Here is a 57,671-nt window from a genome sequence, read left to right on the forward strand (position 1 = left end):
AGTATGCAGCATACAAAATCTCTCGATGCAAATCAAGGGCACTACTCCACTGATCTTATTCTCATCAAAGAAACTAATCTATTTTCATAATTGACGCGACAATTTCCCCAATAAGTGCAGGCGATTCCACAACGATCACACCAGCTTGTCTCAAAGCTTGCTGTTTACTAAAAGCATCTCCACGATTTCCAGAAATAATAGCCCCTGCATGTCCCATTCGTTTCCCTTTTGGAGCGGTAGCTCCTGCGATAAAAGCAATAACGGGTTTACTACAATGATTCCGTATCCAATCAGCAGCTTCCTCTTCAGCCTCTCCCCCAATCTCTCCAATCATGAGAATAGCTTTTATCTGACTGTCTTTTTCAAATTCTTGTAAAACATCAACAAACGAAGTCCCGTTTAAAGGATCTCCCCCAATTCCAATGCAGACACTTTGTCCAATCTTTCTCTGGGTTAACTGCCAAACGGCTTCATATGTTAATGTCCCTGACCTGGATACTACCCCTACATTTCCAGGAAGATGAATATATCCAGGCATAATACCTATCTTACAAACCCCCGGCTTAATCACCCCAGGACAATTTGGCCCAACTAAACGACAGGAACTTTTCTCCATGAAAGAAGCGACTTCCAGCATATCTTTTACAGGGATGCCCTCTGTAATACACACTATCAGTTCAATTCCTGCATCTTCAGCCTCAAAAATAGCCTCTGCAGCAAATGGTGGAGGAACAAAAATCATCGAAGCTCGACACCCCGTTGCCTGTTTTGCCTCTAAAACAGAATCGAAGATGGGTAAATCCAAAAATTGAGAGCCTCCTTTTCCAGGAGTGACTCCTCCAACGAAGTTAGATCCATAAGCAATACATTGTGTAGTATGAAAAGACCCGGCCTTTCCTGTAATACCCTGTGTAATAATCGGAAGATCTGCACTCAATAATTCTAACACTGTTCCTCTCCCTGCTCATGACTTAATCTCACAGCAAGTTCCGCCCCCTCTCCCATAGATGCAACAAACTCGCAAGGAATCCCAGCACTAAGAATCCTCTCTTTTCCTTTATCCACGTTGGTTCCCTCCAATCGGATTACTGTAGGAACAACCTCTTTCTCTCCCTGCATAGCTGAAACCAATCCGGAAGCAACAACATCACAATCCATGATACCTCCAAAAATGTGAATAAACAGCACCCGAACATTTTTGTCTGATAAGACCAAGGAGATCGCTTCTTGAATTTGCTTTTCCGAAGCACTTCCTCCCACATCCAAGAAATTAGCTGCAGAACCCCCATACAACTTAAGAATATCTAAAGTACTCATAGCTAAACCTGCTCCATTCACCAAGCACCCGATCGTGCCATCTAGAGCAATATAGGAAAGTCCTAACTGCTTAGCCAAAACGTCACGCCTATTTTCTTGAGAGGGGTCATAGCAATCGGCCAACTGAGGATGGCGATACAAGGCATTGTCATCTATAGTCATTTTAGCATCTAAAACAACAAGGGTGCCATCTTTAGTGAGCACTAATGGATTGATTTCTAATAAAGAAGCGTCATTTTCGTAAAAACATTGTACTAACTGACGGACGATTCGATTCCCTTGATCAGCGATGAATTGATCCCAATTCATAAACTTAGCAATACGACGTAGCTGGTATGCGTATATCTTACCGGAAGAAGGCAGCGCTAGTTTGAGCAGTTGATCTGGGTGTTTTTCTGCAACCTCTTCAATATTGATACCTCCAGCTTTAGAAAGCATAATCACGGGACAGTGATGCTTTCTATCGATCACGATAGCAAGATAATACTCCAAAGCAATCTCTATCAAAGGGGAGAGTAGAACTTTATTAACTGGGAGAGAAAGACCTGCCGTTTGATTACTAGAAAATTGCATATGCAGCAGCTGATCAACTGCTGCCAGCAAATCTTCTGGAGAATGCGCAACAACAACACCACCATTTTTTCCTCTTCCTTCAGCATGCACCTGAGCCTTAACAACCCCAGATTTCCAGTGCTCAGCTCGAATTGCCGCTTCAGCTTCAGGTACAGAAGCTGCCACACGATAAGGAGGGATAGGCAATTGGTATGAAGTTAAAAGGTCCTTAGCTTGATACTCATGAAGATGCATAAATAACCCTTTCATTTTTCTTTCTTATCTTTTATTATCTTTTTTACTTCAATCAACTTTGCCTGTTCTGTGTTTAAGTTTTTCGGAGACAAACTTCGCTCTATTTTCAAAAGATCTCTTTCTCCAGATTTGTTGGAATATGCTGAGGCTCTTTTATACGAAGGAGATTTTGGTCCTAAATTGACGGAGTTGTTCTGTAAAGAGCTGCGTCGACGTAAAAATCCTGATGAACATACAATTAAAGAGCTTATTCGCACTTTTTTATCAGAGATTATAGCCAGCCTGCCTCAGCAAGAGACTCCTTCTGTCCATCCTTACTGCACTCTTATCCTAGGAACAAATGGTTCTGGGAAAACAACCACCGTAGCAAAGCTTGCTCACTACTATCTTTCTCAAAACCAAACGGTTTTGATCGTCGCAACAGATACTTTCCGTTCTGCTGGAATGGATCAGATGCGTTGTTGGGCAGATACCCTAAACTGTGGTTTTATCTCCGGGAAGCCGGGAGGCGATGCTGCAGCTATAGCTTTTGATGGGATTTCTGCTGCAGTTGCTAGAAACTACGATCACGTAATTATAGACACTTCAGGAAGACTTCACACACATACAAATCTTCTCAAAGAACTCCAAAAAATTACTACCGTCTGCAATAAAGCTTTTGCTGGCGCTCCTCATGAGACTTTGATGACAATCGATGCAACTTTAGGAAGCAATACATTGAACCAAGTGAAATTATTCCACGAAGCAGTACCGATTAATGGGTTGATTTTCACAAAAATAGAAGGGTCTGCTAAAGGGGGTTCTCTCTTTCGTATTGCCGATGAGCTCAAGATTCCCACACGGTTCGTGGGATATGGGGAGACTATTCATGATTTCGCTCCCTTTTCTATAGACCATTTCCTGGATAAATTGCTTGATGCTTAAATCATCAAACCCTCTTTCCTACTAAGAAAGGAGGGGCCTAAGAACTTTCTTAAACCTCTCCTTTCTTTTCTAAAAAAATCTTTGTCTCTTATCGTCTTTTATCTGAAGAAGCAAAAATTTGCAGCAAGTACCAAAATATCATAATGACATTACAATACATCTGCAGGGCCATAATCAAAGAGAGCTTATAACTTAGATCCCCGTGATCCCCTACACTACGAGCCACACGACGAATAGACTGCGCATCGACTACCGTTAAGCCAACAAAGATAATCAAACCTAGATAGCAAATCAATAGGTACAATAGTGGCATTGGAGTGAACAGCGAAACAATCAAAAACCCTAAGGATATAACCATAAGGCCAACAAGAGCTAACATCAAAATTCTATGAATTTGTGTTAAATCGTTTTTTGTAAAAGCGCCGTACGCTGCCGACAATCCGAAGATCACAGCAGCGGACCCAAATGCAGCCCAAACAATCCCTCCTCCAAACTGAGCAGCATATACAGGAACCATTGTTCCAAAAAACATACCTTCTAAAACAGAGTAAGCTAAGAATAACCCCATTACAGCAGGAACAGAAAGTCTCTGAATCTGAGCTTGAATATAAAAGGACACACCTAGCGTTGCGAAACACCAAACCCACCATAAAGAGAATAGGGTTCTGTAAGCTCCTGTTGCATATAATCCTAAAGATGTCAATGCAGTCACGGCCAGCCCTGCAGTCATCCACCCATACACTCTGGAAGAGAAGGTCCCCGGCAAGCGAGAATCCTGCGCATAATCGCGATCATACAATCCCATGGAGATCTCCTATTTAAAAAGTTTTTACATTACCTCTTTCTAAAACGTATAATACAGGGTTACAAGATTTAACACAGTATATCCTGTTAGAATCAGCAGAACGGTTTTTCCTCCGGGTAGTATCCTCTTTCCAGAGCAATGCCGTTTCCCATACCGACCATTCCATAACATAATAACTGGGAACAACACAACTATACAAGCTCCCCCAACTCCCCCAGCATAGCGTAAACATGACAGAACAATTTCGGGATAAACAACAGCCCATATTAAAGGAAATACAAAAACTAAGAAAAATATGTGCATCCGCTGTTTTTGAGCATCCCATTTAAAAATATCTATATAAAAATCTTTTAAGGCTAAAGAAGTCCCGATAAAAGAAGTAACTAAAGCAAAAAAGCCGAATAATTCTCCCGCAATATAAAAAGCCGAATTTTTTAAAGACCCCTGAAGAGCTCCCGCTGCAGTCCATCCTAATTGCTTAGCTCTGAGCAGATCAGCCAAGGGGACCGTACCTAAAACTAATGCCTCCCAAATAATGTATAGAATCAAAGGAATCAAACTTCCTATTAAAATTACCCGTTTGACCTCACGAACATTTCCATCGAGGTAATGATATAAAGAAGGGACGACGTTTTGAAAACCAAAAGCTAAAAAAAAGATCGGCAAACTATTGAGAGCGGAAAACCACGATGTTCTCAATAACAGCTCTCCTTGTATACGAGGGGCTCCCAATACACAGAAAAGTCCGAAGACAAAAATAAGCCCAAAAACAAACCCCCGATTACAGTAATCGATCACAGAGGTTTTAGTCATAAGCAAAGGCGCAAAAATAACAAAGAATAAAACCGGCATAACGTGCCGCATCCATGAAGTTTCAATAAACTTCTCCCCTATGATCCGAGAAAGGATGTTTCCTCCGTCACAAAAATAAGCAACAAGTAGTGAATAAAATAAGAATAAGTAGACTAAGCATAAAACTATACGCCCCACCCTTCCTAAAGTTTCCTCTGCCATAGAGTATAAGTTAGTCAACTTATTGCCTTTGCACCAAGTCAATACCTCCAAATAACCATAACCGGAGGCTAACGAGACTAACCAACCTAACACATACAATAGAGCGGCTGGGAAAAAGCCATCCATAGCAGTTAAAACAGGAACAGCCAATACACCAGCACCTATTACTGTACCTGCGACAATTAAAATCCCTCCTATACACTTATTCCGCATGTCCATACACTCCCTCCCCTTTCCTATTCATTTCATTAGGGGAATTACAAATGACAATCTGATCTATCCTATATGAGGAAGTTGAGACTATTAAATGTCTCATTGTTACAAGCTAACCTACTTACTAAAAAGCAGTAGACTCGTATTGTGCGATACGAGTCTACATAGCAAGCAAAAGGAATTAATATCCCAAAAACTTCTGTGCAATCAGGACTAAATTGATAAGTACAAGTCCCGACATAATAAGAAGAGAACCTTTTCCTCCAGGAAGAATTCTCTTACTACAGCAACGTTTCTTCCCATAACGCCCTTTCCATACCATAAGCACAGGAAAGATTCCCAAAACAATAGTCTCTCCCAAAGCTCCGGTACACTCCAAACTTTTTAAAACAATACCTGGGTAGAAAATAGCTAGTACTAAAGGAAACACAAAAACTAAGAAAAAGACTTCTATTCTACGCTTCTTCTCATTCCACTGAAAAGCGTCTATAAAAAAATCCTTTAGACCTAGAGACACCCCGATAAACGAAGAAATCAAAGCAAAAAAACCAAAAAACTCTCCGGCAACGTAAAAGGCTGAACACTTTAAAGCTGATTGCAAAGCTCCAATTGCAGTCCATCCTTCTGTCTTAGCTTGTTCTAAGAAAGAAACTGGAACTGCTCCTAACACAATAGCTTCCCAAATCACATATAAAGCAAGAGGGATGGAGCTCCCAATAACAATGGCCTTCTTTACCTGCTCTACATTCTTATCCATGTAATGGTACAATGTAGGAATGACGTTTTGGAATCCAAATGCTAAAAAAAGAATTGGAAATCCTTTTAGGGTAGCTTCCCAAGAAGACCTCACTAACAACTCTGTTTTTATTAAAGGGAAACCAAAATAGCAAAACATAGCAAAAGCGATCCCTAATCCAAAAACAAAAACCCTATTACACTGATCAACAACAGAAGTCTTTGCCATTAAAAGGGGAGAAAACAAAACAAAAAACACTACCGGCATAGCGTGTCTAATCCAAGGCGTGTCCCAACTGCGACATCCTATAACACGCATGAGAATGTTCCCTCCATCACAAAAGTAGGCGACTAGAAGAGAGTAAAAAAGCAGCAAATACACCAACCACATAATTACTTTGCCTTTATGACCCAAAGTGTATTCGGCCATAGAGACCATATTCACATTCTTCTTTGCATGTAGCCAAGTCAGCACTTCTAAAAAGCAATACCCAGAAGCGATGGCTATTAACCAAGAAACAGTGTACAGTAATGCTGTTGGTAGGAATCCACCTTCCGAAGTAGCAATAGGGACAGCTAATACTCCGGCGCCAATGGTCGTTCCTGCGACAATCAAAGCTCCGCCTAACGTTTTGTTATTCATGAGAATATATACCTTTTCTGAAAGAGACGCGCGCACCCACGACCTCTTACGTCCCCACTAACATACAGATGCTTATGCTATTCATCAAGAAGGAAAAAAACTGGTCTCACTCTACAGTCACAGATTTCGCTAAATTCCTAGGCCTATCTACCTCTGTTCCTTTCTGCAAAGCCATCGTGTAGGCCATAATCTGCCCTGCTACGGCAAATAGAATAGGTGCAGCAAGATCATGGCTGTCGGGGATGTAGATTTGCTCGTCAGAAACTGCCGCAATATCTGAGTTAGATTCCGGAGCAAGAGCGATAACGTAAGCCTTTCGAGCCTTTACTTCCATAATAGCCCCGATAGTTTTAGTATATATGAGGCGATCCCCACAGTATACGATAACAGGAGTCCCCTCTCTAATCAGAGCAATTGGCCCATGTTTCATCTCTCCAGCAGGATAAGCATTAGCTTCTACATAAGCAATTTCTTTTAATTTTAGCGCCGCTTCCATGCAAATAGGATACATAAAGCGTCGTCCTAAAAAAATAAAACTGGTCTCCTCAATTTGCTGACAACGCCAATTATGTATAGAACTATTCATTAAAAAAAGTTTTGTCAGACGAGGAAGATCACACAATCCCTGTATTGCTTGAGCAAGACCTTCTTGAGAGATCATCTGCCGTTCACTTGCCAGTCTCAGTCCTAGTAAAATCAGCATTAATAGTTGTGCTGTAAAAGCTTTAGTTGAAGCTACTCCAATCTCCAACCCAGCCTCAATGAATAAGCAATGATCTACTCGAGACGCAAGCGCAGACTCCCGAATATTGCATATCCCCAAGATCCGCACTTCACTGAATTTACGAAACTCATTCAAAGCTGCCAAAGTATCTGCAGTTTCTCCAGACTGGCTAATTAAAATAGCTAGCGAATGGGGTGCTATATGAGGTTGCCGATAACGAAACTCCGATGCGGTCTCAACATACACAGGAATCGCAGCTATCGACTCAATCACATATTTTGCTAAACAGCCCGCATGATAAGACGATCCACAAGCCACAATATGCAAACTTTCGATTCCCTCGAAAGAAAAATTTTTTAAAAAAGAATCTGCTAACTTGTCTTTTTCGCATGTAAGCTGCAAAATACGCTCAAAAACCTCTGGCTGTTCATAAATTTCTTTGAGCATGTAATAGTCAAAACCTTTTTTATCCAAAGAATCTTCTGTCTGGTGTATATACCGTACTTCTTTTTGGATACGAGCTAACTCGAAATTATACGTTTCTACAAGCTTTCCTGTACGCAAAACAGCTAATTCTCCAGAAGCTAAAGTTTGCGTGCGACAGGAGTGTTTTAAGAAGGCATGTACGTCGGAAGAAACAAAGATCTCTTCCTCTCCTAACCCCAAGATAAGAGGGCTCTCATGAGCGGCGCACAATAAAACATCTGGATAATCTCGATGTACTAAAGCACAGGCAAAGCTTCCTTTTAGTTGTTTCAGAGTTCGCGAAAAGCTTTCAATGAAATCTCCTGTCTCTTTGTAATTATTCGAGAAAAGCTGGACTATAACCTCTGTATCAGTATCCGATGAGAACACCACCCCTTTGTTGCTGAGATCATTTTTAAGCTCTTGGAAATTTTCTATGATTCCATTATGCACGAGCGCACAACTTTCATACATGTCCACATGAGGATGAGCATTGCATCGAGAAGGCTCCCCATGCGTAGCCCAACGAGTATGGCCTATAGCTGCTTGAGCAAAAATATCAGAAGAAACGATGGAACATAATTGACTTACAGGGCCTACAGATTTCTCAACAACTAGTTGACCTTCAATAATCGCTGCCATCCCAGCAGAGTCATAACCACGATACTCTAATTTAGATAACCCTTCTAAAACTAAAGGTACAGCGTTCTTCTTCCCTAAATATCCAAATATCCCACACATACTGCTTTCCTACTATTCAGAAACTTCTGCTCCGATTTCGGCTTCCACAACATCAACAATCGTTTTTGCAAGAGAGTCTACTTGATGTTTTTTAGTTCCTTCAACCATAACTCTACAAATATTTTCCGTACCGGAATATCTTAATAAGATGCGTCCAGCATCTCCCAAGATCCCTTTTACCTCTTGGAGGACTTCTTGTACGTTAGATAAAGATTCCAGCGGCACTTTTCTAGTCACGGGAACATTGATTAGGGCTTGCGGACTTTTTACGATATAAGCAGTAAGGTCTGACAATGTTGATTCACTTTCAATCATAATGCGCAATACCTGAAGAGCAGAAACTATCCCATCTCCCGTTGTATTGTAATCTAGAAAAATCATGTGCCCACTTTGCTCTCCTCCAAGTACAGCCTGACTTTCCAGCATATGCTGCAGCACATGTCGATCCCCTACAGGAGAGATCGTAACTTGTATTCCTAAGCTTTCTAAATAGCGCAACACTCCAAAATTTGTCATTACAGTTGCCACAACACGGTTTTCAGGTAATGCCTGTCGCTTTTTTAAATCATTTGCGCAGATACTCAGGAGCATATCACCATCCACAATATGCCCTTTCTCATCAACCATGATTAAACGATCTCCATCTCCATCTAAAGCGATTCCTACATCAGCTTTGTGCTCAATAACAGCCTTCTGAATAGTAGAAGGCCATAAAGCTCCGCACCCTTCATTAATATTACATCCAGAAGGCTCGCATCCGTAGCAAATGACCTCTGCATCCAACTCTTCAAACACAGAAGGAGCTACTCGATACGCTGCTCCGTGAGCACAATCTAAAACTATACGTAAGCCTTTTAGCGTTCTCCCTTTAGGGAAGGTAGCTTTTGCATATTCAATATATCTCCCCATAGCATCTTTAACACGTTTATTTTTACCAACTTCGTGATCGTCAGGGAGTTTACCGAAATCTCTGGAAGCTATCATAGCTTCTATACGTTCTTCTACAGCCTGCCCAATTTTGAATCCGTCTGAAGAAAAAATCTTAATCCCATTATCTCGATAAGGATTATGCGAAGCTGAGATCATAATTCCGGCATCTGCACGATAAGCTCGGGTAATAAAAGCAACCCCAGGAGTAGGAATCGGGCCTAACATCAAGGTTTCTATGCCCATAGAAGTAAGCCCTGCTATGAGAGCATTCTCAAACATATACCCCGAAAGACGCGTATCTTTACCAACAACTACACGATGCTTTCCTGCATGTTTTTCTAACAAAACGCCTGCAACAGCTTTCCCAAGAAGAACAGAAGTCTCTACTGTCATGGGCTCAAAATTCGCTCTCCCCCTAACACCATCAGTGCCAAATAACCGTCTCGCATCATGTGTCATTGCTCTATCCTTAAGCATATCTTTTGCTTAAAACTACTTTATCCTTGATTTTCAGAGATAACTATTACATTTTTATTGTAATCTTTGCATTGGCATTCCCATACCCCTTCTTCTATTTTATCGATATCTTTGATAATCAATTATTTACATTTTTATATTAAACAAAATACATCCAAACATTCACTTTTTAAGATAGAAATAAGAAAATAATTATCGAAAACTAAATGATTTATTTTTTTTGTTTTTATGACCCCCTATTTAATAGAAGCCTTAGTTGCCTGCTGCATTCTGCTTTCCCTTGGGATGGTCATGATTTTTGCTCTTACAATTGGTCTACTGCTTAAAATCAATAAAATCCTGAAGTTCGTCCACCGAGTTTCCACTTTATTTAACTTCGAAATCCGATTGTTAGCCCCTTTGTTACTCAGCAAAAAATTCATTCTAAAATGGTTAAAAAAGAAATACAACAATCGGAAAATTTCCCAATTAGCAGAAGAGTTAACCAGCGAAGAAGAAAATTCTGAGCCCTCTAGCAGTGACCGACTCATTCGTGGAGCAAAATTTGCTGCCATAGCTTTATGCACGTGGCTCTTGATAAGAAGAAAAGACTAACTTTGTTTTGGGAGAAAAAGGATGTTCAAAAACCAAAAACCTAAAAAAAATAAATGCTGCTTGTGGTTAAGGGGCGTCCTATTCGGTGGAGTCCTCGCTACATTACTCACTAGCCTCTTCGTCCCTAAGAATGGGAGCCAGCTTAGAAAAAAGATCTTTCGCATCAAAACATCCGGCACGAAAAGGGGCCGCGCTCTACTCAAAAATTCTAAACATCATACACGTGAATTTGCAGAACAAACAAAGATCTTAGCTAAGAATATTTCCAAAGAGATCCAAGATTTTACTCAATCAATCATTGATGAAAGTCGCCGTGATTGACTCTATAACGTTAAAAAGAAGGCCTGATAACCAATTCAATTGAGACCAGACCTTCCTTTTAACATTATGCAAATACGGAGACATGATGCTTTTACAAAAACTAGCTCCCTTTGAGAATTAGAAAACTTACTCTACAGACTCTCCAGCTCCTACATCACTTACAACGCCATCCGACTCTGAACTATCCGACGATGGAGCTGCTATTTTTGCAACGAGAGTTCTCACTTTATCTTCGAGCTCTCTTTTTTCAGTTAAAAGAAGTTTCTTATCAGCAAGAAGAGCGTTTTGTCTTTTTCTTAAATCTGTAATCTCTCTGGAATTTTCTTCTACAACCTTCTCGTATCCACGAATATCTTCGTCATAGACCGCTGAAGCTTCTTTCCATTGTTCCAAAATAGACGATGTTTTTTCTTTCTCCTCCGCTATCTGCTTCTTATAATCTTCTCGTTGTTTTTCTAGACGATCTTGAAACGACAGTTGCAATCGAGCCACTACTTTCTTATAAAAACAGTCCGCTAAAATCAAACAACCCAAGCCTACAGCAATGACTACAGCTGAGATAATAGCTACCACCACTCCTGCACCTGCAGCCAAAGAACTTCCCGCTAAAGCGAAACTAAGAATGCCCAAAACACCAGCTAAAATACAAATTATGCCAGTAACTGAAGATACCTTCGAAAGAAAATTATTATTGATATTCTTACTATCACGTCCCTCAAGTCCTTTTTCAACCTCAACAATAGGATTCTGAATCCCTGCCTCTGAAGTACAACTACTCGTGTGAACCATAAATCTCCTGTACCTTTTATTGGTATTTTTCAACAAAAAAGGAGGGATTCTACCCTTTGCCCAACTTATTGACTAGTAAATATTCGTGATCGCTAATATGTTTCTCTTTTTTGCTCAAAAAAAAAGCCTAATCTCCGAAATGAAGATTAGGGACTCAGTTTTTCTCTCTATTAACTAAAAAATCAAGCGCACACCAGCATTAGCCTCGCATCCTAACTTGCTATCTACAGAAGCACATCCTCCATAAAATCCTGAGACTCCTAGAACTGTGCTAAAGTATGAACTCCATTCGGTATTATTTTCTAAAACAACTCGCAATTCTTGCCTTGGGAGATCTATAGGAATTCCTTTCCAGTCAAAATTAGCATCTAGAAGTTGTACAAAGCCTCCTTCGATTTTTCTATAAGCTTCCCAAGCATAACCTATCCCAAGAGAATTAACTTCCGAAAACTGCCCTTTAGTGAAGGCCAATTCGAATTTCACTCCTAAAGGAATAGTAACGTTAGTCAGAGAAGTTTTCTCAAAAAAGCGCTCTTCCCTTCCCTGTTCTACGAAGCTAGGGAATTTCATGGAAGCATAGCACACTTCTACATAAGGATTAACATGCAAAGCATAAAAAGTAGGTCGTGCTGGGGCCACTAAATTGCAATACTCAACTAAAGCATCCGCCAGAATTCCTTGAGATTTCCATGAACCTTTTGATTCTCCCAATATTCCATAATGTGTTTTCATATCATTATGTGTCTCTGCAAGACTATACTGTCCTTTGAAAAACCAAGATCCAGCTAAAAACCCTGTGTATATAGAACCGACAAATCCTTGCCGGGAAATCTCTGCATTAAACTTTTGGCTATCCATTTTCCCTAGGAAAGAAGATATGCTAACACCTAATACAAAATCCTCCATCAACTGAGTATCGATTCCAGCAGAGGCTCCTGCATACGTCCCTTTATATCCATCAACAGCAGCAAGATTCTCTGCTGAGATATTTCTAAAACTACCGAAAGCAAATCCCCAAGCATTAGTAGAATAGTCAAATTCCATTCGTTGAGTAGTTAGGTTATGCGCAAATCGTGCATTTTTCAAAGTAAACAATACAGCTTCTTCTTCCCACAAAGTATTGAATACCAATGCTCCAAATTTTTGAGGATCTAGTTTATATCCAGTGGGATGCCAATTAATAACTAGAGTACCATTTTGAATTTTAGCTTCAGACCAATCCCCCATATGTCCATAGGTATCTTCCGAAATCTTTGGTGTGGCAACTTGGACACGTAAATCAGAGATAGACAAGTTACTCAACTCTTCTGAAACCTTGCTAGACTCCATGAAGGACATAAGAGGCACTTGCGCCTCACTCTTCAATAAACCATGATTTTCGTAGCCTGTGCCTGTAGTATTGACAAGCTCCAAGCTCAATTCTCCTGAATGAACATAGCTGCCTTTAGGAACAATAACCTGGGGAGCCTCTAAGGGGATTTCCCGATGAGAAGAGAAAGAGGCTAGATCAATAGAAATTGTATGAATATCCACTATAGGAGCTACTGTCGAAGAATTTTTCCCAATCCACAAATGATGAGCTTCTTCTGTATTTAGGGAATTATCCTCTTGTAAACTCTCTCCTACAAAATTTCCAGAATCTAAAATCTTAAACTTAGACCCTGCTGTCAGCACTAATTTAGCTCCTGGATCTTGTCTGACGCCGTAACTACACAAAGTCGCTCCATTCAACAGTTCGAGGCTTCCCTGCTGCACATGAATATATTGGGGAATCGTATTCTCTACTTCTAGAAACCGGACTGCTCCAGTGTATCTATCATTCTCTCGACTATTAATCACTAGCGGACTCCCCGATTTTCTTTCTTCAAGATGCTCAAAGATTAACGCATCATGGAAAACTACAGCATGTCCTTCAATAGCATTGAAAGCCTTAATTTGAGATTCTTTACCTGCAAAATAAATGGCATCTGATCCCCTGGACCCAAAAGAAGAATTTCCTTTGAAAACAATATCTCCACCAAAAGCTTCTAAAAGCACTTCCCCATGCTCTTCTATTCGAATAGCTCCCCCGAAATAAGCCGCATTGTTATAGAATAAAACATTCCCTGCATTATTTGATATCGTCAAATTTTGCGTACAAATAGCTCCTCCACCCGTACTGAGTAAACCTTCTTCATACTTTGCTACATTCCTTGAAAAAATAACGTCTCCTTCATTTCTAGATATCAAAACTTCTGGAACACTCCCATCCACCTCATTCTTCTTTTGAAAAGAGCCAGTAAAAATAGCTCCTCCATAGATATCAGAAACGTTGTTCTCAAATACAACAGGCTTTTCGTTACCTACTATGTAAACCCGTTCAGCAAAAATAGCTCCTCCTGCGCACTCGTTTCTTTTTGCAAGTTTTTCATTAGAAGACAAAGACTCTACCGGAGAATTCTCTTCCTCTGTACGGAATGTTTGATTAGCTGCCGTGATGAAACTCTGCTCTATATTCTCTAAAAGAGAAGGATCGTCCGTATCCTCCTTCACTTCATTCTCTACAGACATTTCAGAATTATCATCAAAGAAAGGACGCGTCACTATATTATCCCGAAACGCAACCCTACCTTTGTTCTTAGCAATTACCACATCTCCTTTGGAGCAAGAAATGGCCCCTCCAAATATCAACCCTCGGTTATCTTTGAATAGTACCTCGCCATTACCTACTAGCTCACAATTTCCATCGGAAACTTGAATAGCTCCTCCATAAAAACTAGAAATATTTCGAGAAAACTCGAGCTTCTCATTATCTGATAGACAAACTTTTTTCGACAAAAGAGCCCCTCCTAGGACCCCATTTCCTACAGCATAGTTGCTTCCAAATCGAACTGAAAAATTCCCAACAATGGAAATACTTTCTATCCCATAAATAGCTCCCCCTCCACAAGATACCAAAGTTTCAGCCTCTCGCTCACCACACTGCAAGCGATTTTGCTCAAACACAACAGAAGCATTTTTGATAATAGCTATCTCTTCACCAAAAAGAGCTCCTCCTCCAGAATAGCCTGCAATAGCTTGAGTTAATTCTTTTGCATTTGATAGAAAAGCTTCTTCAGATCCTTGTGTAGGAACGGCCTGCGGAGCTCGAGCATTTCCTAAAAAAGAAATTTCTTCATGATTATTCGTAATCGAAATGTCCCTTTTTGCTAAAATTGCTCCACCCCCTAATCTTTCTCCATTTGAAGCAAAAGTCTTCACAATATTATCTTTGAAAATAAGAGCTCCTGCATTCTTAGAAATGGAAACATTCTCAGCGAATAAGGCTCCTCCTCCCTGGTAATCTATCTGCCCTGAATCTGAAGTCATACATAATGTCCGAAGAAAAGAGATCTCTCCTGAGTTATTGGAGATATCAATCGTGCCTAAATTCCGGGGACCATTTTCAGAAGAGAAATCTCCACAAGCAATGATCCCTCCAAAACTAGCCTTACTCCCTTCAAAGGAGATCCCGGCTTTATTGTTTTGAATAACCACAGCTTCTTGAGCTGAAATAACTCCTCCTCCTAGAGATGCCGTATTATCTCTAAATACCACAGGCCCTCTACTTTCAAAAATTTTACAAATTTTCCCAAAAATAGCTCCACCCTGAGAAGCTGATTGATTTTTTTCAAAGCTCATACTACGAGAATCTTTTAAAACTACCTCTCCTAAAGAAGCAAGAGCCCCTCCTCCTAAAGAACCCTTATCTTTTGTTCCATTCGCGCAATTACCCTTAAACAAAAGTTCTGCACAGTTTTGAAAAGAAATATCAGAAATTGCAGAGATGGCGCCGCCTGACAAAGCTCGATTATCCACAAAGGAGGTTTTCTTATCATTAGCGACAAAAAGAACCTGCCCAGAAGCAGCAATAGCCCCCCCATTAGCTAAATGAGCACTATTTCCTTCAAAATACACGGGACCATCACAATTAGTGATCACAACATCTCCTGAAGGCACATATAAATTTTGCCCTCCAGAAAGAGATTTTGTAGCTACAAAAGCCCCTCCCCCAGATCCAAGATAATCAAAAGCACTGATTCCTTCGGCATTTACCTCCGTAGCACACTGTTTTACAGTCAAACCCTGACAGCCGTTAATTAAAATACTTTGAGCAGAACAAGCCCCTCCTTTTTCAAAAGAAGAACAAGAAGAAAACTCAACTCCCCCTTGGATCTTTTCAAAAATAAGGTCATGTGAAGAATATAGAGCAGCTCCGGACAAAGAAGCTTGTATGTCCGTCAAAGTAATTCCTGCTTTACTACCATTTCCAACAAAAGCTATCCCAAAAAATGATTCGCTATCACGAATCATCTCAGAATGATTTCCAACAAAACTACAAACAAGCCCTTGAGAAAGAGTTTGATCCTTTTGATTCACACCTTGAATAACTAAAGGAGTCGTGACAGAAAACAAAGTACTTTGCTCTATCTTCTCTGGAAGAGTTTCTACTTTTTTCTCCTGAAAAGAACCGGGAGTACCGGTAATTAGCTTATACTGTCCTTCTTTTTGATCGTCATCTTTAGAACCAACTAATACATCCTTAATTTGATCTAACAATACAACTGCTTCAGGAGACGAATAAGATGGAAAACATATAAGCTGTTCTCTAGCACTAAGCTCCACACTATTCGCTAGACTACTAATAGAAGCGAGAATAGTCGCTACTACAGATAAAGAAAATTTAGAACAGGAACCCTTCATATCTTTCTCGGAACTCATTTTAAACCTGCTAAATAGCGCTTTTCAACAAACTTGCGTACCGAATAAAAATCGGTCCAACACTCGTTCTAACCCTGAATTTTGAAATAAAATACGAAACGATCTACAGACCAGCTCCAGGGATGGTATCAGAGCCTTAAACTGGGGACTGTACAATGCTGATGGCTTTTTGAGAAAGATTTTTTATATAGAATAGATCCTTAGAAAACGGAAAAGATGGCTAAGATTATCTAAACTTTTCCGCTATATGCTCGCACACGTTAGCTCGAGCCAGATCAACTGCTCCAGAAATTCCATTGAACAAAGAGGTTTCACGAGCTTTACCATGACATTTAATCACAAGTCGAGACAGACCACTAACAATAGAGCCTGGATAAATTGTGTAATCAAACTGCGTTTTGATAGCTTTTTCTAGGTGGTCCCCTAGAATGTGACGCAAAAAGTCGAATAAACCTTCTGCTGTCTTTAAGAAGACATTTCCTGTGAACCCATCCGTAACGACAACGTCCACTTTACCGCCAAAAATATCTCCACTTTCTACATTGCCTAGAAAAGCATCTCCAAAAACATTTCGAAGCATACGAAAAGTTTGTTTGTGGGAATCTGTTCCCTTACGCTCTTCAGAACCAATATTTAGCAACCCTAAAGTGAACAATCGGTCAGTAGCAGAAAAAGACTGTCGATACGCAAGCCCTATACGAGCGAAACCCAGCATCTCTTCAGGGTTGACAGATACCGTAGCACCAACGTCCAAGATAACAGCGAATCCTGACAAAGTGGGAATAGAAACTAATAAAGCTGGTCTGGGAACAGCCGGAATCATGGGGATCTTAGAGCGAGCCAGGGTAACTAAAGCAGCCGTATTTCCTAAAGAGATAAACCCATCAAGCTCTCCCCGCCGCAAAGCATCTAGTCCCAAGGCCATGGAAGACCGCTTCTTACGTACTGCGGCCAATAAAGAATCCTCCATGGACACGAAATCTTCCGAAACTACGATCTGCACGGAACGGATAGACGAAGAACTTATCAACTGTTGCCGCACACCAGATGTAGCAAAAACAGTGAACTTCACAAACTGTTCTCCTCCTGAAGAAAGAAGAACTTTTTCTACTGCCCGCCAAACAACAAGAGGGTCATGATCTCCCCCCATCATATCTATGCCTAGATGCACTTGCATAAAAAATTTTACGCAACCCGACTATTTCTCAACGGTGATGACAGCCTTACCTTTGTAAAAACCACAAGAAGCACAGACTGTATGAGGAATAAAGGCTTGCTTACAATTACTGCACACTGCAGCAGAACACGCTTTCTTTGCGTGGTGACTTCTTCGAATATTCTTTCTAGCATTGCTATGACGATTACGTGGTACTGCCATTCCTACACTTCTCCTATAAACTACGGATAACTCACCCCATTGACAGAAAAATGAAGCTACCCGGGATTTAAAAGAGCAAGAACCTATGGAACGGCTCCCTAAATCACATAAAACTTATACCGGGAAACCCGCCCTCTGTTCTTCTCCCAACAAACGTAAGAGTATATTAGAGAAAAAGGTTTTTAGGGAAGCCGAAGGTTTCTTTTTCTACCGCTTAGTCATAAACCTTCTTGTTTCAAGAAATTTTTATAAATTCTCTTTCCGGACATCCCTCTTCACGACATTCCTGAAATCGATCCCCCTCTAACAACAACTCATCTCGAATCAAATCACAACAATCAAACACCCCAGATTTTTCATCAGAACAGTGAATTAACTGTTGAATTACAAGTCCCTGAACTGGATATTCCACAAGAGCATTGCAAATTTTACAATGAAGAGAAAGCTTTGTGGAAATCTCTAAAGATAAAAACCACTGCTCACCATCAACTCTTTCTAAAGATCCACAAATCTCAACAGGGAAATGTATCCCTTCCTCTTTGGAATCACAAAACAGACGGGGGGACAGTGAAGCTTGAACCTCCTCTCTATCTCCGGGAAATTTCAGGCGATGAAGATAAAATTTTGCATTGTCGTCTTTTTTCAATCAGCCTCCTGATCTTCTAAGTTTAACCCCAAATAAAAAATCTTATGTTACTAAGGAAGCTTTTACGAAATAAAGCGTTTTTCTCATCTAATACTAGAACACCCAAATAGCTTGCAAAAGAGTAGCCACCAATGAGATTTTAAAAAAAGTGTTTGCAGCATAAGGAGTAGCCTTCTTATCCTGTGACTGGGCGACGAACACAAGAAATACAGATTGCCAGTGAAAGAATCGACAGTTGTTACTATAGAAATCACAATAAAAGAAACAAATCAATTTCTAAATTAAACTATTCAACGACAGGCATTTTTGTAGAATTTTTTACCTAATCAATTTATAATCCGCCTTCTACTTAATGATTATTTAAAGTAACTCCCCATCCTCAAAATCAGGTGAGGGCCCCTGCTGGAGCGCAGAGCATTTAGGAACGCTATGGAAAACGATATCTTGCTAAATATAGAGTCTAAAGAGATTCGTTACGCGCATTTAAAAAATGGCCAACTGTTCGATCTGATCATTGAAAGAAAAAAGATTCGTCAGCTGAAAGGGAATATATACAGAGGTCGCGTAACTAATATTCTACGAAACATTCAATCCGCCTTCATTAACATCGATGAACGAGAAAACGGTTTCATTCATATTTCGGATGTATTGGAAAATTCCAAAAAATTTGAACAAATGTTCGATATAGATTCCGACTCCGATTCTGATCATTCTGAGTCTCAACTAGAAGAAACTGCAGAAGCTCCCATTGAAGAACTTCTTAAACTAGATAGTCCTGTACTTGTCCAAGTTGTGAAGGAACCTATAGGAACCAAAGGGGCTCGATTGACCTCTAATATTTCTATCCCAGGCCGTTACTTGGTCCTTTTACCAAATTCTCCTCATCGTGGAGTTTCTCGCAAGATTGAAGATCCTTTAATGCGGGATCAACTCAAACAATTAATCCGCTCGTTTGAGATGCCACAAAATATGGGCCTTATCTGCAGAACGGCTAGCGTCTCTGCTTCAACCGAAATGCTAATCAATGAGGCTCAAGATTTGCTGAATACGTGGCAAAATATCTTAGAAAAATTTTATTCCCCAGATCACCCTTCTCTTCTTTACGAAGAGACAGACATTTTGAAGAAAGCTGTCATGACTTGCGTAGATAAAAGCTACAAACGTTTGCTAATTGACGATTATGTAACTTATCAAAAATGCAAGCGCTTATTAAGTAAATATTCTCCAGATACAGCAGTTAAGATTGAGTACTATCGCGATTCAGTTCCTATGTTCGAGCGCTTCAATATCGAAAAGGAAATCGATCGTGCAACAAAGCGAAAGATTTGGCTCTCTAGCGGAGGCTATCTCTTCTTCGATAAAACGGAAGCTATGCACACCATTGATGTAAATTCAGGTCGCAGCACCCAGCTAGAAAGTGGAGTCGAAGAAACACTTGTACAAATCAATTTGGAAGCTGCAGAAGAAATTGCTAGACAGCTGCGTTTACGAAATATAGGTGGCCTTGTCATCATAGATTTTATTGATATGAAGTCACGCAAGAATCAACGCCGCGTTTTAGAAAGATTAAAAGAGCAAATGAAATATGATGCTGCGCGCTGTACGATTTTAAGTATGAGCGAATTCGGTTTAGTAGAGATGACTCGTCAAAGAAATCGCGAGTCCTTAATGCAAACCTTATTCACCACTTGTCCGTATTGCAATGGAAATGCCATCATCAAAACTTCTGAGAGTGTTCTTGTAGAAATTGAACGAGATCTAAAGAAAATTATCAAACATAAGGAACATACCCACTTGTGTTTAGTAGTCCATCCTGAGATTGCTCAATATATGAAGCAGGAACAAGATGATGTTGAACTCGTCCGGTTGGCTAAACAATTAAAGGCGAAATTGCAAATCAGTACGTCGGATTCTATCCATCTTAACCATTATCAATTTTTCTCATTAGTTACAGGAGAAGGAATTGAATTATAGGTAGGTATGATGATGCATTTTTCAAACTATTTATATCAGGATTCTGAAGATTCGTTTTTGCCCGAACCCCTGTACCAAAAGTTTCAAATTTGCCATCAGACCTATGTTGAGGCAGCAGCAAAAAAATGTTCTATAGAAAAAGCAGAAGCTCTTTGCTCTCAATGGCTTAAGGTCATTATCGATGACCTTAAAAACCCTATTATATTCCCCCCTTATCACAAAAAAATTCGTTCTCCTGTAGATCTTTACCAATTCGGGATCGACTTTTTCTCTGTGCTCATTGATGAAGAAAAATCACAAATTCTACACCCTGAACGACTGGATCAGATTCAAGAATTGATTCGCTCTGGACATAATGTGGTCCTTTTAGCAAACCATCAAACAGAATCTGATCCTCAATTGATGTATTGCTTACTCGGAGCCTCGCATCCCCAACTTATGGAAAATATGATCTTTGTCGCAGGAGATCGGGTCACCTCAGACCCTCTGGCACGACCTTTTAGCATGGGATGCGACCTTTTATGTATTTACTCAAAAAGACATATCAATCACCCCCCGGAACTGAGAGAAGAAAAACTCAATCATAACCAGAAAAGTATGCGAACATTGAAGATGCTACTGAGTGAAGGAGGAAAATTTGTCTATGTAGCACCTGCAGGAGGACGAGACCGCAAAAATGCTCAAGGGGAGTTATATCCTGCAGAATTTCATCCAGATAGCGTAGAGATGTTTCGTCTTCTTGCAAAAAGCTCTGGGAAACCAACCCATTTCTTCCCTTTCGCAATGAAAACCTACGATATTCTACCTCCTCCACCGACTATTGAAGAAGCCATTGGAGAGCTTCGAGTCGTCTCTTCTGCCCCTATTGCTTTTAACTTCGGAGAAGAACTCTTTCTTGATGAACTATGTAATGCTGAAGCAACTGATACACATGACAAGCACTCCCTAAGGGCCTTAAGAGCTTCTCACGTTTTTTCTATTGTCACCGAGCTCTACAAGGAAATTCTATCTTGACGACCCCCTATCCTTTTGATAAAAGCTCCCGATCCCACTCGATCATAAGATTGTGCGTAAAATAGCTATCTTCCTGTAATTAGAAATGCCAAAAAAATCGTGAAAGTATGAAACGTTCTCTCCCTCTTCTCCTGTGTGTTACTCTCCTGCTAACTTCTTGTCCAAAATCTTTCCAGACTATTCGAAATGAAAACCCTTTGACTATTTTAACGCCTGCGCTAGCCGATCAAAAAGTAGCAAAAATCTTATGTCCGAACGGACTTTCACTTATGATTGTTTCTTCTCCTCATGCTTCAGAATCGGGCGCAGCTTTAGTTGTTAAAACAGGAAGTAATGCAGATCCTGCTGAATTTCCTGGCTTAGCTCATTTTACGGAACACAGCGTGTTCCTTGGGAATGAGAAATATCCTCAACGCTCAGGATTTCCTACCTTCCTAAGTACTCATGGAGGAATCTACAATGCTTTTACCTATCCTGACAAAACTTGCTTCCTATTTTCTATAAACAATAATGACTTAGATGCTGCTCTAGATCAATTTGTACATCTTTTTATTCGTCCCCTTTTTCGACAAGAAGACTTAGGCAGAGAGGTTCATGCTGTTGAGCAAGAATTCGCCATGCATCCTACAAAAGATTCCCGTCGTATGCATCGCGTTCAACAACTCATAGCGCCACAAAATCACCCATTGAAACGCTTCAGTTGCGGAAATCTCGCTACCCTCAATTCCGTCACTTCTCAGGATATGCACACTTGGTTTGCCACTCATTATTCTCCAGAAAATATGGCAGCGATTATCTACACTACAGCTCCATTGGATACAGCTGTGCCCTACATTGCAGCTATTTTCTCAGAAATCCCTAAATCGCCACAATACACTCCACAGACCCCTTTCCCAAAAACTGAAGACACTTCTTCCCTTAATAAACTTTTCATTAACAAGGCTGTAGAACCTTCTCCACAACTAGCTGTCTATTGGCATTTCTACGATGCACCCCAATCCTTGCAGGGATGGGCACAATCGCTGATCTCTATTTTATCTAGTGAAAAAGAAAATAGCCTTATTGCTCTGCTCAAAAAAGAACAACTGATTACCCAGTTAGAAGCAGAGTTTTATCACACTTCTCACAACACACAAGATTTTGAAATCATATACAGGCTCACAACTAAGGGAGAACGCGAATATGAGAAAGTTCTTCAACTGACCTTTGCCTTTCTTGATTATGTTCGCAAAGAACGGCTTCCTTCCTATATTTTACCTGAATTACATAAGATTAATTCTTTAGAATATACCTACAGCACACAAACAGAATTATTCTCGACACTGTCGCAAATGATACCAAATTTTGCGTCTGAGCCTCTGGCAACTTATCCCTATCGTTCTATTGTTTATCCGGAATATTCTCATAAAGATGAGCAATCTTTTGCTACTATCTTGGCAGATCCACAACAAGCTCGTTACATCTTATCTGCAACTTTACCAAGCTCTTGGGAAGATGCCAATGAATTTTATGACCCTATCTTTGATGATACTTTCTATGAAAAGCCTTTAGATTTCGCTCCAATAAAAGATCTTTCTTCCTTAGATTTTGCTTTTCCTCAGCCTAATAAATTTATCCCTCAAAATGTTCAGTTATTATCTCAAAAAAAACACCATGAGGGTTTTGCCTTTTCTCCGCAACTTACGTATAATCAAAACGCTATCACCTTATACACCTGTGAAGATTCGTTCTATACAATCCCTAAAATAGCTATGGAGCTACGCATATGCTCTCCTCAAATCCAACGAGCAGATGTCCGTTCTGTAGTCCTGCGAGATTTATATAGTCTACTAGCCGACGAAACATTAACAAAACGCCACGATGAGGCCTTAAGAGCTGGTATGGCCTTTTCAGTAACTCCTGGAGCTACTGGAGTGGATTTGTCCCTTTTCGGATACACGGAGACTTCTCCTGTTCTTATCGATGCCTTGCTGTCTTCTTTACGAGATCTTCCCTTAGAAGAAAGTCTTTTCCTGTACTATAAAGACCAATTATCTGAACAATATCAAAAAAATCTTCTTGTCTGTCCTATACGAGCTGGTCTCAATAAACTTTCTTCGCAGCTTTTGGTAAATTCTTTTTCTCTTGAAGAAAAACGTGATGCTTTAAAAACCATTTCTTACAAAGAATTTTCTGATTTTGCTCATGATTTACTCAAAAAACTATCCTTAGAAGGTTTAACGCTAGGAACGCTCTCTTCACAAGATCTTTCAAATCTACTAGCGTCCTTGTCTCATTTTTCAGAAGCTTCCTCACCCTATACTCCCCCCGTTTATTATCCTCAGAGAAAACCTCTTTCCTCCACAACATTCTCTTTCCACTATCCCCTTTCTGGAAATGGGATGCTCCTGCTCGAACAAAACGAACATCCCCATCAGTATGAAGATTCTGTAGCGACTAGCATGTTATTATCTTGGATCCATAATCTGTATTTTAATGATTTACGGACAAAGCAACAATTAGGGTATATGGTAGGTGCTAAATACCAAGAATTCGCAGACAGTCCCTGTGGTCTATTCTACATTCGTTCAAATAAACACTCCCCTGAAGAACTAATCCATAAGACGCAGCTCTTTTTACAACAGGTTGCAGCTGATTTGGAATCTTCGGGCCTTTCAGAAGAAATTTTTGAACAACTTCGAGAAAGTTATATTCAATCTATTTTACTTCCTAGCGCAACTCCTTCTGCAATGGCAAAAAAATTATTCTCCATAGCCTTTGAAACAAAAAATCATGACTTCTCCCGCCCTGATAAAAAAATTGCTGCAGCTCGTTCCATTAATTATGACTACTTTAAACAGTATTGCGCAAAATTCTTATCTCAGCAGCTTGGGCCAGAAATCGATCTTCTTATTTATGGAGCCACTTCATCAGAAAAAGAATAGAGTTATTTTTTCTCCTTAATTTTCTCAGATGAGAGAACTCTCATCTGAGAAAAACCTCTTGCTTCTTTATATTCATCCGAAATAGTGATAAAGACTACGGAGTTTCTGGCAAAAAACCTGACACAGAAGCTCTCTATCATGAAAATAACGATACCTTTCGACCTTGAGAGTCTTTATGCTGCCCTACTATTCATTGGGATTGCGCATTGGATCAGCAATCCTGTTTTTTTCTGCAGTAATTCACACATTCCTTACCCCTTGGCTAACACGCTTGTATGAAGAATATCAGCATAAAAAGATGCTTTTTCCAGAACGTTGGCGCCAATACCTTTGGTTAAGTGAATTTCTCCGCATCGTTAGTCGTGTTGAATTAGTTTTTGTTCTTTGGGCAGTTCCTCTGTTCTTTTTATTTTTGTATACAGAGGGATATCGAGTGACTATGGCGTACTTTGATAGCCGTAACTACGTATTTTCTCTTTTTATCATAGTCATGCTTATTCTTCTCGAGTCACGCCCTATCGAATATTTTTCTCAAAAAATCTTTGCAACAATTGCAAAGATCGGGAACCAGTCGCCTATTTGTTGGTGGTGGACAATTATGATTGCCGCACCACTATCAGCATTCTTCCTTAAAGAATCTGGGGCGATGATTATTGCAGCAACATTACTATCGAAACACTTTTATAAGTTTTCCCCATCTCCCAAATTGTGCTATGCAACTATGGGGCTGCTCTTTTCTAATATTTCGATTAGTGGACTGACGTCTTCTTTTTCTTCACGAGCTTTACTTACCATTCTTCCAGAAATTAAATGGACGAATAGCTTTATTATCAGCCATTTCAGCTGGAAAGTTGTTCTGGCAATCCTAGTCTCTACAACAATTTTTTTCTGTATATTCCGGAAAGAGTTCAAAAAGTTCCCTAAAACAATTCCCAGCTCAACAATGATGAGTGATCGCGTTCCTTTATGGATAATTTTCATTCATGTTCTTCTTGTTGGCTGTGTAATTCTGAGTCGAGCCATCCCTTTATTTTTAGGGTTTTTACTCGTGTTCTACTTAGGTTTTCAGCGTTTTACTATTTTTTACCAAAATCCTATCAAAACTGCGAAAGTATGTTTTGTAGGATTATTTTACATAGGCATTGTAATCTTTGGAGAACTTCAAGAATGGTGGGTGCTGGATTTGATGCATGGTATGCCAGATTTCGGATATATGATGACCTCCTACCTATTTTCCATATTCTTAGACAATGCTTTAGTGAACCATATTGTGCATAATTTACCGATGGCTAATGACTGCTATTTGTACCTAGTTCTCGTCGGAAGTATGTCTGCAGGAGGTCTTACCCTAGTGTCTAATATGCCCAACATTGTAGGCTACCTTATCCTAAGGCCAACTTTTCCTCATTCAGACATCTCTTTAATTCGATTATTTTTATCCGCGGTGGTCCCCTCTATTGTATCTTTAAGTGTCTTTTGGTTTTTTAGAGAAATCCCACCATTTATGTTTTGTTTATTTCGCTGACAAAAATATGTTGTCTATTTCCTATAAAAAACCTCTGTAAGGAGTGGAGAACTTTTTTTTATCGAAAAAAATCAAATATTTTTGTACTAGGGATACAACAGCGCAGGATTTATCAAGGAGCAAAAATATGCAACACACAGTTATGCTGTCTTTAGAGAACGATAACCAAGAACTTGCTTCTATGATTGATCGAGTCGTTGCTGCATCATCGAGCATTCTTTCTATTTCCCACCATTCCAAATCCGATCAACAATTTACTATTTCTAAAGCACCAGATGAGAAAGCTTCTGGCAGAATATCTCACATAGCAGCTGCCGCATTTTTGGAATAGATTGAGTACCAAGCTGTGGAGTCTCTCTGTATAGGTGAGGTCTGCACTCCTTTGCTTGAAGAGATGATTCTTTGTATTCGACTAGCGTAAATAGGGTCTTCTTCTAAAGCTTCTGGATAGCGAACAAATAAAGTAGCTCCAGATCCAGTAAGCCCTACGTAAATAGGAAGGCCTCCCCAGATTCTTTCTAGCCAATGTTTCTTTTCCTTGAGATCCTCGCGCAAGCGAAAAACAGGTTTCTCTAAGTCATTTTGAGTATAATTAAAATCTCTTCTAACAGAACAGTCTGTGGGCTGCACAGCGGCAAAAGCTCTACTAGTCAAAACTCCTTTCTTAGAAAAATAGAGAACATATTTATCAGACACAACTTCTTTCAAAGACAGGATTTGCTCACCTCGTCCCAAGCCTAAAGCGGAGCCTGTAGAAAAGAAGAAAGGAGCATCTACTCCTACTTGCTCCGCTAAACTACGCATTTCATCTTCTGATAGCCCGGCTTCGAAGAATTGATTCAAAGCAAACAAAGCTGTTGCAGCATTACTACTTCCCCCGGCTAAACCAGCTCCAATAGGAATATGCTTGACTATACGCCAGCTTACAGGTTGAAAGATTCCTGTATACTGACGAAAAAGAGCTGTGCTCTTCCAAATGAAATTATCAGAAGTTTCAAGCTGACAAGCATTGACAACCTGAAGAGAATCGTAGGAGCTTGCAGATAAAAAAAGCTCATCCCCAAAAGCCACAGCTTGGTAACGCGTAGCCATCTCATGAAAACCATCCTCTCGTTTACCAAGCAGCTGTAAGGAAAGATTAAGTTTTGCAGGAGAAAGGAGATACATATTCAAAAATAAAAAAAAGAGAAAGGGAAGCAACAGCTTCCCTCTATGTACAGAAAAATTAATTTTCCTGTTCTTCCTTGCCTTGGAGTTCTTTTTGTTCAACGATTTCGTGATCAGCACGTACTTCAACATAAAGATCCGCTGTCACGCCTTCTTTCAACTTCAATCCAATTACATGTCTTCCCAAACTCTTTATTCCACTGTGCGTACGAGGGAAGTTTTTACGAGTGAGAACGACACCTTTTTGCTCTGCAGCACTAATTATCTCACTTATGGTCACAGAACCGTACATATTGTGCTCAGAATCCACACGAACTTGGAAATCCAAAACAACATTTTTAAGCATTTCCGCTAAGCGGAGTGACTCTTCTTTATCAGCTGCAGCTTGTAACAATCTCTGCTCTTGTAATTTTGCCTGTAAGCGAAGAGTCCCAGCACTAGCAACCATTGCCTTCCCTTTAGGAAGCAAGTAATTCCTAACGTATCCAGGTTTAGCGACAACAAGATCACCGGAACGCCCTAAACCATCGACATCCTCTAACAAAAGTAATTGTGGTTTCATCCGTCATTCTTCCTTTAAGTTTAATCTTCTCCTACGAAAGGCAAAAGCCCCACATGTCGAGCTCTTTTGACAGCTTGGGTGAGCAGCGCTTGGAATCGAGAAGAAACCCCTGTGATTCTTCTTGGAAGGATCTTTCCTCTTTCAGTAACAAATCTTTTAAGAGTAACAACATCCTTATAATCGATGGTCTTCCAACCCGCGGAAACAAAAGGACATTTCTTAGCGAAACGCTTCCTTCTGTGTTCATTATGAACAGGTCTATTCATACGTTCTCCTTAACTATTATTCTGGCAATGTAGCAAATTCTAAAACTTCTTTCACAGAGCTTGCCTTAAGAGTCATAAACCGAAGAAGATCTTCGTTTAAATGATACTCTTTCCATAATTCTGAGATAGCTCCTGGAGCCACAGTAAAATAAATAAAATAGTAGTAGCCTTCTCTAGCGCCTCGAATCGTATAAGCTAATTTTTTGCGCCCCTGATCATGAATCTTTAGAACTTCGCCACCGTAGTTGGTAATTCCAGAAGTCACTTTTTCTAAAGCCTTTCGTCTAGCGTCTTCACTTAATGTCACGCTAAAAACATAGGCTCCCTCATAAAGTTGGCCTGTTTTTTCTTTCATTAAAAACTCCTAAACATTGACCTTGCTTCTTCCAATAACCACGGACAGCTACTTCTCAAGAAGCGCTTCCATGTTATCGAAACTAATTATTTTTCAGGAACTTTTTTTCAAAAAGCAACCGATAAATCTCACTTAAACTACAAATTGAGCCAAGGAAGAATTTCTTTTATGCCTTTTTCTAAAAAATCATTTAATTGCTCTTTCTCATTCAAAGAAAAATTTGCTAACACATAATCAGCGACTCCCTCATGGGGATTCGAAGGTCTCCCTATTCCTAAACGTAACTGCCAGTAATGATTCGATCCTAAGATCTGCGTGGTATTCCTCACACCATTATGCCCACCAGCACCACAATCCTGACGGAAGCGTACAGACCCAAATTCTCGATTGATATCGTCTGCCACAACAAGAATGTCTTCCACAGAAATATCGAAGAATCTTTTGGCAGCCAAAACAGCCTTACCGGTAAGATTCACATAGGTTGTAGGTTTAATAAAAATAACAGTCTTGCCAGAGATTTCTATCTTTAAAAATGCAGAAAAAAGACGTGGGGCTTCGCGAAAAACCCCAGAAAAACGAGACGCCAGCAAGTCCAGCAAAAGAAATCCAATATTATGCCTCGTCCAAGCATACTGCCGTCCCGGATTTCCTATGCCAACAACAAGCCTTGCCATGATAGTCTTATCGTCGAGCTACTGTTACCGCAACTTCTTTAAGTGAAGTAACTGGTCTAATCCCTTCTGGAATACAAATATCCGACAATTTCAAGGTCTGAGAGAGTCCTAAAGACTGAACATCCAACTCCAAAAATGGAACGATATCTTTTGGCTTACAGACAACTCGTAAGCAACGAATCACCTGTCTCAAAGAACCACCTAACTTGACCCCAATACAGTCTACAGTGTTGATACAACGAATAGGCATATTCAAACGAACATCCCGATCTTCTACTAACTCTTCAAAATCAAGATGAATAACGTCATAAGTTGTTACGTGATACTGAATGTCTTTGACCAAAGCCTTAATCACTCTCCCCTCATAAGAAAGAGAAAAAACAGTAGAAGCCAAAGCCCCACTTTCTAACGTGGAAAGAAATTTATTGAAGACATGCGCATCAACAACAATATTAGCTACGCTTTTTCCTCCGGAATAAAGAACAGCCGGAATTCCACCCTGTTGACGAATTTTTTTAATAACAGACTTCTTATTAGTCTCACGACTTTGAACCACGAGTTCCATAAAATGCTATTCTCCATTACCTTAAGCTAAAGGACCTTCACAAAAGGCCCTAAGGCTTCTTTCCCTCAACCGGACAAACGGTTCTACACGCTACACTTTACGACCTTAAGACGGCACTTATGAAGAAACCTTCATCAAGCAAGCGCCCACCATGGTACTTGCAGCCTCTGATTATTATCAAGCCTTCTGTTCCCTTGGACAGTCGTAACAAAAAACTTTCATTCTCTAAAAGAGACTCGCATTAAACGGACTTAAGGGGAAATAAAAGACAACTCTGGGGTGGAAGGATTCGAACCTCCGATGCGCGGTACCAAAAACCGCTGCCTTACCGCTTGGCCACACCCCAATGGAAGAGACCGAGTGTATCTTATGGGAGCTTTTTATCGGTAGCAAAATCTCTAAAAAACAAAAATTTTTGCACTTAAGTACATTTTTTTAAATCCCACCCTCTTCTTTTAGAAAAAAATATTCTCTTCTCATTAAAATTGTTTTTAACAAACAAAAATATCTTGAATGTTTTTATAAAAACAAATAACTAACAATTTTTAATTAACTAACAGAGCAAAAGCTTAATGAAAATTATTCACACAGCTATCGAATTCGCTCCAGTAATCAAAGCTGGAGGTCTGGGAGACGCTCTATACGGACTAGCAAAAGCTTTGGCCGATAAACATACAACAGAAGTGGTTCTCCCTTTATATCCTAAACTATTTCCTTCACTTCACGAACAAGATCTTTGCGCAGTACAGAAACTATCTTACTTTTTCGCAGGAGAACAAGAAGCAACTGCTTTTTCTTACTTTTATGAAGGAATTAAAATAACTCTACTCAAATTAGACACACAGCCGGAACTTTTTGAAGAAGCTAAAACTATATATAGCGATGATGATGCTTTCCGTTTTTGCGCTTTTTCTTCTGCTGCGGCTTCTTACATTCAGAAAGAAGGAGCTAATATTGTTCATCTACACGACTGGCATGTCGGACTTGTCGCGGGATTATTGAAACAACAGCCCTGTCCTCAATTACAAAAGATCGTTCTTACCTTACATAATTTTGGTTATCGAGGATACACAACACGAAAAGTACTAGAAGCTTCTTCTCTAAATGAGTTCTACTTAAATCACTATCAACTATTTCGAGATCCACAAATTTGTGTCTTATTAAAAGGTGCTTTGTACTGTTCTGACTTTGTAACTACAGTTTCTCCTACATATGCTAAAGAAATTTTACAAGATTACTCAGATTACGAAATTCACGACGCAATTACAGCTAGACAGCATCATCTCCGGGGTATTTTAAACGGAATAGACACTGCAATCTGGGGGCCAGAAACAGATCCCAATCTAGCTGAAAACTATAATAAAAACCTTTTTGAGAACCCTAAGATCTTCTTTGAAGCCAAAGCAAAAAATAAAGTAGCTTTATATGAGACCTTAGGGCTTTCATTAGACAACAATCCATGTGTATGCATTATTTCGAGAATTGCGGAACAGAAAGGCCCAGAATTTATGAAACAGGCCATTCTTCATGCTTTAGAGCACGCTTACACACTTGTCATCATAGGTACTTGTTATGGGAATCAATTGCAGAAAGAGTTTTCTAATCTTCAACAATCTTTAGCAAATTCCCCCAATGTAAGGATCCTTTTAACCTATAGTGATATTCTAGCCCGACAAATTTTTGCTGCAGCAGATATGATTTGCATCCCTTCTATATTTGAACCTTGTGGACTTACACAAATGATTGGAATGCGCTACGGAACTGTGCCATTAGTAAGAGCTACGGGAGGGCTAGCAGATACTGTAACGCACGGGGTTAATGGATTCTCTTTCTCCAACTCTCATGACTTTCAAGAATTCCGCAACATGCTCTCAGCAGCGATCAACGCTTACCGCAATCACCAAGACCGTTGGCAACAAATCGTTCGTGCTTGCTTAGAATTCTCTTCTGATCTAAAGAGTGCTGCTAACCAGTATCTGGAAATCTATAAACAATAAACTTTTTATGGCTCGCCATTTGGCGAGTCATTTTTCTGTAACAAATGGTTCTTATTTACCCAGATGTACTCCACTCCAGAACACACAGAGTAAAAAGCTACTAAGGAAACTACTATTGTTGCAAAAAATTCTAAATCATCCGTAGAAATAAACCCTTTTGCACAAAAAAACATAGCAAAAATAATTAAAAAGAAGCTGATCGCTTGCAAAATTGCTTTTAATTTCCCACTCATTCTAGCAGCTAATACTTGTCCTCTACTCGCACATAGCATACGCAATGTACTAGTCACAGAATCTCTAGCTAAGAAAACAAAAACAAGTATGAGAGGAAGATTTACCGGGGGTTGTGTAAATGTAAGATACAAGGAAATGCGATAAACACTATCTGCCATAGGATCTAGGAGCTTCCCTAGATCTGTGACTTGAGAAAACTTTCTTGCAATATATCCATCCACAGCGTCTGTGATTTCAGCTATAACGAGCAGAAACAACAAAACATAAGGAAGAACGGAAGCAGATAAACCAAACCACTTCCCCTTCAAATACAGAATCATAAAAATTGGTGTAATAAATAGACGAAAAACCGTCAGATAGTTGGGTAAGCTCACTCTCATCTGTTCCCTAAGACATCTTCCTTTAATTCCCACGCTGCGAACTATTTTGCGCACTTCATTTGGATATATTATTTTTTTGAAAAGCTAGCACCTTGGATCGTCTGATAATACTAACCTTGTCCCTTCTAATAAAAAATGAAACTTATCCAGTGATTGCAGGCTTCCTTAGTTCTCCCATTCTTAGCATTTCGAGAATTTATCGCTAGTCTTTCCAATACGAACTAAACATAAGAAGATCTCTCATCAATGAGCAAAAAACCTTCTATAAAGAGTCTTTTTGCCTTTGTTAGTAGATATTTCTCGCCTTGTTCAATTAATACGGCTTCCTCTACTATGTTTCTCTAGGAATGTTAGAGATTTCTTAATCTTTTTGCAGTAGGGCTAGGTTGCGGTTGTAATTCCACATGAACACGGCTTTTCCCTTTCTCAGATATCCAGGAGTTTTTTATGCCTTCACAACCACTAACTCTCCAAGCTATGATGGCAGCTATTTTGCATTTTTGGAGTGAACAAGGCTGCGTTATTCACCAAGGATATGATTTAGAGGTTGGAGCTGGTACGTTTAATCCTGCTACTTTTCTTCAGGCTTTAGGCCCAGAGCCTTTCAAAGCAGCTTATGTTGAGCCTTCTAGACGCCCACAAGATGGTCGTTATGGACAACATCCTAATCGCTTACAGAAATACCACCAATTACAAGTTCTCCTCAAGCCTGTACCCGAAAACTTTCTCTCCTTGTATCTGGAATCTCTTAAAGTCATAGGACTTAATTTGACTGACCACGACATTCGTTTTGTTCATGATGACTGGGAAAATCCGACTATCGGAGCTTGGGGGTTAGGTTGGGAAGTATGGTTAAATGGTATGGAGATCACACAACTTACCTACTTCCAAGCTGTAGGTAGTAAACCTTTGGATACGATTAGTGGAGAAATCACTTATGGTATCGAGCGGATTGCCATGTATCTGCAGAAAAAGAATTCTGTCTATGAAGTGATGTGGAATGATTCCCTAACTTATGGGGATATTACCCAATATGCAGAGCAGGCTTGGAGTCAATATAATTTTGAAACAGCAAACACCCAAATGTGGTTAAAACATTTTGAAGATTTTGCTGCCGAAGCTCTAGCTACACTGGATCAGGACCTTCCTCTTCCTGCCTATGATTTCGTTATTAAAGCATCCCATGCATTCAATATGCTAGACTCTCGAGGAGTCATCTCTGTCACAGAACGTACCCGTTATATTACCAGAATACGTCAGTTAGCTCGAGCCGTTGCAGATAAGTACTTAATTTGGCGAGAATCTTTAAAATTTCCTCTTCTTACAACAGTTCCTACCGTCCCAGCAACGACACCTAAAAAGATCCCCCAGGTTTGTCAAATTGAAGACTTTCTACTTGAAATTGGAAGCGAAGAACTTCCTGCTACTTTTGTTCCCATAGGAATTCAACAACTCGAATCCTTATCTAAAAAGCTTCTTGCCGAGCATAGCATCTCTTATGACAGCCTCGAAGTGTTAGGTACTCCTCGCAGACTAGCACTACGCATAAAAGGCCTAAGTCCTGTAACTATTCGACCAGAATCTGAGAAAAAGGGCCCCCCTCTTTCCTTATTGTTCTTGGAAGATGGCTCCCCTTCTTCCCAAGGAGAGCAGTTTTTTGCTTCCCATGGCTTGTCGATTTCCCATCGAAGTGCTTTAGACCGTCCTTGTACGGTCTGTTGTATCCGCTCCATCAACGGTGCTGATTACTTATTCCTGATTACTCCGGAAGAACGCAAAGAAACAGCCACTATTCTTGTTAATGAGCTTCCTCTGTTGATTCGAGCGATGCGATTCCCTAAAAAAATGACTTGGGATCATGGGGGTATAGAGTATGCTCGCCCTATTCGCTGGTTAGTTGCTTTGTATGGCGATCAGATTCTTCCCATATCTTTGGGATTCGTTTCATCAGGGAATACCTCTTGGGGACATCGACAATTGGATAACCGACAGATAACTATTCCCTCAAGTAGCGCGTATATTGATACATTACGCGAGGCTTGTGTAATCGTCTCCCATCGAGAACGTCGAGATATTATTGAGCAAGGCTTACGCAATCTTGCAGGAGATCAAATAGTTGCTATAGCTCCAGGACATCTCATTGAAGAAACCGTCTTCCTTACAGAACACCCATTCGTCATAAGCGCTCAGTTCGATCCTAAATTCTGCTCTCTTCCTAAAGAACTGTTAATAGCAGAAATGATTAATCATCAACGTTATTTCCCAACACAAAATCAGGAAGGCAAGATCACTAATCATTTCTTCATCGTATGTGATAATTCCCCGACAGATATCATTGTTGAAGGAAATGAAAAGGCATTAACTCCTCGTCTTACAGATGGAGATTTCTTATTTAATCATGATCTTCATACCCCGCTTACTTCTCTCGTAGAGCAATTGGGGTCCGTAACGTATTTTGAATCTTTAGGTAGTTTAACAGATAAAACAGCTCGTTTAAAAATGCACCTAGAAGAGGCCTATCAGCTTCTTCCTTTATGCTCTCAGGAAGACATTGTCACTGCAATACATTACTGTAAAGCAGATCTAGTATCTGCGGTAGTCAATGAATTCCCTGAATTACAAGGAATTATGGGAAGGTATTACCTACAAAATGCCTCCCTGTCCAAAGCCGCTGCCATAGCGATTGGAGAGCATTTGCAACATATTACTTTAGGTTCGAGCATCTCTACAACTGGAGCTTTATTGAGCATCCTTGACCGAGCAGATAACCTACTTTCGTGTTTCATCCTGGGACTGTTCCCAACATCCTCTCATGATCCCTATGCACTGCGCAGACAATCGCTAGAGATTCTTACGCTTCTTCATACAACCCAAAGTTCAATAAACATAGAGGAGTTTTTCTCTCGTCTTATCCGACATTTTCCTAGCACGATAGTCAAAGCTCCTGATGAAATCGTAAACAAACTCACTGCTTTCATTTGGGGACGATTAAAAACTGTTTTATCATCTTTAGGATTTGATAAAGAAATCATAGCCACAGTTCTAACTGACAGTTGCCCTAAAAACCCTCTCACTATCATTCAAAGTGCTCAGTCTATTCAAGACCTCAAAAATTCTCAAACGCTAGAGGTCATTGCAGCAACCCACAATCGATTAAAAAAAATCTTAGCATCCCTCTCTTTCTCTGTTACAGAGCACATATTTTCTCTACAAACTGAAGAAGACATATCCTTTAAACAAGCTTTAGAAAATTTTGCACAGAAAACAGCTGCTCTTCCAATGAGCTCCCGAGAATATTTGTGCTTGTTGAAAGACTTATCCCATAGTACAGAATTTTTCTTAGATTCGGTACGCGTCGCCTGCGATGACGAAAACATTCGCAATCAGCGCATCGCGCTCCTTGTAGAAGCCCAGAAAGCCTTTGGTTTTTATTCTTGGGATGTTTTGTAGAAAAGAGCAGGCTTTTGCCCGCTCTACTCAACAGTCTCTGAAGTAGTTTGAGGAATTAATGTGACGTCCATAACTTCTGCGGAAGAATCTCCAACAGCAATCGTAACAATTACTGGTTGCTTAGGGAACTCATTATCAGGAAATTTGCTGAGAAAAGCCTCTATCTCGGCAATCATGGGATCTTGAACCGGCGGATAAATAAGCGGAACAGTCCCAGACTGAGCGAGAACAACAAAATTCGCAAAAGCAGATAGTAAAGAATCCTCCATAGAAGAAGCTATGTCAAAAAGAGCCTCGAAGGAAATCGTATTGGAACAATCTAATAAAATAACGAGGGTCAACTTATCTCGCTCCCGAGCATCTTGCAAAGCTTGCTCGTAGCTGTAAAATACACTCGTCTCTTGTAAGTCTTCCTCTACTTCTTGTTGACACTGCTTATCTTCTTTCGAAAATGCTTCAGTTGCAGGAAGAACTAGTACAAGTGAGAATAAAGCCAGCAAGAATCTCATAAGAAAACTCCTTCCCTACTCAAATAGAAAATTTACGGTCAAGGCTATCATAATGCTGAAAAAATAGCTGCAAATAAGAAGACAGAAGAAGGCTTTTTTGAAAAATCGATGTCAAATTACATATTTTCGCAAGAAGCTAATAAACCTTCTAACTCTAAATTTTGTGAATTTTGTAGTTCGTTCAAAATATAGGTAGAGCCGTACCCTAATCCAGCACTTTTCGCAACTTCACGAGCAGAATCCAATAATGAAATTGTAGAAGAGGAACGCACAGCACCGACCCCTACAGCTTCTGAAGCAATCAAACTCAAAGTTTTAGGAGATGTGGTAGTTAGTGCAGCTCCACAAAATAAAGAGAATGTAAATGCAGTTAATAAAAAGTGAAGATTTCTCATAAACCCCCAACAATTGAGAACTAACGAGGAAGCATTCTACAATAAAATAAACTAACTATCAATAGTTTAAAACTACAATTAAAGAAATCTTAACCACCAATTAATGAAACCTGTATTCTTTCCTCGGAAAGACGTACATACTCTTGTAAAGAATCTAACTCTTTACCTGCTTGATAATAAAGCTTTCTTTTCCGGTCTCGCCAATGTTTATCTAATAGCTTCTGAACAGCCTGCACAACAATATCACGCATCAGCTCAGTATTTATCCGTCTAGCAACGAGCAACGTCATAGCCTCAGTTTCTAAAACCAAGGACATCATGTCATCAGCAGAGGGTAGCGCTCGTTGATCATTGTAATGATTCATGGCCATTACAAATACAGACCGGTATTCCGGACAAAGAAACTCCTCAGGAGACAGATAATGTTTTATAGTTTCAGCAACAAACCTTTCTTCAGATTTAGCAAATAGCAAACAACGAATCACATCAGCTTCTAGAATCATTCTGGGAGAAATTTTTCTCGGAATCTTTTTTTCTTGAACAATCTCAAGGGTAGGATCGGGTTCTGCTGACTTTTCTTTAATAGAAGGTAGTTTTCCCTTATTCTCTGGAGTAGCCAGAATAGAAGAAAGATAACTCAAAACAGCAGATTCTGGGACCTTTACCAAAGAAGCTAACTGTCTCAAATATTCATGAATCATAATAGGGCTGCCCCAGTATCTTACCTGCTGAATTACCTCTTCCACCACCTTAGCTTTTTCTCTGGGAGTAAATTGCTCATAAGAACGAATCTTATGCCAAACAAGGAACGAAAGGTACTCTTCTCCCCTATCTAATAATTCCCGTAGTTCCTCTGGCCCCCTTTGCATTAAAAAAGAATCCGGATCTTGTCCAGAAGGGAGACGACAAACTATTGCAAAAATCCCCGCAGCCTGACAAAGATCTCCAACACGTAAAGAAGCTTTCTCTCCTGCTGCATCTCCATCAAACAGTAGATACGCTTTAGACACTCCTAATTTAACAAGCTCTTGCACATGTGTCTCTGTAAAAGAAGTCCCTTGAGCAGCTAAAGTACAATTGAAGCCAAAGTCGATCATCTGCAAACAATCGGCTTGTCCTTCAACCAAGATGACTCTTCGCTCTTTAGTTATTCGCTTACGAGAAAATTGTAAACCGTACAACACACGAGATTTTTTAAACAAAAGTGTCTCAGGAGAATTAATGTACTTTCCTCCACGCCCTCTCTCCTTAAATCGTCGGGAAGAAAAGCCGATGGTGTAACCCAAAGCATCTTGTATGGGGAACATAATCCTTTGAGCAAACAAGAACCAATCTTTAGAAAGATATCCCGCCCATTCTAACTGTTTTATGGAGATATTACGCTCTTCCATAGCTCGAACGAACAATCTTTGTTCAGGGGCATAACCTATCTGAAAACGGTCTATTGTATCGGGAGAAAAGCCTCTTTTATACAAGTAGGTTAAAGCTTCCTCTCCTTCCGCTAAATGCAACAAACAATACTGAAAAAATCGTTCGGCTTCCTTATTGATGCGTCGTAAAAATTCTTTAGAATCTCTACTTGAAGACTCTTTAGTTTTTGTTTTAACAACAAGATCAACATGAAATTTTTTAGCTAGAAAGAGAACTGCTTCTGAGAAAGAGTATCCTTGTTGTTTCATGAGAAAATTAATTGCATCTCCATGCTCCCCACATCCATAGCAATGGTAATGACCTCTGGTTGGGTATACTATGAATGATGGGGTCTTCTCATCATGAAAGGGACAACAAGCCTTGTAATCTGCACCACTACGCTTTAAATGCACGTATTCCCCAAGAATACTAACAATATCGATACTGTGCTTCAGAGTCTCCAAGCTCTCTTCTGTGTAATACATGCTAGCCTAGCCCCTATCTTCTTGTTGTTTTTCAAATCCACTATCTACAAATACAAGAGTCTTACAATGTTTTTTACATATGCTCCTTCCCTTAGTAATCAGTGAGATGCCATCGTAACGCACTACGATTTTCTTGGGAATATGAGACTATGTCCGAATTCTTAGATGATTTCTTCTCTTAAGAATTTTTCTCACAAAAGTCTTATATTCCCCAAAAATGAAGCACCGTTGTACACTTTGCGCTTCGAAGGTTCCTTAGCGAACAAGCCCCGTTACCTTACCGCAAGTAAACTGTTTCAAGTACACACAATACTAGATAGAGCTATGACCCAAAAACTAACCCCAATGATGCAACAATGGCATCAGTGCAAAGAGCAAGCTGGTGATTGTCTATTATTATTTCGGTTGGGAGAGTTTTATGAAGCCTTTTTTGATGATGCATTTATCTTAGCTCAAAATTTAGATATCACTCTGACACAAAGGCAAAACATTCCTATGAGTGGTATTCCTGCTGCCTACCTAGACAGCTATGTTGACCGTTTAGTAAGCCGAGGGTTCAAGGTAGCTATTGCGGAACAAGCTGATAATCCTGAAGGAGGCAAGGGGCTTGTCCCTCGAACGATTAATCGATTAGTGACACCAGGAGCCTTACTAGCTTCTTCATTGCTTCCAGAGAAAGCAAACAATTACATTATTGCAATCAATCAAGTAGGTTCTTTATTCGGTCTTTCTTGCTTAGATCTTTCAACAGGGACTTTCCTTGTTGCTGAGTATGACAATACTAAAGATCTTATCGAAGCAATCTGTCGTCTTGCTCCTACAGAACTACTGAGCCATGCCAAATTTTATCAGAAAAATGAAGCCGTTATTAAACAACTTCGGCAACATTTACAACTCACTTTATCAGAATATGCCTCTTGGGCATTTGAATACCAGTCTGCAACTAAAAAATTATACTCCTGTTTTCAAGTTTCCTCTTTAGATGGTTTCGGGCTGCAAGGACTAGTGCCAGCTATCAACGCAGCAGGAGCGCTGCTCTCCTATATTCAAGATAAGCTTCTTCTTCCCATCTCTCATCTTTCTATCCCTAAAATTTACGGACAGCACAAACATTTACTTATCGATAAGTCCTCTCAAACCAACTTAGAATTACTGTCTGCCATTCACGGAGAACCTGGAAAAGGATCTTTGCTTCAGGTAATGGAAAGAACCTCTACTCCAATGGGAGGCCGTCTACTTAGAAGTACTTTAATCAATCCTTTCTATGATTTAAAAGAAATTATCCTAAGACAAGATAGCGTAGAATTCTTCTTACAACAAGAGGATCTTCGAAAAACTTTGAAACGGCATTTATCTTGCGTACGTGATCTAGAACGACTAGCTACCAAGATTTTCACTACCTTAGCTAGTCCAAAAGATATCGGAGCTCTTCGTGATTCACTACTTTCTTGTACACGCATTGCAAACGATTTACAGAACTATTCTCTTCCTGAATTTTTAACTAATAAACTTCTCATTTCCTTACCACTGCGCTCTCTCATAGAAACTTTATCGAAAGAGTTAATGCAAGAACTTCCTCTGAAAGTTTCAGAAGGCAATATTTTTGCTGATCACTACCATCAAGATCTTTTGCGATTAAGAAACATCAAAGAAAACTCAAAATCTTGGATTCTTGAGTATCAAGAACGTCTTCGAAGAGAAACCGGTATTAAAAAACTCAAAGTCTGTTATGCCCAAGCTCTAGGGTACTACATTGAAGTTGCTAGCGATCTTGCTCCTCAACTTCCCAAAGAATTTATACGCAGACAATCTCGTCTGCATGCGGAACGCTTTACTACCCAAGAGCTTCAACAATTCCAAGACGAAGTATTTAGTGTCGAAGATAAATTACAAACTTTGGAGACTAAGCTCTTCAAAGAGTTATGTTGCTACATTATGCAACATAGAGATCTAATCCTAGAACTTTCCACGGCAGTTGCTGATTTGGACTACGTGTCATCTCTCGCGGAGCTAGCTGCAGAATATGATTACCGCCGTCCTCTTGTTGACCATAGTGATGCTTTGTCCATCACCAAAGGCATGCATCCTGTTGCTTTAGCCTTACTAGATAAAGGGACCTTTATCCCTAACGACACGGTAATGCACAGTGCTCAAACTCGCATGATACTCCTCACTGGACCCAATATGGCTGGGAAATCTACTTACATTCGTCAGATTGCATTATTAGTCATTATGGCTCAGATGGGATCTTTTATCCCTGCACGTTCCGCTCATATCGGTATTATTGATAAAATTTTTACACGAATTGGAGCCGGGGACAACCTTTCTAAAGGAATGTCTACTTTCATGGTAGAAATGGCCGAGACTGCAAATATTTTGCATAATGCAACAAATCGATCTTTAGTTATCCTTGACGAAGTCGGTCGAGGAACAAGTACATATGATGGGCTTGCCATTGCACAGTCTGTAGTAGAATTTCTTTTATTCACAGAAGGGAAACAAGCCAAAACGTTATTTGCTACGCACTATAAAGAGCTCACAGCATTAGAGTTGCATTGTCAACATGTAGAAAATTTTCATGCTGTTGTAAAGGAAAATGGCGGCCAGCCTATTTTCATGTATGAAATCATGAAAGGCCACTCGAAAAAAAGTTTTGGTATTCATGTTGCCAAGCTTGCAGGTTTCCCTCTTTCCGTTGTATCAAGGGCTCAACAGATCTTGCATCAATTCGAAGGACCAGATCTGCGTCCAGAGCCAGAGAAAGCTCAGCAGCTGGTGATGTTTTAACTTTTTTTAATATTTCTGCGTGCGTATAGAAGATTTTTCTTTAAAAAATGTTTCTCCGTCTCCTGGGGTCTATTTGATGAAAGACGCTCAAGGAACGGTTCTTTATGTAGGTAAAGCAAAAAATTTACGCACTCGACTCGCTGCATATCTTCAAAGGAAGGGAGATTCTCGTGAACGTATCCCTTTCTTAATGAAGAGGACTGCATCTATAGATACCATTGTCGTCTCTAATGAAACAGAGGCTCTTCTCCTAGAAAACAATTTAATCAAAAAATATCAACCCCGCTACAACGTGCTTCTCAAAGATGACAAAACTTTTTTTTGTCTATCTGTATCACTCCAACATCCTTGGCCTAAAATTGAAGCAGTACGCACTCGAGCTCTCTCCCCTAATAATAAAAAAACGCAGCTACTATTTGGTCCGTATGTTAGCGCTGAAGCCTGTTATGCATTACTTGAAGTTATTAGTCAGTGGTTCCCCTTGAGAACATGCTCAGATCGGGAATTTCTAACTCGACAACGCCCTTGTATACTTTACGAAATGAAAAGATGCCTAGCTCCCTGTGTAGGACTATGCTCCCAAACTGAGTATCAGGAAACTTTAGAAAAAGCCATTCTCTTTCTTAAAGGAGAAATTGGGACTACAATATCCAAATTAGAAAAAGCTATCGCACTAGCTTCTCAAGAACACAAGTTTGAACATGCTGCCGCTTTATATCGCACACTGACATTAATCAACCAAGCTATGGCCAAACAGCATGTTCAAACATTTCAAGCCTATGATATTGATGTATTAGGGCTATATAGAAGAGGCCCTTTTACTGTTGTTTCTGTACTATCAGTGTACTCCGGGAAATTACTTGGGGCTCGCTACTTTACTTTCCCAGAAAATGCACAGGAAGATGCAGCCTTATTTTCTTCTTTTATTTTGCAATATTATGCTGAAAATCCTCGGATTCCCAAGGAGATATTTATTCCTATTCCCTTGAATAGCCCAGAACTTCCATACTTAATTAACGCTGAAAATCCTCCTAAAATCCGCCTCCCCAAAACGGAATATGGCAAACAGCTTCTTGCTCTTGCTTATAAAAATGCTGCAGAACAAGCCAAGCCTTTGCACTCCATCTCTCCTCCTTACGAAGAACTTCAACAATTTTTTAATTTACGCCAATATCCCTATCGTATTGAATGCTACGATAATGCTCATCTGCAGGGAGAGCATTACGTGGGTGTCTATGTAGTTTTCGAAAAAGGTCTTTTCATTCCCAAACATTACCGGACTTTTTCATTGACAGCTCGTGGAGATGATCTTGTAGCTCTTGATGAGGTGCTAACTAGGCGCTTCCGTTCTATAACCACAGAACTCCCAGACCTTATTGTGATTGATGGTGGACGTAATCAGTTTAAACGAGCACAGCAAATTCTAGAAAATCTCAATTTGACAGGCATTACTATAGTCACTCTTGCTAAAGAAGCGGGGATTCACAGCAAAAGTTTACGCCGAGAAAAACTATTTTGTGAAGCCTTTCCACAAGGAATCCTACTTAATCCCACCTCTAAAATCCTTCAATTTCTGCAACTCTTACGTGATGAAGCTCACCGATTCGCTATTCATAACTATCGTAAAAAACACGCGAAAGCTACTCTGGCAATCAAAAAAATTCCAGGAATAGGCGCAATAAAAACAAAACGTTTACTCCAAAAATTCAAAAGTTGGAAACAGGTTTTAGCTGCTTCAGAAGAAGAACTAAAAACAGTTCAAGGGCTGACGAGAAAAGACATACAACGGATTCAAACTGAGAAGAAGAAAGTAGAATAGGAGCACTTTTATAAAAAAAAGGCTCCTTACAGAGCCTTTTATTCTTCAGTTGTTTTGGTTAAAGAGACTTCCTCAAGATACTCTTCTGCAGAAGGCAGCTCTTCTAAACAGGGCTCTCCTACAACTTCAATAGCAGCAACGTTCGCGTCTTTCGCTTTAGGATGTGTTAACCCTTTTACGACTACATGAACGGCAGCAACATGCAAACCTGTATATTCCGAGATTTCAGATACAATGCACCCTTGGATTTCTTCTGTCTTTTCTGGGATAGCAACTCCATAATCAACATTCACTTCTACCCGAATTTTGACCAAAGAATTTTTACTATCTTGTTCGACATAGATCCCCTTCATCCTTTCAATGTCACGCCCAAAAAGAGTATCTATAAGGTTGCCTCCTAATAAGGAAACACCATCTATTTTTGCTAAACAGTGAAGAATGATCACCTGAATAACACGAGTCTCTATATCGCGACTAAAAACAGTTTCCGGAAATTCCAATTCTTTCACATCTAATTTTAATTTCTGCTTATCCATACTCTAGGAGCCTCGTTCCCGTGATCTTTTCTTTGTTATTCAGCTCTATTTCTATGTAAAAAAATCCTTTTTAACAGCAACACTTTCAGAAGCTTTTTTTCACCAAGAAAGCTCTTGGAAATGAGGGTAAAAGTTACTACAATCTAAGTCAATAATAAGATCTAGAAAACCATTTGATTCCAAAGAAACCAGTAATCCATCTTCTCAAAATTCAACATGTTAAACTTAACAACAAAATCACCTATATAAACCCATTCTAAAATATGGGCAGTATCATATGGATAATGAATTTGCTTATTGATGGTGATTGAGACGTTTGTAGTTACAAGCCTTAATAAGCTTCCCGGAAGATTAATACCAGAGTATTTGGACACCTATCGGTAAAAATAAAAAATCGAAGCTTCATTCGTGAGTTTCTTCTTGCCCTTTCTTTTCCTAATAACTGGTATTTTCCTCATTGTTTCATCCCAAAAAAGAAAGGAAATAAATCCAATTTTTCGGAAAATTGTTACATCACAATCTTTTTTTTAGTGAGAAAAGCTGCTCTAAGAAATAATATTCATTGATAGAGAAATTTAAGTCGGAAGGACTTCCCATGAACTCCGGAATGTTCCCTTTTACCTTTTTTTTACTGTACATTTGTCTAGGAATGCTCACTGCCTACCTAGCTACAAAAAAGAACCGTAATTCCATAGGCTGGTTTCTTGCTGGAATGTTTTTTGGAATCTTTGCAGTTATTTTCATCCTGATTCTTCCTCCGCTTCCCTCATCTAACCAAGATCATGATTCAACGGAACTAAAAGACTCTGAGGATTTTTTCTTACAAAATACTTTAGAGGATTCTGAGATAATCGCTATTCCAGATACAATCAGTCAAGTCACTATAGACACAGAGAAATGGTTTTACCTGAGCAAAGATCGCACTAATGTAGGTCCAATCTCTATAGTGCAGCTCATCGCTTTCCTAAAAGAATGCAAAAATTCTCCGGAAAAAGGGGTCTCCCCTCAAGAGCTTTGGGTATGGAAAAAAGGTATGCAAAACTGGGAAAAAGTCAAAAACATTCCAGAACTATTTGAGATTGTAAAAAATGAATAAAAAAGGCCCTCTGGAAGGGGCCTTTTATCAAATTTTTACCAACTTGCTTTAATGACGCCAGGAATATCTCCCATAGAAGCCATCTGTCTAAAGCAAATTCTCGAGATAGCAAATTTTCTAAGATACCCGCGAGGTCGTCCGGTCAATAGGCATCTATTATGTAAACGAGAAGGAGAAGTATCTCGTCTCATCTTATTTAATGCTTCCCGAGCCCGTGCTCTCTCTTCTTCACTGACAGATAAGCTTTTCGCGATTCTTCGAAGCTCTGCTCTTCTCTGAAAATTAGCTTCTACTAATTTTCGACGTTTATTCTCCCTAGCTACTGCTGACTTCTTCGCCATGCGTTCTCACCTAAATCTATATATTACTTCTTACGAGCAGGCCCTGCTTGACGTTGCTTACGGTTAGGATCTTTCTTGTTAATAACATAAAGACGTCCCTTACGACGAACAAGCTTATCACCTTTTGAAGGGTCTGCTTTAACGGATGAACTAACTCTCATAACACGCCTTACTTGGCTCCCTTAAAAGAGAGACTGATTCTCACTACACACCCTCACTACACAAAATTTTGGGAATGAGAGCCTTCAACAAAACAGCCCCCCTACCAAAAGAAGTACCCTTTTTGCTACACAAACTGCAACGCAGCTCGAAAATCTCAAAAAATTTTCTTAAAAAGCTACTCCGCACACCCCCAGGCCCCAGCCAACATTTTACATGCGGAACCCCGAGCAAGAGTCTCCCCGGTAAAGGAGGATTAACAACTAGAGGAACAGAGTTTACCCTTTTCCCCACTTTTTGACAATAAGAGACTTCTCAAACTAACTCTCTCTACAAACCTTCCCTTACCAAAAGAAATAATAAAAACTGTTACCCCATATTGATCTTTTAGGGAAGATCATTTAGACTCGTTTCTGGTTATTTAAGGAGAGATTCTTGAAAACTTTGAGAACTTAGGAGAATATTGTGAAACGCACCTATCAACCTAGTAAGAGAAAACGTAGAAATTCTGTAGGCTTCAGAGCTCGTATGGCTACGAAAAGCGGAAGAAATCTTTTGAACCGTCGTCGCCGTCATGGTAGACATTCTTTGATTGATCTTTAAAATTTGCTGTCTGTGCATCGATTAACTTTACCTAAAAGTGCTCGTTTACTGAAACGCAAGCAGTTTGTTTATGTTCAGCGAACTGGTCGGTGTTGTCGTACGGAGCAAGTGACTTTGCGGGTGGTTCCTTCTCGTTATTCTAATTCTCGCAAAGTAGGGATTACTGTGTCTAAAAAATTCGGGAAAGCTCACCAACGTAATCGTTTTAAAAGAATCGTTCGTGAAGCTTTCAGGCACGTGCGCTCTAATCTTCCTGGATGTCAAGTAATTGTCTCCCCGAAGGGCGGTGTTTTGCCAAGTTTTGGGAAACTATCAGAGGAGCTTCTTAAACGAATCCCAGAAACCTTATTGCTTTCTTCATCTAAATGATTTTTTATAAAAAAATTCCACGTTACGAAAAAACGTGGAATCAGGGAAACGTTTGTTGAAAAAATTTCTAAGACTGATGTCGCATATGGTCTAACGAGCGAGAGATACTCAGCTGAGCTTCCCTAGGAGCTGACTCAAGAGCTATCTCAGCGTGCTCTAATGCACTATTAGGGAGCCCTGCATCAAGATAGTACTGAGAAATAATCATCTCTAGTCGCCACTGATTTTCCTTATCTTGCTCTCCAAACTGTGTCAGGTAATCCGCCAAGGGTTCTATCACCTTAGCAACATTCATATGTGCATCTCCTCGAAAACGCTTTGCTAACTCTTGAAATTCGATCAATGCAACAGTGAAATGAGTTAGCTGTTCATTCTCTGGATCTAATTCTAACAAACGACTTTTTACAGAACGACACTCATCGGAATCCATTCTCCCAGTTTCGACAAGTTGTCTAAATTTCTCAGATAAGAAAAAACTATCATCACACAGTACGCCCTGCTCAATTGCTGCAGTCATGAAATCTTTTCTCGATAACTCTTCTGCTAGTTGATAATACTGACGCAATTCTACAGCAGCTAACGTAGGAATAAGTGGGAAAACCTGCTCTAATTCCTGGTCATTAGTCACAACCTTACACAGACTTTCGCCCAAATTGGATCCGTTTTCATTACCAAAACTTTCAAGCTTATAAATTTCCCGTTCTTCGGGAGACAGCAGTACCAAACTAGGGAAAGTATTGACATGAAGCTTATTCTTTAACTCTTCATTTTGCTCGTTGATCAAAGGATCTCGCAACTCTGCATGACGAGGAAAATCGACGGCAACACAGATAAATTTACCCGCAACAGCGGAGATAAACTCCTCAGAACTCAACACTTCATCACGAATTTTCATACAGGAGCCGTTCCAGTCTGAACCGGAGAAAAACAACAACATGGGAAGTTCTTTTTCCTCACTCTTTTCTCTGGCTTCCTGATAATCAACATACCAAGAAATCTCGTTATGTGTGCCTGAAAGAGCCGCACCCACATTAAACGAACTTAGCCCAAAGAAAACCAGAGCAGCCAAAAGCTTTTTCTGCTTGAAAGAACAACTTTTAGCAATCCATAAAGAAACCATGAATTTCTACTCCTTGCTTGTCCGTTAAAAAGTAACGACCCTTTCGAAAACCCCGAAAGAACCTCTCTTAAAACAGCTTTTCGAATACTTTTCGTGTATATTCTTTTTTTTATTAAAAGCAAACAAAGATTCTATTTGTGAAAAATACGCACCTTATCCCTCTGGTTTCAGAATTTTTTCTATTCCTTTGATAAGAGATCCTAAATCCATGTTCTGCAGAAAAATTCTGTAGACTAAGCAAAAATTGTTGCTTATCATGAGGGTGTGAGTTCGCCCTGGTAGCACAAAATAAGGCCTTTTCTCATGAACAATGACGCCATAGATTTATTTCTTTATAATACATTATCTAGAGAGAAAGAACGCTTCCTCCCCATTAATGACCCTATTAAACTTTATACCTGTGGGCCAACGGTCTATGGTTACGCACATATAGGAAACTTTCGTACATATGTGTTTGAGGATTTGTTAAAAAGAGTTCTTCTGTTTCTAGGATACTCCGTTTACCATGTAATGAACATCACAGATGTGGATGATAAAACATTAGCTGGGGCTCGTAATCAAGGCTGCTCCTTAGAAAAATACTGCCAGCCCTACATCGATGCCTTTTTTACAGATTTGGAAGCTTTACGCATTTTAAAAGCAGACGCTTATCCCCATGCTACTCACTACATCCCCCAAATGATAAAAGCTATTCAGCAACTCATTGATCAGGGGGTGGCTTATATAGGACAGGACCAATCCGTCTATTTTTCTATTAATCAATTTCCTAACTATGGAGCTCTTTCTCACCTAAATTTAGAAGAGCTTCGACAAAGTGCGCGTGTAGATGCCGATGAATATGACAAAGATAATTTGTGTGACTTTGTCTTATGGAAAGCCTACGATCGCGATAGAGACGGAGAAATTTTCTGGGAAAGTCCTTTTGGAAAAGGCCGTCCCGGATGGCACTTGGAGTGCTCTGTCATGTCTATGTCACTTCTTGGTCAGTCCTTGGATATTCACGCTGGAGGCGTAGATAATATCTTTCCTCATCATGAAAATGAGATTGCCCAATCTGAATCCCTATCCCATAAGCCCTTTGTGCGTTATTGGCTGCACTCTCATCATCTTCTTGTTGATGGGAAAAAAATGTCTAAAAGTTTAGGGAACTTTCTTACACTAAGAGATTTACTCAACCAAGGATTCTCTGGAGAAGAAATCCGTTACCTTTTGCTACAGGGACACTACAGGACTCAGTTGAATTTCACTCAGGAGGGATTGCAAGCTTCTCGTCAATCTCTTAAACGTTTAAGAGATTTTATTAGTAGATTGGAAGACCCTTCCTATCCTAATGACATCATACATCCGGAAGTTTCTGCTATTTGTCAGAATTTTTTAGATGATTTTGTTGCTTCGATCACCAATGATCTTAATATCTCGATTTCCTTGGCAGCTTTGTTTGACTTTATCCGAAAGATAAATAGTATCATTGATAGTCAGAGTGCTATTCAAAAGGAGGCAGCTTCTATCTTCTCTCAACAAGATGCACAACACATTCTCTCCTTATTGCGACGGATAGACCAAGTATTAGCTGTTCTTCCTTTTGCCCAAGAAGCTATCCCAGAAGACGTGTTACAACTTGTAAAAGAAAGAGAAGCTGCTAGGAAAATCAAAAATTGGCAAGAAGCTGACCGCTTACGAGATGAAATCCTCTCCCTTGGTTTTGCCATTGAAGATGGCAAAACCGGGATAAAAGTGAAAAAGCTTTAGCTTTTTTTTGTTTCTATACGCCGCATTACAGGAAAGTACAAAACATCACGGATAGATGCAGCATCTGTTAACATCATGACCAAACGATCTATACCTATACCAAATCCTCCTGCTGGCGGCATTCCCTGACAAAGAGCTTCCAAGAACTCCTCATCTATAGGGTGGTACTCGCTGTCTGGATCCAAAGCCTTTTTCTGCATTTGCTCTTCTAATAACTCTCGTTGCTTCAAAGGATCATTGAGTTCCGAGTAAGCATTACAAAGTTCTTTCCCTAAACAAAAGCTCTCGAACCTTTCCACGAGGCTATCATCTCCAGAACGTAATGTCTTACAAAGAGGAGTTGTTTCTAACGGATGATCCGTAATGTGATGAGGAGCTATTAGCTTATCACAAACAAGTGCATCAAATAGTAATGCAATCATTTCTCCTCGAGTAGCAGAGACATAGTCTTTCTTTGGAAGAGATGTTTGTGTTTCTAAAATCTTACGTAATTCATGATCCGCATGTAAATCCACATCAACTCCACCATAGACAGAGATACTTTCCTTCATAGTCATGCGAATCCAAGGAGCTTTGAAATCGACTACTTGCGGACCAGATTTCAAATGAGAGTAGGTGACTTTCGTCTCTCCGTTGTACAGGGATCGAACTACATATTCAACAAGGTTTTCCACATATTTCATAACATCGTTGTAATCCAAATAAGCCCCATAAGCTTCAATCATGGTAAACTCTGGATTATGTGTTCTATCAATTCCCTCATTACGGAAAACTTTGCCAATTTCATAAATACGTGGCATTCCTCCAACAAGAATTTTCTTCAAAGAAATTTCTAAAGAAATCCGAAGAAACATTTGTGTGTGGAGAGCTTTCAATGTGGTGACGAAAGGAGTTGCTTCCGCTCCTCCATAGATTGTTTGCAGAATAGGAGTTTCAACTTCTAAAAAGCCCTGCTGATCCATGTATTCACGAATCAATTTAAGAATCCGACTTCTTGCTAAAAATGTCCTACGGACTTCCTCTGATGAAATGAGATCTGCCCAACGTTTACGATAACGAATCTCTTTATCCGCTAATCCTGAATGCTTGTCTGGCAAAGAGATCAAAGATTTGCATAGCAAAGTCACAGTCTCTACAAGAACTGTTAACTCTCCTGAGTGTGTGAAAAACAGATATCCTTCTATACCTAAGATATCCCCTAAATCTAGCTTCTTCTCGATAAACTTCATAGGAGAAATCTCGGATTCTTCAGATAATCCGGCAACTAAGGAAAATTCGCGATTGAACATAATCTGAATTTTGGCATCGTTATCCAAGATTTGCCCAAAGGCATTTTTCCCCATAGAACGAAAAAGAACAAGTCTCCCAGCAAAGCGCACCTTAGGTGTCTCTTTTCGAAATGCTGCTTCACTGTCCCCTATTTGATCATTGACAACCCCATTACGAATTTCCTGGATCTCAATACAATCAGAGTATTGATAAGGGTAAGGGTTCATGCCCAAATTTCGAATTTCTTGTAACTTACTCGTTCTATACAAATAATCTTCGTGTTGCAAGTATTCAACTTCTGCAGACATCAATAGTCCTTTGGCTCAACAAACAGTAGCTATATTCTTCTTATGACAATTCTGAAGGTCTTAAGCAGACCTATGCTACACCAAACTTGAGAAATTTTGAAGAAAGATACAGGATACTTTTCTCAAACATAGGAAAGAGAAAACCTTGAGTTTTCTCTTTCTTGAAAGTGCACACATCTATTAGCCCCTTCCCAGAGGCAAGAGAATTTTGCAACGACTTAGGAGATATGTAATATTTTCTTCAATCGATGAACATAGTTCTCTCCTCCTCCGTGTTCAAATCCTAATTTTGAAATCTCTTTCCCCTGAGGATCTAACAGAACTAAAGTTGGGAATCCCTCTACTTGATATTGAGTTTTGAGCTGCTGATTCAGCGCTTTTTGTTCTGGAGTCTGTTCATTGTTATGAGGGAAATCTATCTCTACCATGTAAAGATGTTGATTGGCGAAAGTAGAAAAAGCGTCCGTTCTTAAAATTTGTTCTTGCATTCTCATACACCAAATGCACCAATCAGATCCTGTGAAGAATAAAGCAACAAATTTTCCTTCTTTACTCGCCTTGTGTAAAGCCTCCTGATAAGGTAACCAGCGAACTCCAGCCTGGGACACCTTGTCAACCTTCTGTATTCTTGTATCACGACGCTTTGCAGCAAAACAAGGAACTGTTGTAGAAATGCATAAAGCGAACAGGCCTCCTAATAACCAATTTTTCATAAACATTCTCTCTTTTTATTTAACTGTAAGGAATAGGTTTCTTTACTCTTTAATATGATATCAATCATCGGTCGATTGCAATGAATTCGTATAGGCTGATACCCTTACTCTTTTAGAATCATATCTTGTCCGATAACCTGTGCATACACTCTAACACGCCATGCTTTCACTTGCTATTTTTCAAGAAATTTTTTCTCGTTATGTGGAGAAGTCTCACCCAGCCACGTCTACACTGGTTCCGTTATATTTTCCAGAAGAACCTCTCAACTCTCCTGAAGACTTATCTTCAACTACTGCCCCAACTCCTCTTAAGTCTACCTCAAACTCCCAATCGATCTCGCTTCCCTCTGCACCTGTAAAAGAACGCACTACACCTACTTCACCCTCTTCTCCAACCAAATCGAAAGATCCGCAACATTCCTGGCCCTGTGTACCTATCTATCCAGGGCTTTCCCATGAAGAGCTTTTAAAAGAGAATTATCCTGCTTTGAAACGTTATATCCAACGTCCCGCACGTGCTTACTGTGGTATTCTTGTCCATGAAACTCAAGAGAATGAAATTCTTTTTTTCAATCGCCTAGCTAAAATCCTTTCACAAAAACTTTTCCCCTCTCGTTTAGTGCTTTTTCACCAAAAAATCTTTTCTGATTTTAGTCATTTCCCCCATCCTTTTTGTTTGGCTCCCTTACCGATAATCGGGTATAAAAATTCTCAAATCAAATATCACAATCCTATTTCACAAGACAAAGTAACCTGTGTACCCATTTATTCCTCTTCGCAATACACAAAAGATTCAGAGTTAAAAAGAGATTTATGGACGATACTCACCCACCTTTCCGCCTCTACGCAGAAGTCTTAGTCAATGCAAACATCAACAAGGTCCTAGATTATGGTATTCCTGCAGGGATGGAAAATCTAGTAACTGTAGGATCCGTGGTTAAAGTTCCTCTGCAAAGAAAACTAGCTAATGATAAATACAAAATTGCTGTTGTTCTCAAAATTAAGAAATCTTCAGATTTCGTGAATGTAATCCAGCCGATTGTAGAGATTGGTTACGAAGGCATTATCCTTCCTCAAGACCTTCTTGATTTGATCTTTTGGGTCAGCCAATACTATTTCTGTCCTTTAGGAAGTACGTTGTCCTTATTCCTCCCAACAGTATATGCACAGACTCACTCGAGCAAACATCAGAACAATGTATTTTTAGGGCAAAATGCTGAACATACACAAGAAATACTAAAATCGCTCGAAGATCCTCATCAAATTGCTGTACTCCGTAAGTTACTTAAAACTACAGGGCCACTCACTCCTCCTGAACTTATAAAAAAAACCTCAACATCCACTAAAACTTTAGATACCCTAGCTAAACGGGGCTTCATTCGTATTGTCGACTCTGAGAGCTTAGTAATCCAAGATGAGCAGCTTCATTACTTTCTTCCAGAATCACCAACCTTAACTCAGGAGCAGTTAGCTGCTATTGATACGATTTCTCGATCTCTCATTGCTGAGCAGTTTCAAACATGTCTGTTATTTGGAGTAACAGGAAGTGGAAAAACAGAAGTTTACCTCCAAGTTATTCGTAAAGCCAGAACCTTGGGGAAAAGCGTAATTCTTCTTGTTCCAGAAGTTACTTTAACAATTCAAACCCTTTCTTTTTTTAAAATGCACTTTGGTGCTGAGGTTGGGGTTTTACATTACAAATTAAGTGAAAGCGAGCGCACTCAAACCTGGCATAAAGCTTCTCGAGGACAAATCAATATCATCATCGGCCCTCGTTCTGCCATCTTCTGTCCTATGCAAAATCTTGGCCTCATTATTGTTGATGAAGAACATGATGGTGCCTATAAACAAAGTGATCTACCCCCTTTTTATCAAGCGCGAGATGTGGCTGTCATGCGAGGGAAGTTCACGAATGCTACAGTTATTCTCGGGAGTGCTACTCCAAGTTTAGAAAGCTATACCAATGCTTTAGCTAAAAAATATACCCTTTCCATTCTTTCTAAACGCGCTTCAACCTCCATTCCCACTAAGGTCTCGCTTATTGACATGAATACGGAGATGGAAAAAACCAAGAAAAAATTGTTCTTCTCTCCAACGGTAATTCGCAGTATAGAGCAACGCTTAGAAGTAGGAGAACAGACCATTATTTTCTTTAACCGTCGTGGCTTCCACACTAATGTCTCCTGCTCTTCATGTAAATATACCTTGAAATGTCCTCACTGTGACATGATCCTTACGTTTCACAAAACTGAACGTATTCTCTTGTGTCATCTGTGCAATACGCGTCTTTCTAAACCAATTACCACATGTCCCCAATGCCAGGGGACTATGACATTACAGTATCGAGGAGCAGGCACAGAAAAAATAGAATCTCTTCTCCAAAACTTTTTCCCTACAGCCCGCACTATACGGCTAGATTCTGACACCACACGCTCTAGAGGGAGTCATGATGCATTGATCAAACAATTCGCTACGGGGAAAGCTGATATTCTGATCGGCACGCAAATGATTGCTAAAGGCATGCACTTCCCTGCAGTCACTTTATCCGTTGTTTTAAACGGAGACTCAGGTCTATATATCCCAGATTTTCGAGCTGCAGAGCAGGTCTTTCAGCTCATTACACAAGTTACGGGACGATCGGGTCGTAGCTATCTTCCAGGAGAAGTTTTAGTCCAAACATTTCTTCCTCAAAATTCCACAATAACACACGCTTTAGCTCAAGATTTTCCCTCTTTTTACCGAGAAGAAATTTTAGGAAGGAAAGCATGTAATTATCCGCCATTTACTAGACTAATCCGCTGCATTTTTCTAGGGAAAAGTGCAGAATATACTCTTAAGGAAACTCAGCGTGTGCATGCTTTAATTAAACAAAATTTGCACTCCCAAGCCTCTCTGATGGAGATATCTCCTTGCGGACATTTCAAAGTAAAAGATCTTTTCCATTATCAATTTTTGATCAAAACTCGTCATATCCTTTCAGTAAACAAACAACTTCAGGATGCATTCGTAGCTGCTAAACTTTCTTCTAAAGTGCGTTGTATTGTTGATATAGACCCTACTACTACATTTTTTTGATTCGTTACGCGATCTAAAGAGATCTGTGAGATAAGAACATCCACCTCCTCCAGCGTATTGAAAGAGTGTAAATTTGCTCTTAAAAGAATCCCCGAAGGAGGCCGAGAAACCCCAACTCGAATTCCAGCCTTAGTCAATCTCTTATAAAGCGCTTGTGGAGCTACTCCAGGGAGATAAAGTGGCTGTACAAATCCTTCTGCTGCTGATGAGACTCTTTGAACGAAATATTCTCGTATCTGCCTTAACCGAATCCTTGCCTCCTCGCCCTCACTAGAAAGAAAGCTATAGGCTACTAGTATAGAAATTAATACATAAGGCGGCATCCCCGTAGAGAGACTCGCCATAGGTCCTTAGTAAAAGCTTGTTTCCTGTCACAATGAAAGAGTAGTGCGGCACCCGAAACTCCCAATGCCTTCCCAAAAGTAACTAGTACAGCATAAAAATTGTCATATCCTAGTGTGGAGCAAAATCCCTTCCCGGACTCACCAAATAATCCCACAGCATGAGCCTCATCTACTATCAACTCTGCATGATAGTTGCGGGACAATGCAATCACTTGATCTAAAGGAGCAAAAGACCCTTTAAAAGAATAAACAGAGCAGATAAGAATGAATACACGTTTAAATCCTCGTTTCTGACAATTTTCCAGCAAAGCCTCTAAATGGCTCAGATCGTTATGCCGGAAACTTTCTTGCCTCCCTGGCATAAAAACAGACAAATTGTAAGAAACCGAGATATGTACCTGCTCATCCCATAAAACATAATCTGCTTGAGAAGAGAGATGTGCACAAACTGCTGTATTCGCCACAAAACCACTTGGCAGAACTAGAGCCTCTCGCGCACCATGAAAGCGCGCTATCTCACGCTCAAGCTCATCTAAAAGAGGTGAGATACCTAAAATAGCGCGAGACCCTCCGTAACCAAGTTGCGCATAGGGCTCCTCTCTACAATAACTCTCGTAGCGAGCTTTAACAGCATTTACTAAGCTTTCCGAACGAGAAAATCCCAGGAAATCATTGGTAATAAAATCGATAGGAAAAAATTCCTTCAAAACTCATTTCCCTCGCAACTACAATCTAAAGAGCAACCCCTATTCGCTAAATAACTGTTTTGCCAAAGCGTTTAATGAACAGTAATCAGGTTTCCCCGTCCCCAACATGGGAATTACTTCTATCTGGTGATGATAAGAGATCTTTAATAAATTACTTGTTTTTGAGTTTTTTAAGATATCATTTACTTCCTGAACAGAAGTTGGAAATATGGTAAAGAGACAGAGACGTTCTTTCTCTCCTGGAAGACCACAAACAACTAGCGGATGATCTGCTTCGCTTTGCCCACATCCCTCTATTAGAATGCTTTCCAAAGCTTCTAGACTTACCATTTCCGCGCCTATCTTGACAAAACGACTCAACCGGCCTTTTAAGAATAACTCTCCGTGGCGATCGACATAACCAAGATCTCCAGTTACATACCACATCTCCCCAGCTAATTCCATGAATCCATGTCCGAAATCTTCTCCCAGATATCCTTTAAATAGAGAAGTCCCTCGCACCAATACTAACCCGGTTACCCCTGTCGACACAGGTAATTTCGTCTCTTCAGAAATAATTAACACTTCCATTCCTCTAACAGGGATCCCCACACAAGATTCGTGTTTCGGACTGTTTGCAGTATTGATAGTGACGACTGGAGAACATTCTGTAGTTCCATATCCTTGACGCAATTGAACATGTGGGAATGTTTGCAACGCTTCTTGATACAAAGAGTGTTTAAAAACGTCTCCTCCAATGACAACTAATCGCAAAGAGGGCAATGAAGTCTCACTTTTCTTGGCAGTATTCAGAATATAGCTGAAAAAGATCGGAGTACTTCCTAACAACGTAACTTTTGTCTCATCAATCATCTCGACAATCTTCTTCGCATAAAGAGGATTGTACGCAAAAACAACAGGGACCCCGGCAAGAAGTGGGAATAAAGTACAAGAATTGAATCCGAAAGCATGAAAAGGAGGAAGAAATGACATCATTACGTCGTCTTCTTTAGGAGAAAAGAAATCAAAACAAGCTTTTTGATTAGCAAGCAACGAAGCGTTAGTAAGAGGTACTCCTTTAGGAAGTTTTTCTGTCCCCGATGTAAATAAGATTACAGCAACATCTTCAGGTTTTTTATCAAATACTCCAAACCATCTCATCATCCATTCAAAAGGGATTGCTGTACAGATTGCAATACGACATTTATCCCAAAACGTTAACTGCTTACGAACTTCATCTAGAAAAATGAAGGAGAACGGATACTTTGCGTCTTCCCCATGAGTTTGCCCCAACTTTTGCATAAGAGGCTTTGCTGTAATCACATGTGTTACTCCAACAAGGTTCGCACATGCCGTAACTTCACGAAGCCCCTGGCTCCAATTAATCATAACGGGGATTTTTCCAGACAGCAGAGTGGCAAAATAAGCAATATAAGCACCTGCTGACGCTGGTATCATGATGCCAATGTACTCATCAGGATATTTAGCCAAACGTGTAGCTAAAGCGCAGACAGCCTTATACACTTGATTGTAGGACAGTTTTCCAAGTTGCTCATCCCCAAAAACAGTTGCAGTGGTCATTTCCGCACAAAGCTTCAAAAAACTACGTAAAACTGTTTTCTCTGAGCGTAATTTCCCACGTTTACGTTGAGTTGTATTCCTATTATCTCGCATCTCTTACCTATGCGTAGGGAACCTGCAAAGGAGTCTCCCCACCCTCTTGATTAAACCAATCCGAGAGAAAAGTATTGAATTCCTGTTTCGTTGGGAACTGCTTTAACACCGAGTAATCTGCTTGGCAAACCGAAACCTTTACCTCACGTTTAGGCATGAAAAAAATTCCACGCCACAATAAAGCCTTTATCGCATCTTTAAATACTTTACCTAATTTTGGTGTACTTCCCGTTTTATATCTCGAAAAAGAACTCCCCCACAACCCAGTAATCTTTACTAAAAAAACGTCGCATTCCTTAGCTCTGTGCAAAAGCGTAAAGGCAGCATGCTGATTAACGATTTCTTCTCTTCCATTTCTCGATAATCTTCCGGATGGATAAAGAAGTAAGCTCTCTTTGTTATCCAACGCCCGGGTTGCACACACGTAGAAGTGCTCCATTCTTTCAAACAAGCGCTTGTCATCCCTTCCAGGGACGACGGAAGGCACAGGGATGGCTCTTACAGAATCAAGAAACCATTTGACCACAGAATTATTAAACAAATAATCCACGGCTATGGGCCGCACATGAAATTTTAACCAGAACACGTGCTCTAAAATAACAGGGTCTATCTCAGCCACATGGTTTGAGAGAAACAAAGCTCCTTTATGAGGATTAGGGCCAATAACCTCTAATCCTTCAACTGACACGCGATAGCGAAGCTTTAAAGCGCACCCTATAAGAGCGGTATATACCACTTCATATAGTCTACGCCAAAACCCTATCTTCATACTTTCCCTTGGGTCCATTAAAATTATTACTGCACTAACAAATGCAATATTTCCATATCCAAATTAACAGGTTTTCATTCTGAAAAGAACTATTCTTTCATTTAT

48 protein-coding genes, 1 tRNA gene and 1 pseudogene are annotated in these 57,671 nt (G+C 39.9%); 18 read left to right on the forward strand and 32 right to left on the reverse strand.

Features of this window, described 5'->3' with window-relative positions:
• Positions 1-73: 73 nt before the first annotated feature.
• Together sucD and sucC are read right to left on the reverse strand one after the other, a co-directional pair.
• A complete protein-coding gene (gene sucD / locus IJ490_RS01810; protein ID WP_291892790.1) occupies positions 74-949 on the reverse strand; it encodes a succinate--CoA ligase subunit alpha in 876 nt (291 codons plus the stop codon).
• Positions 943-2,124 (reverse strand): ADP-forming succinate--CoA ligase subunit beta, encoded by a 1,182-nt coding sequence (sucC, locus tag IJ490_RS01815; protein ID WP_291893096.1) that lies wholly within the window; start codon positions 2,122-2,124, stop codon positions 943-945. Before sucC ends, sucD begins: the two co-directional genes overlap by 7 nt.
• Positions 2,125-2,193: 69 nt before the next feature.
• Here sucC and ftsY point away from each other — a divergent pair, with 69 nt between their 5' ends.
• Positions 2,194-3,048 carry a signal recognition particle-docking protein FtsY gene (ftsY, locus tag IJ490_RS01820; protein WP_291892795.1) on the forward strand — a complete coding sequence of 285 codons (855 nt, stop codon included), beginning with the start codon at positions 2,194-2,196 and terminating at the stop codon, positions 3,046-3,048.
• An 88-nt stretch (positions 3,049-3,136) separates the two neighbouring features.
• On the opposite strand, the gene IJ490_RS01825 is transcribed toward ftsY, so the two are convergent.
• From IJ490_RS01825 to glmM, 5 genes are all read right to left on the reverse strand, one after another.
• Complete coding sequence (locus IJ490_RS01825) at positions 3,137-3,853, reverse strand: Bax inhibitor-1/YccA family protein (RefSeq protein ID WP_291892798.1); 717 nt, start codon at positions 3,851-3,853, stop codon at positions 3,137-3,139.
• A 39-nt stretch (positions 3,854-3,892) separates the two neighbouring features.
• Entirely contained in the window at positions 3,893-5,086 is a 1,194-nt protein-coding gene (locus IJ490_RS01830) for an aromatic amino acid transport family protein (RefSeq protein ID WP_291892801.1), read from the reverse strand.
• 175 nt (positions 5,087-5,261) lie between these two features.
• On the reverse strand, positions 5,262-6,458 hold the full coding sequence (locus IJ490_RS01835) for an aromatic amino acid transport family protein (RefSeq protein ID WP_291893099.1): 1,197 nt from the start codon (positions 6,456-6,458) through the stop codon (positions 5,262-5,264).
• 106 nt (positions 6,459-6,564) lie between these two features.
• Complete coding sequence (glmS, locus tag IJ490_RS01840) at positions 6,565-8,388, reverse strand: glutamine--fructose-6-phosphate transaminase (isomerizing) (RefSeq protein WP_291892805.1); 1,824 nt, start codon at positions 8,386-8,388, stop codon at positions 6,565-6,567.
• 12 nt (positions 8,389-8,400) lie between these two features.
• Positions 8,401-9,777 (reverse strand): phosphoglucosamine mutase, encoded by a 1,377-nt coding sequence (gene glmM, locus IJ490_RS01845; RefSeq protein WP_291893101.1) that lies wholly within the window; start codon positions 9,775-9,777, stop codon positions 8,401-8,403.
• A 246-nt stretch (positions 9,778-10,023) separates the two neighbouring features.
• On the opposite strand from glmM, the gene IJ490_RS01850 reads away from it, so the two are divergent.
• Together IJ490_RS01850 and IJ490_RS01855 are read left to right on the forward strand one after the other, a co-directional pair.
• Complete coding sequence (locus IJ490_RS01850) at positions 10,024-10,389, forward strand: hypothetical protein (RefSeq protein WP_291892808.1); 366 nt, start codon at positions 10,024-10,026, stop codon at positions 10,387-10,389.
• Between the two features lie 21 nt (positions 10,390-10,410).
• Complete coding sequence (locus IJ490_RS01855) at positions 10,411-10,710, forward strand: YtxH domain-containing protein (RefSeq protein ID WP_291892811.1); 300 nt, start codon at positions 10,411-10,413, stop codon at positions 10,708-10,710.
• A 126-nt stretch (positions 10,711-10,836) separates the two neighbouring features.
• Here IJ490_RS01855 and IJ490_RS01860 read toward each other — a convergent pair whose 3' ends face one another.
• The 5 genes from IJ490_RS01860 to IJ490_RS01880 form a co-directional block, all read right to left on the reverse strand.
• Positions 10,837-11,499 (reverse strand): hypothetical protein, encoded by a 663-nt coding sequence (locus IJ490_RS01860; RefSeq protein WP_291892814.1) that lies wholly within the window; start codon positions 11,497-11,499, stop codon positions 10,837-10,839.
• A 174-nt stretch (positions 11,500-11,673) separates the two neighbouring features.
• On the reverse strand, positions 11,674-16,239 hold the full coding sequence (locus IJ490_RS01865; RefSeq protein WP_291892818.1) for a polymorphic outer membrane protein middle domain-containing protein: 4,566 nt from the start codon (positions 16,237-16,239) through the stop codon (positions 11,674-11,676).
• 226 nt (positions 16,240-16,465) lie between these two features.
• Positions 16,466-17,416, reverse strand: coding sequence for a phosphate acyltransferase PlsX (gene plsX / locus IJ490_RS01870; protein ID WP_291892820.1), 951 nt, complete (start codon positions 17,414-17,416; stop codon positions 16,466-16,468).
• Between the two features lie 21 nt (positions 17,417-17,437).
• Complete coding sequence (rpmF, locus tag IJ490_RS01875) at positions 17,438-17,617, reverse strand: 50S ribosomal protein L32 (RefSeq protein ID WP_009872193.1); 180 nt, start codon at positions 17,615-17,617, stop codon at positions 17,438-17,440.
• Positions 17,618-17,852: 235 nt separating this feature from the next.
• Entirely contained in the window at positions 17,853-18,263 is a 411-nt protein-coding gene (locus IJ490_RS01880; RefSeq protein WP_291892866.1) for a hypothetical protein, read from the reverse strand.
• A gap of 429 nt (positions 18,264-18,692) precedes the next feature.
• On the opposite strand from IJ490_RS01880, the gene IJ490_RS01885 reads away from it, so the two are divergent.
• The 5 genes from IJ490_RS01885 (at position 18,693) to rbp7 (ending at position 26,031) form a co-directional block, all read left to right on the forward strand.
• Entirely contained in the window at positions 18,693-20,237 is a 1,545-nt protein-coding gene (locus tag IJ490_RS01885) for an Rne/Rng family ribonuclease (RefSeq protein WP_291892868.1), read from the forward strand.
• Between the two features lie 12 nt (positions 20,238-20,249).
• Positions 20,250-21,251, forward strand: coding sequence for a 1-acyl-sn-glycerol-3-phosphate acyltransferase (locus IJ490_RS01890; protein ID WP_291893105.1), 1,002 nt, complete (start codon positions 20,250-20,252; stop codon positions 21,249-21,251).
• A 107-nt stretch (positions 21,252-21,358) separates the two neighbouring features.
• Entirely contained in the window at positions 21,359-24,175 is a 2,817-nt protein-coding gene (locus tag IJ490_RS01895; RefSeq protein WP_291892871.1) for an insulinase family protein, read from the forward strand.
• Between the two features lie 175 nt (positions 24,176-24,350).
• Positions 24,351-25,700, forward strand: a complete 1,350-nt coding sequence (locus IJ490_RS01900) for a putative Na+/H+ antiporter (protein ID WP_291892873.1) — start codon at positions 24,351-24,353, stop codon at positions 25,698-25,700.
• Positions 25,701-25,827: 127 nt separating this feature from the next.
• Positions 25,828-26,031 carry a reticulate body protein Rbp-7 gene (gene rbp7, locus IJ490_RS01905; RefSeq protein ID WP_291892875.1) on the forward strand — a complete coding sequence of 68 codons (204 nt, stop codon included), beginning with the start codon at positions 25,828-25,830 and terminating at the stop codon, positions 26,029-26,031.
• On the opposite strand, the gene ispE is transcribed toward rbp7, so the two are convergent.
• From ispE to IJ490_RS01940, 7 genes are all read right to left on the reverse strand, one after another.
• Positions 26,001-26,867, reverse strand: a complete 867-nt coding sequence (gene ispE / locus IJ490_RS01910; RefSeq protein WP_291892878.1) for a 4-(cytidine 5'-diphospho)-2-C-methyl-D-erythritol kinase — start codon at positions 26,865-26,867, stop codon at positions 26,001-26,003. The two genes, rbp7 and ispE, sit on opposite strands and share 31 nt — an antisense overlap.
• Positions 26,868-26,925: 58 nt before the next feature.
• On the reverse strand, positions 26,926-27,429 hold the full coding sequence (rplI, locus tag IJ490_RS01915) for a 50S ribosomal protein L9 (RefSeq protein WP_291892881.1): 504 nt from the start codon (positions 27,427-27,429) through the stop codon (positions 26,926-26,928).
• Between the two features lie 20 nt (positions 27,430-27,449).
• On the reverse strand, positions 27,450-27,695 hold the full coding sequence (gene rpsR, locus IJ490_RS01920; RefSeq protein WP_291892885.1) for a 30S ribosomal protein S18: 246 nt from the start codon (positions 27,693-27,695) through the stop codon (positions 27,450-27,452).
• Positions 27,696-27,711: 16 nt separating this feature from the next.
• Positions 27,712-28,050 (reverse strand): 30S ribosomal protein S6, encoded by a 339-nt coding sequence (gene rpsF / locus IJ490_RS01925; protein ID WP_291892888.1) that lies wholly within the window; start codon positions 28,048-28,050, stop codon positions 27,712-27,714.
• A gap of 137 nt (positions 28,051-28,187) precedes the next feature.
• Positions 28,188-28,724, reverse strand: coding sequence for an aminoacyl-tRNA hydrolase (gene pth, locus IJ490_RS01930; protein ID WP_291892890.1), 537 nt, complete (start codon positions 28,722-28,724; stop codon positions 28,188-28,190).
• A 7-nt stretch (positions 28,725-28,731) separates the two neighbouring features.
• Positions 28,732-29,289, reverse strand: coding sequence for a 50S ribosomal protein L25/general stress protein Ctc (locus IJ490_RS01935; RefSeq protein WP_291892893.1), 558 nt, complete (start codon positions 29,287-29,289; stop codon positions 28,732-28,734).
• A 274-nt stretch (positions 29,290-29,563) separates the two neighbouring features.
• A tRNA-Gln gene (locus IJ490_RS01940) sits at positions 29,564-29,635 on the reverse strand.
• A 226-nt stretch (positions 29,636-29,861) separates the two neighbouring features.
• Between IJ490_RS01940 and glgA the strand changes: the two genes are divergently transcribed.
• Positions 29,862-31,286, forward strand: coding sequence for a glycogen synthase GlgA (gene glgA, locus IJ490_RS01945; protein WP_291892896.1), 1,425 nt, complete (start codon positions 29,862-29,864; stop codon positions 31,284-31,286).
• A gap of 5 nt (positions 31,287-31,291) precedes the next feature.
• Here glgA and pgsA read toward each other — a convergent pair whose 3' ends face one another.
• Positions 31,292-31,900: a CDP-diacylglycerol--glycerol-3-phosphate 3-phosphatidyltransferase gene (gene pgsA, locus IJ490_RS01950; protein WP_291892898.1), complete on the reverse strand. Its 609-nt coding sequence runs from the start codon at positions 31,898-31,900 to the stop codon at positions 31,292-31,294.
• Positions 31,901-32,347: 447 nt separating this feature from the next.
• Here pgsA and IJ490_RS01955 point away from each other — a divergent pair, with 447 nt between their 5' ends.
• Complete coding sequence (locus tag IJ490_RS01955) at positions 32,348-35,350, forward strand: glycine--tRNA ligase (protein ID WP_291892900.1); 3,003 nt, start codon at positions 32,348-32,350, stop codon at positions 35,348-35,350.
• Between the two features lie 23 nt (positions 35,351-35,373).
• On the opposite strand, the gene IJ490_RS01960 is transcribed toward IJ490_RS01955, so the two are convergent.
• The 3 genes from IJ490_RS01960 to dnaG all read right to left on the reverse strand — a co-directional run bounded on the left by IJ490_RS01960 (position 35,374) and on the right by dnaG (position 38,149).
• Positions 35,374-35,859: a hypothetical protein gene (locus IJ490_RS01960; protein WP_291892903.1), complete on the reverse strand. Its 486-nt coding sequence runs from the start codon at positions 35,857-35,859 to the stop codon at positions 35,374-35,376.
• Positions 35,860-35,975: 116 nt separating this feature from the next.
• Positions 35,976-36,254 carry a hypothetical protein gene (locus IJ490_RS01965; protein ID WP_291892905.1) on the reverse strand — a complete coding sequence of 93 codons (279 nt, stop codon included), beginning with the start codon at positions 36,252-36,254 and terminating at the stop codon, positions 35,976-35,978.
• Between the two features lie 89 nt (positions 36,255-36,343).
• The gene (gene dnaG, locus IJ490_RS01970) at positions 36,344-38,149 is read right to left on the reverse strand and encodes a DNA primase (protein WP_291892909.1); all 1,806 of its coding nucleotides are present in this window, start codon (positions 38,147-38,149) and stop codon (positions 36,344-36,346) included.
• A gap of 324 nt (positions 38,150-38,473) precedes the next feature.
• Between dnaG and mutS the strand changes: the two genes are divergently transcribed.
• Together mutS and uvrC are read left to right on the forward strand one after the other, a co-directional pair.
• Complete coding sequence (gene mutS / locus IJ490_RS01975) at positions 38,474-40,936, forward strand: DNA mismatch repair protein MutS (RefSeq protein WP_291892912.1); 2,463 nt, start codon at positions 38,474-38,476, stop codon at positions 40,934-40,936.
• A gap of 19 nt (positions 40,937-40,955) precedes the next feature.
• Positions 40,956-42,755 carry an excinuclease ABC subunit UvrC gene (uvrC, locus tag IJ490_RS01980; RefSeq protein WP_291892915.1) on the forward strand — a complete coding sequence of 600 codons (1,800 nt, stop codon included), beginning with the start codon at positions 40,956-40,958 and terminating at the stop codon, positions 42,753-42,755.
• Between the two features lie 38 nt (positions 42,756-42,793).
• Here uvrC and IJ490_RS01985 read toward each other — a convergent pair whose 3' ends face one another.
• The gene (locus IJ490_RS01985) at positions 42,794-43,291 is read right to left on the reverse strand and encodes an Asp23/Gls24 family envelope stress response protein (protein ID WP_291892918.1); all 498 of its coding nucleotides are present in this window, start codon (positions 43,289-43,291) and stop codon (positions 42,794-42,796) included.
• 595 nt (positions 43,292-43,886) lie between these two features.
• Between IJ490_RS01985 and IJ490_RS01990 the strand changes: the two genes are divergently transcribed.
• On the forward strand, positions 43,887-44,387 hold the full coding sequence (locus tag IJ490_RS01990; RefSeq protein WP_291892943.1) for a DUF4339 domain-containing protein: 501 nt from the start codon (positions 43,887-43,889) through the stop codon (positions 44,385-44,387).
• Between the two features lie 35 nt (positions 44,388-44,422).
• Here IJ490_RS01990 and rpsN read toward each other — a convergent pair whose 3' ends face one another.
• Positions 44,423-44,728: a 30S ribosomal protein S14 gene (rpsN, locus tag IJ490_RS01995; protein WP_291892946.1), complete on the reverse strand. Its 306-nt coding sequence runs from the start codon at positions 44,726-44,728 to the stop codon at positions 44,423-44,425.
• Between the two features lie 23 nt (positions 44,729-44,751).
• Complete coding sequence (gene rpmJ, locus IJ490_RS02000) at positions 44,752-44,889, reverse strand: 50S ribosomal protein L36 (protein WP_291892950.1); 138 nt, start codon at positions 44,887-44,889, stop codon at positions 44,752-44,754.
• Positions 44,890-45,352: 463 nt separating this feature from the next.
• Here rpmJ and rpmH point away from each other — a divergent pair, with 463 nt between their 5' ends.
• Both rpmH and rnpA read left to right on the forward strand, forming a co-directional pair.
• Positions 45,353-45,490, forward strand: coding sequence for a 50S ribosomal protein L34 (gene rpmH, locus IJ490_RS02005; RefSeq protein ID WP_010725344.1), 138 nt, complete (start codon positions 45,353-45,355; stop codon positions 45,488-45,490).
• 12 nt (positions 45,491-45,502) lie between these two features.
• Positions 45,503-45,859 carry a ribonuclease P protein component gene (gene rnpA / locus IJ490_RS02010; protein ID WP_291892978.1) on the forward strand — a complete coding sequence of 119 codons (357 nt, stop codon included), beginning with the start codon at positions 45,503-45,505 and terminating at the stop codon, positions 45,857-45,859.
• 67 nt (positions 45,860-45,926) lie between these two features.
• On the opposite strand, the gene IJ490_RS02015 is transcribed toward rnpA, so the two are convergent.
• Complete coding sequence (locus IJ490_RS02015; protein WP_291892980.1) at positions 45,927-46,979, reverse strand: thioredoxin family protein; 1,053 nt, start codon at positions 46,977-46,979, stop codon at positions 45,927-45,929.
• A 303-nt stretch (positions 46,980-47,282) separates the two neighbouring features.
• On the opposite strand from IJ490_RS02015, the gene cysS reads away from it, so the two are divergent.
• On the forward strand, positions 47,283-48,728 hold the full coding sequence (gene cysS / locus IJ490_RS02020) for a cysteine--tRNA ligase (RefSeq protein ID WP_291892982.1): 1,446 nt from the start codon (positions 47,283-47,285) through the stop codon (positions 48,726-48,728).
• On the opposite strand, the gene lysS is transcribed toward cysS, so the two are convergent.
• The gene (lysS, locus tag IJ490_RS02025; protein ID WP_291892984.1) at positions 48,725-50,305 is read right to left on the reverse strand and encodes a lysine--tRNA ligase; all 1,581 of its coding nucleotides are present in this window, start codon (positions 50,303-50,305) and stop codon (positions 48,725-48,727) included. The two genes, cysS and lysS, sit on opposite strands and share 4 nt — an antisense overlap.
• 218 nt (positions 50,306-50,523) lie before the next feature.
• The gene (gene dsbH / locus IJ490_RS02030; protein WP_291892987.1) at positions 50,524-51,018 is read right to left on the reverse strand and encodes a disulfide reductase DsbH; all 495 of its coding nucleotides are present in this window, start codon (positions 51,016-51,018) and stop codon (positions 50,524-50,526) included.
• A gap of 160 nt (positions 51,019-51,178) precedes the next feature.
• Between dsbH and IJ490_RS02035 the strand changes: the two genes are divergently transcribed.
• Positions 51,179-51,877 (forward strand): hypothetical protein, encoded by a 699-nt coding sequence (locus IJ490_RS02035; protein ID WP_291892991.1) that lies wholly within the window; start codon positions 51,179-51,181, stop codon positions 51,875-51,877.
• Positions 51,832-54,093 (forward strand): primosomal protein N', encoded by a 2,262-nt coding sequence (gene priA, locus IJ490_RS02040; protein ID WP_291892994.1) that lies wholly within the window; start codon positions 51,832-51,834, stop codon positions 54,091-54,093. Before IJ490_RS02035 ends, priA begins: the two co-directional genes overlap by 46 nt.
• On the opposite strand, the pseudogene IJ490_RS02045 reads toward priA, so the two are convergent.
• From IJ490_RS02045 to IJ490_RS02055, 3 genes and pseudogenes are all read right to left on the reverse strand, one after another.
• Positions 54,012-55,144: pseudogene (locus IJ490_RS02045) on the reverse strand (aminotransferase class I/II-fold pyridoxal phosphate-dependent enzyme). The gene priA and the pseudogene IJ490_RS02045 overlap by 82 nt on opposite strands.
• Positions 55,145-55,183: 39 nt before the next feature.
• A complete protein-coding gene (locus IJ490_RS02050) occupies positions 55,184-56,797 on the reverse strand; it encodes an AMP-binding protein (protein WP_291892997.1) in 1,614 nt (537 codons plus the stop codon).
• Between the two features lie 7 nt (positions 56,798-56,804).
• Positions 56,805-57,566 carry a 1-acyl-sn-glycerol-3-phosphate acyltransferase gene (locus IJ490_RS02055; protein ID WP_291893000.1) on the reverse strand — a complete coding sequence of 254 codons (762 nt, stop codon included), beginning with the start codon at positions 57,564-57,566 and terminating at the stop codon, positions 56,805-56,807.
• Positions 57,567-57,671: the final 105 nt, after the last annotated feature.

The organism is Chlamydia sp. (assembly GCF_017472245.1).
GTDB lineage: Bacteria > Chlamydiota > Chlamydiia > Chlamydiales > Chlamydiaceae > Chlamydia.

What these genes read in the sequence shown, in the direction of transcription:
- sucC (WP_291893096.1), bottom strand. Translation starts at nt 2,124, where the DNA reads ATGCATCTTCATGAGTATCAAGCTAAGGACCTTTTAACTTCATACCAA.
- IJ490_RS01825 (WP_291892798.1), bottom strand. Translation starts at nt 3,853, where the DNA reads ATGGGATTGTATGATCGCGATTATGCGCAGGATTCTCGCTTGCCGGGG.
- IJ490_RS01830 (WP_291892801.1), bottom strand. Translation starts at nt 5,086, where the DNA reads ATGGACATGCGGAATAAGTGTATAGGAGGGATTTTAATTGTCGCAGGT.
- IJ490_RS01835 (WP_291893099.1), bottom strand. Translation starts at nt 6,458, where the DNA reads ATGAATAACAAAACGTTAGGCGGAGCTTTGATTGTCGCAGGAACGACC.
- glmS (WP_291892805.1), bottom strand. Translation starts at nt 8,388, where the DNA reads ATGTGTGGGATATTTGGATATTTAGGGAAGAAGAACGCTGTACCTTTA.
- glmM (WP_291893101.1), bottom strand. Translation starts at nt 9,777, where the DNA reads ATGACACATGATGCGAGACGGTTATTTGGCACTGATGGTGTTAGGGGG.
- IJ490_RS01850 (WP_291892808.1), top strand. Translation starts at nt 10,024, where the DNA reads ATGACCCCCTATTTAATAGAAGCCTTAGTTGCCTGCTGCATTCTGCTT.
- IJ490_RS01855 (WP_291892811.1), top strand. Translation starts at nt 10,411, where the DNA reads ATGTTCAAAAACCAAAAACCTAAAAAAAATAAATGCTGCTTGTGGTTA.
- IJ490_RS01860 (WP_291892814.1), bottom strand. Translation starts at nt 11,499, where the DNA reads ATGGTTCACACGAGTAGTTGTACTTCAGAGGCAGGGATTCAGAATCCT.
- IJ490_RS01865 (WP_291892818.1), bottom strand. Translation starts at nt 16,239, where the DNA reads ATGAGTTCCGAGAAAGATATGAAGGGTTCCTGTTCTAAATTTTCTTTA.
- plsX (WP_291892820.1), bottom strand. Translation starts at nt 17,416, where the DNA reads ATGCAAGTGCATCTAGGCATAGATATGATGGGGGGAGATCATGACCCT.
- rpmF (WP_009872193.1), bottom strand. Translation starts at nt 17,617, where the DNA reads ATGGCAGTACCACGTAATCGTCATAGCAATGCTAGAAAGAATATTCGA.
- IJ490_RS01885 (WP_291892868.1), top strand. Translation starts at nt 18,693, where the DNA reads ATGGAAAACGATATCTTGCTAAATATAGAGTCTAAAGAGATTCGTTAC.
- IJ490_RS01890 (WP_291893105.1), top strand. Translation starts at nt 20,250, where the DNA reads ATGCATTTTTCAAACTATTTATATCAGGATTCTGAAGATTCGTTTTTG.
- IJ490_RS01895 (WP_291892871.1), top strand. Translation starts at nt 21,359, where the DNA reads ATGAAACGTTCTCTCCCTCTTCTCCTGTGTGTTACTCTCCTGCTAACT.
- IJ490_RS01900 (WP_291892873.1), top strand. Translation starts at nt 24,351, where the DNA reads ATGCTGCCCTACTATTCATTGGGATTGCGCATTGGATCAGCAATCCTG.
- rbp7 (WP_291892875.1), top strand. Translation starts at nt 25,828, where the DNA reads ATGCAACACACAGTTATGCTGTCTTTAGAGAACGATAACCAAGAACTT.
- ispE (WP_291892878.1), bottom strand. Translation starts at nt 26,867, where the DNA reads ATGTATCTCCTTTCTCCTGCAAAACTTAATCTTTCCTTACAGCTGCTT.
- rplI (WP_291892881.1), bottom strand. Translation starts at nt 27,429, where the DNA reads ATGAAACCACAATTACTTTTGTTAGAGGATGTCGATGGTTTAGGGCGT.
- rpsR (WP_291892885.1), bottom strand. Translation starts at nt 27,695, where the DNA reads ATGAATAGACCTGTTCATAATGAACACAGAAGGAAGCGTTTCGCTAAG.
- rpsF (WP_291892888.1), bottom strand. Translation starts at nt 28,050, where the DNA reads ATGAAAGAAAAAACAGGCCAACTTTATGAGGGAGCCTATGTTTTTAGC.
- pth (WP_291892890.1), bottom strand. Translation starts at nt 28,724, where the DNA reads ATGGCAAGGCTTGTTGTTGGCATAGGAAATCCGGGACGGCAGTATGCT.
- IJ490_RS01935 (WP_291892893.1), bottom strand. Translation starts at nt 29,289, where the DNA reads ATGGAACTCGTGGTTCAAAGTCGTGAGACTAATAAGAAGTCTGTTATT.
- glgA (WP_291892896.1), top strand. Translation starts at nt 29,862, where the DNA reads ATGAAAATTATTCACACAGCTATCGAATTCGCTCCAGTAATCAAAGCT.
- pgsA (WP_291892898.1), bottom strand. Translation starts at nt 31,900, where the DNA reads ATGAGAGTGAGCTTACCCAACTATCTGACGGTTTTTCGTCTATTTATT.
- IJ490_RS01955 (WP_291892900.1), top strand. Translation starts at nt 32,348, where the DNA reads ATGCCTTCACAACCACTAACTCTCCAAGCTATGATGGCAGCTATTTTG.
- IJ490_RS01960 (WP_291892903.1), bottom strand. Translation starts at nt 35,859, where the DNA reads ATGAGATTCTTGCTGGCTTTATTCTCACTTGTACTAGTTCTTCCTGCA.
- IJ490_RS01965 (WP_291892905.1), bottom strand. Translation starts at nt 36,254, where the DNA reads ATGAGAAATCTTCACTTTTTATTAACTGCATTTACATTCTCTTTATTT.
- dnaG (WP_291892909.1), bottom strand. Translation starts at nt 38,149, where the DNA reads ATGTATTACACAGAAGAGAGCTTGGAGACTCTGAAGCACAGTATCGAT.
- mutS (WP_291892912.1), top strand. Translation starts at nt 38,474, where the DNA reads ATGACCCAAAAACTAACCCCAATGATGCAACAATGGCATCAGTGCAAA.
- IJ490_RS01985 (WP_291892918.1), bottom strand. Translation starts at nt 43,291, where the DNA reads ATGGATAAGCAGAAATTAAAATTAGATGTGAAAGAATTGGAATTTCCG.
- IJ490_RS01990 (WP_291892943.1), top strand. Translation starts at nt 43,887, where the DNA reads ATGAACTCCGGAATGTTCCCTTTTACCTTTTTTTTACTGTACATTTGT.
- rpsN (WP_291892946.1), bottom strand. Translation starts at nt 44,728, where the DNA reads ATGGCGAAGAAGTCAGCAGTAGCTAGGGAGAATAAACGTCGAAAATTA.
- rpmJ (WP_291892950.1), bottom strand. Translation starts at nt 44,889, where the DNA reads ATGAGAGTTAGTTCATCCGTTAAAGCAGACCCTTCAAAAGGTGATAAG.
- IJ490_RS02015 (WP_291892980.1), bottom strand. Translation starts at nt 46,979, where the DNA reads ATGGTTTCTTTATGGATTGCTAAAAGTTGTTCTTTCAAGCAGAAAAAG.
- cysS (WP_291892982.1), top strand. Translation starts at nt 47,283, where the DNA reads ATGAACAATGACGCCATAGATTTATTTCTTTATAATACATTATCTAGA.
- lysS (WP_291892984.1), bottom strand. Translation starts at nt 50,305, where the DNA reads ATGTCTGCAGAAGTTGAATACTTGCAACACGAAGATTATTTGTATAGA.
- dsbH (WP_291892987.1), bottom strand. Translation starts at nt 51,018, where the DNA reads ATGAAAAATTGGTTATTAGGAGGCCTGTTCGCTTTATGCATTTCTACA.
- IJ490_RS02035 (WP_291892991.1), top strand. Translation starts at nt 51,179, where the DNA reads ATGCTTTCACTTGCTATTTTTCAAGAAATTTTTTCTCGTTATGTGGAG.
- priA (WP_291892994.1), top strand. Translation starts at nt 51,832, where the DNA reads ATGGACGATACTCACCCACCTTTCCGCCTCTACGCAGAAGTCTTAGTC.
- IJ490_RS02050 (WP_291892997.1), bottom strand. Translation starts at nt 56,797, where the DNA reads ATGCGAGATAATAGGAATACAACTCAACGTAAACGTGGGAAATTACGC.
- IJ490_RS02055 (WP_291893000.1), bottom strand. Translation starts at nt 57,566, where the DNA reads ATGAAGATAGGGTTTTGGCGTAGACTATATGAAGTGGTATATACCGCT.